49 protein-coding genes (2 of these 49 only partly in view) are annotated in these 57671 nt (G+C 59.6%); 21 read left to right on the forward strand and 28 right to left on the reverse strand.

Annotated elements, in window-relative coordinates:
- From ASU33_RS03410 to ASU33_RS03420, 3 genes are all read right to left on the reverse strand, one after another.
- Positions 1-523: the 5' portion of a succinate dehydrogenase/fumarate reductase iron-sulfur subunit gene (locus ASU33_RS03410; RefSeq protein ID WP_059068375.1), read on the reverse strand. It extends 233 nt beyond the left edge of the window; the window shows 523 of its 756 coding nt (coding positions 1-523); it begins with the start codon at positions 521-523; the stop codon falls past the left edge of the window.
- Positions 524-647: 124 nt separating this feature from the next.
- Positions 648-2582, reverse strand: a complete 1935-nt coding sequence (locus ASU33_RS03415; protein WP_059068115.1) for a fumarate reductase/succinate dehydrogenase flavoprotein subunit — start codon at positions 2580-2582, stop codon at positions 648-650.
- A 14-nt stretch (positions 2583-2596) separates the two neighbouring features.
- On the reverse strand, positions 2597-3274 hold the full coding sequence (locus tag ASU33_RS03420; protein WP_059068117.1) for a succinate dehydrogenase cytochrome b subunit: 678 nt from the start codon (positions 3272-3274) through the stop codon (positions 2597-2599).
- 290 nt (positions 3275-3564) lie between these two features.
- On the opposite strand from ASU33_RS03420, the gene ASU33_RS03425 reads away from it, so the two are divergent.
- From ASU33_RS03425 to ASU33_RS03435, 3 genes are all read left to right on the forward strand, one after another.
- Positions 3565-6387 carry a T9SS type B sorting domain-containing protein gene (locus tag ASU33_RS03425; protein ID WP_160328123.1) on the forward strand — a complete coding sequence of 941 codons (2823 nt, stop codon included), beginning with the start codon at positions 3565-3567 and terminating at the stop codon, positions 6385-6387.
- Between the two features lie 304 nt (positions 6388-6691).
- Entirely contained in the window at positions 6692-7576 is an 885-nt protein-coding gene (fabD, locus tag ASU33_RS03430) for an ACP S-malonyltransferase (protein WP_059068121.1), read from the forward strand.
- A 60-nt stretch (positions 7577-7636) separates the two neighbouring features.
- Positions 7637-8812, forward strand: coding sequence for a hypothetical protein (locus ASU33_RS03435; protein WP_059068123.1), 1176 nt, complete (start codon positions 7637-7639; stop codon positions 8810-8812).
- A 22-nt stretch (positions 8813-8834) separates the two neighbouring features.
- On the opposite strand, the gene folK is transcribed toward ASU33_RS03435, so the two are convergent.
- Both folK and ASU33_RS03445 read right to left on the reverse strand, forming a co-directional pair.
- A complete protein-coding gene (gene folK, locus ASU33_RS03440) occupies positions 8835-9335 on the reverse strand; it encodes a 2-amino-4-hydroxy-6-hydroxymethyldihydropteridine diphosphokinase (RefSeq protein ID WP_059068125.1) in 501 nt (166 codons plus the stop codon).
- A 3-nt stretch (positions 9336-9338) separates the two neighbouring features.
- Positions 9339-10217, reverse strand: a complete 879-nt coding sequence (locus tag ASU33_RS03445; protein WP_059068127.1) for an alpha/beta hydrolase family protein — start codon at positions 10215-10217, stop codon at positions 9339-9341.
- Between the two features lie 371 nt (positions 10218-10588).
- On the opposite strand from ASU33_RS03445, the gene ASU33_RS03450 reads away from it, so the two are divergent.
- Positions 10589-11578: a polyprenyl synthetase family protein gene (locus tag ASU33_RS03450; RefSeq protein WP_059068129.1), complete on the forward strand. Its 990-nt coding sequence runs from the start codon at positions 10589-10591 to the stop codon at positions 11576-11578.
- Positions 11579-11664: 86 nt separating this feature from the next.
- Here ASU33_RS03450 and ASU33_RS03455 read toward each other — a convergent pair whose 3' ends face one another.
- Positions 11665-11979, reverse strand: coding sequence for a hypothetical protein (locus ASU33_RS03455; protein WP_059068131.1), 315 nt, complete (start codon positions 11977-11979; stop codon positions 11665-11667).
- A gap of 214 nt (positions 11980-12193) precedes the next feature.
- On the opposite strand from ASU33_RS03455, the gene ASU33_RS03460 reads away from it, so the two are divergent.
- Both ASU33_RS03460 and ASU33_RS03465 read left to right on the forward strand, forming a co-directional pair.
- Entirely contained in the window at positions 12194-13579 is a 1386-nt protein-coding gene (locus ASU33_RS03460) for a cytochrome P450 (RefSeq protein WP_059068132.1), read from the forward strand.
- Positions 13580-13683: 104 nt separating this feature from the next.
- Positions 13684-14244 carry a GNAT family N-acetyltransferase gene (locus ASU33_RS03465; RefSeq protein ID WP_059068134.1) on the forward strand — a complete coding sequence of 187 codons (561 nt, stop codon included), beginning with the start codon at positions 13684-13686 and terminating at the stop codon, positions 14242-14244.
- A gap of 91 nt (positions 14245-14335) precedes the next feature.
- On the opposite strand, the gene ASU33_RS03470 is transcribed toward ASU33_RS03465, so the two are convergent.
- Positions 14336-15634, reverse strand: a complete 1299-nt coding sequence (locus tag ASU33_RS03470) for a peroxiredoxin family protein (RefSeq protein WP_078062835.1) — start codon at positions 15632-15634, stop codon at positions 14336-14338.
- A 182-nt stretch (positions 15635-15816) separates the two neighbouring features.
- Between ASU33_RS03470 and ASU33_RS03475 the strand changes: the two genes are divergently transcribed.
- The 3 genes from ASU33_RS03475 (at position 15817) to ASU33_RS03485 (ending at position 20197) form a co-directional block, all read left to right on the forward strand.
- Entirely contained in the window at positions 15817-18114 is a 2298-nt protein-coding gene (locus tag ASU33_RS03475) for an aconitate hydratase (RefSeq protein ID WP_059068137.1), read from the forward strand.
- A 115-nt stretch (positions 18115-18229) separates the two neighbouring features.
- The gene (locus tag ASU33_RS20940; protein ID WP_078062836.1) at positions 18230-19156 is read left to right on the forward strand and encodes a carboxypeptidase-like regulatory domain-containing protein; all 927 of its coding nucleotides are present in this window, start codon (positions 18230-18232) and stop codon (positions 19154-19156) included.
- Between the two features lie 66 nt (positions 19157-19222).
- Complete coding sequence (locus ASU33_RS03485) at positions 19223-20197, forward strand: ABC transporter ATP-binding protein (RefSeq protein ID WP_059068141.1); 975 nt, start codon at positions 19223-19225, stop codon at positions 20195-20197.
- A 131-nt stretch (positions 20198-20328) separates the two neighbouring features.
- Here the strand turns inward: ASU33_RS03485 and ASU33_RS03490 are convergent, their stop codons facing one another.
- A complete protein-coding gene (locus tag ASU33_RS03490; RefSeq protein WP_059068143.1) occupies positions 20329-20682 on the reverse strand; it encodes a Rossmann-fold NAD(P)-binding domain-containing protein in 354 nt (117 codons plus the stop codon).
- Between the two features lies 1 nt (position 20683).
- Positions 20684-21193, reverse strand: coding sequence for an NAD(P)H-binding protein (locus tag ASU33_RS03495; protein ID WP_059068146.1), 510 nt, complete (start codon positions 21191-21193; stop codon positions 20684-20686).
- Positions 21194-21528: 335 nt separating this feature from the next.
- Here ASU33_RS03495 and ASU33_RS03500 point away from each other — a divergent pair, with 335 nt between their 5' ends.
- Positions 21529-23151, forward strand: coding sequence for a glycosyltransferase family 39 protein (locus tag ASU33_RS03500; protein WP_059068148.1), 1623 nt, complete (start codon positions 21529-21531; stop codon positions 23149-23151).
- A 146-nt stretch (positions 23152-23297) separates the two neighbouring features.
- Here the strand turns inward: ASU33_RS03500 and ASU33_RS03505 are convergent, their stop codons facing one another.
- Positions 23298-23717 carry a hypothetical protein gene (locus tag ASU33_RS03505; RefSeq protein WP_059068151.1) on the reverse strand — a complete coding sequence of 140 codons (420 nt, stop codon included), beginning with the start codon at positions 23715-23717 and terminating at the stop codon, positions 23298-23300.
- A 161-nt stretch (positions 23718-23878) separates the two neighbouring features.
- On the opposite strand from ASU33_RS03505, the gene ASU33_RS03510 reads away from it, so the two are divergent.
- Positions 23879-24430: a metal-dependent hydrolase gene (locus tag ASU33_RS03510; RefSeq protein WP_059068153.1), complete on the forward strand. Its 552-nt coding sequence runs from the start codon at positions 23879-23881 to the stop codon at positions 24428-24430.
- 103 nt (positions 24431-24533) lie between these two features.
- Here the strand turns inward: ASU33_RS03510 and ASU33_RS03515 are convergent, their stop codons facing one another.
- The gene (locus ASU33_RS03515) at positions 24534-24791 is read right to left on the reverse strand and encodes a hypothetical protein (protein WP_149867010.1); all 258 of its coding nucleotides are present in this window, start codon (positions 24789-24791) and stop codon (positions 24534-24536) included.
- Between the two features lie 229 nt (positions 24792-25020).
- On the opposite strand from ASU33_RS03515, the gene ASU33_RS03520 reads away from it, so the two are divergent.
- Both ASU33_RS03520 and ASU33_RS03525 read left to right on the forward strand, forming a co-directional pair.
- The gene (locus ASU33_RS03520; RefSeq protein ID WP_059068157.1) at positions 25021-25503 is read left to right on the forward strand and encodes a LexA family protein; all 483 of its coding nucleotides are present in this window, start codon (positions 25021-25023) and stop codon (positions 25501-25503) included.
- Between the two features lie 11 nt (positions 25504-25514).
- Positions 25515-26846, forward strand: coding sequence for a Y-family DNA polymerase (locus tag ASU33_RS03525; RefSeq protein ID WP_059068159.1), 1332 nt, complete (start codon positions 25515-25517; stop codon positions 26844-26846).
- Positions 26847-26852: 6 nt separating this feature from the next.
- Here the strand turns inward: ASU33_RS03525 and ASU33_RS03530 are convergent, their stop codons facing one another.
- The gene (locus ASU33_RS03530) at positions 26853-29675 is read right to left on the reverse strand and encodes a S8 family peptidase (protein ID WP_059068161.1); all 2823 of its coding nucleotides are present in this window, start codon (positions 29673-29675) and stop codon (positions 26853-26855) included.
- Positions 29676-29790: 115 nt separating this feature from the next.
- On the opposite strand from ASU33_RS03530, the gene paaN reads away from it, so the two are divergent.
- On the forward strand, positions 29791-31467 hold the full coding sequence (gene paaN / locus ASU33_RS03535; protein ID WP_350308175.1) for a phenylacetic acid degradation protein PaaN: 1677 nt from the start codon (positions 29791-29793) through the stop codon (positions 31465-31467).
- Positions 31468-31564: 97 nt separating this feature from the next.
- Here the strand turns inward: paaN and ASU33_RS03540 are convergent, their stop codons facing one another.
- The 8 genes from ASU33_RS03540 to ASU33_RS03575 all read right to left on the reverse strand — a co-directional run bounded on the left by ASU33_RS03540 (position 31565) and on the right by ASU33_RS03575 (position 37649).
- Complete coding sequence (locus ASU33_RS03540; protein ID WP_059068165.1) at positions 31565-31852, reverse strand: hypothetical protein; 288 nt, start codon at positions 31850-31852, stop codon at positions 31565-31567.
- 182 nt (positions 31853-32034) lie between these two features.
- Positions 32035-32940, reverse strand: coding sequence for a hypothetical protein (locus tag ASU33_RS03545; RefSeq protein ID WP_149867011.1), 906 nt, complete (start codon positions 32938-32940; stop codon positions 32035-32037).
- A 142-nt stretch (positions 32941-33082) separates the two neighbouring features.
- Positions 33083-33820, reverse strand: a complete 738-nt coding sequence (locus tag ASU33_RS03550) for a LytR/AlgR family response regulator transcription factor (protein WP_059068170.1) — start codon at positions 33818-33820, stop codon at positions 33083-33085.
- Between the two features lie 46 nt (positions 33821-33866).
- On the reverse strand, positions 33867-35075 hold the full coding sequence (locus tag ASU33_RS03555) for a sensor histidine kinase (RefSeq protein WP_059068172.1): 1209 nt from the start codon (positions 35073-35075) through the stop codon (positions 33867-33869).
- Between the two features lie 51 nt (positions 35076-35126).
- Positions 35127-35717: a DUF7010 family protein gene (locus tag ASU33_RS03560; RefSeq protein ID WP_059068174.1), complete on the reverse strand. Its 591-nt coding sequence runs from the start codon at positions 35715-35717 to the stop codon at positions 35127-35129.
- A gap of 75 nt (positions 35718-35792) precedes the next feature.
- Positions 35793-36770: an alpha/beta fold hydrolase gene (locus ASU33_RS03565; RefSeq protein ID WP_216818535.1), complete on the reverse strand. Its 978-nt coding sequence runs from the start codon at positions 36768-36770 to the stop codon at positions 35793-35795.
- A gap of 237 nt (positions 36771-37007) precedes the next feature.
- Complete coding sequence (locus tag ASU33_RS03570; RefSeq protein ID WP_059068178.1) at positions 37008-37334, reverse strand: outer membrane protein assembly factor BamE; 327 nt, start codon at positions 37332-37334, stop codon at positions 37008-37010.
- Positions 37335-37346: 12 nt separating this feature from the next.
- A complete protein-coding gene (locus ASU33_RS03575) occupies positions 37347-37649 on the reverse strand; it encodes a sll1863 family stress response protein (protein WP_059068181.1) in 303 nt (100 codons plus the stop codon).
- A 198-nt stretch (positions 37650-37847) separates the two neighbouring features.
- On the opposite strand from ASU33_RS03575, the gene ASU33_RS03580 reads away from it, so the two are divergent.
- Entirely contained in the window at positions 37848-38288 is a 441-nt protein-coding gene (locus ASU33_RS03580; protein WP_059068183.1) for an energy transducer TonB, read from the forward strand.
- A gap of 60 nt (positions 38289-38348) precedes the next feature.
- Here the strand turns inward: ASU33_RS03580 and ASU33_RS03585 are convergent, their stop codons facing one another.
- From ASU33_RS03585 to ASU33_RS03600, 4 genes are all read right to left on the reverse strand, one after another.
- A complete protein-coding gene (locus ASU33_RS03585; protein ID WP_059068185.1) occupies positions 38349-38909 on the reverse strand; it encodes a hypothetical protein in 561 nt (186 codons plus the stop codon).
- Positions 38910-39323: 414 nt separating this feature from the next.
- Positions 39324-40685, reverse strand: a complete 1362-nt coding sequence (locus ASU33_RS03590) for a dicarboxylate/amino acid:cation symporter (protein ID WP_078062837.1) — start codon at positions 40683-40685, stop codon at positions 39324-39326.
- A 108-nt stretch (positions 40686-40793) separates the two neighbouring features.
- Complete coding sequence (locus ASU33_RS03595) at positions 40794-41528, reverse strand: hypothetical protein (protein WP_059068188.1); 735 nt, start codon at positions 41526-41528, stop codon at positions 40794-40796.
- Positions 41529-41629: 101 nt separating this feature from the next.
- Positions 41630-44809 carry a DUF8696 domain-containing protein gene (locus tag ASU33_RS03600; protein WP_160328124.1) on the reverse strand — a complete coding sequence of 1060 codons (3180 nt, stop codon included), beginning with the start codon at positions 44807-44809 and terminating at the stop codon, positions 41630-41632.
- An 803-nt stretch (positions 44810-45612) separates the two neighbouring features.
- Between ASU33_RS03600 and ASU33_RS03605 the strand changes: the two genes are divergently transcribed.
- The 5 genes from ASU33_RS03605 to ASU33_RS03625 all read left to right on the forward strand — a co-directional run bounded on the left by ASU33_RS03605 (position 45613) and on the right by ASU33_RS03625 (position 51964).
- A complete protein-coding gene (locus ASU33_RS03605; RefSeq protein ID WP_160328125.1) occupies positions 45613-47265 on the forward strand; it encodes a sensor histidine kinase in 1653 nt (550 codons plus the stop codon).
- A 5-nt stretch (positions 47266-47270) separates the two neighbouring features.
- The gene (locus ASU33_RS03610) at positions 47271-47972 is read left to right on the forward strand and encodes a LytR/AlgR family response regulator transcription factor (protein WP_059068194.1); all 702 of its coding nucleotides are present in this window, start codon (positions 47271-47273) and stop codon (positions 47970-47972) included.
- A 120-nt stretch (positions 47973-48092) separates the two neighbouring features.
- On the forward strand, positions 48093-49226 hold the full coding sequence (locus ASU33_RS03615) for a pyridoxal phosphate-dependent aminotransferase (protein ID WP_059068196.1): 1134 nt from the start codon (positions 48093-48095) through the stop codon (positions 49224-49226).
- Positions 49227-49265: 39 nt separating this feature from the next.
- Positions 49266-49715, forward strand: coding sequence for a nuclear transport factor 2 family protein (locus tag ASU33_RS03620; protein ID WP_059068198.1), 450 nt, complete (start codon positions 49266-49268; stop codon positions 49713-49715).
- Between the two features lie 125 nt (positions 49716-49840).
- The gene (locus ASU33_RS03625) at positions 49841-51964 is read left to right on the forward strand and encodes a TonB-dependent receptor family protein (RefSeq protein WP_059068200.1); all 2124 of its coding nucleotides are present in this window, start codon (positions 49841-49843) and stop codon (positions 51962-51964) included.
- Here the strand turns inward: ASU33_RS03625 and ASU33_RS03630 are convergent.
- On the reverse strand, positions 51942-54281 hold the full coding sequence (locus tag ASU33_RS03630) for a PAS domain-containing sensor histidine kinase (RefSeq protein WP_149867013.1): 2340 nt from the start codon (positions 54279-54281) through the stop codon (positions 51942-51944). The genes ASU33_RS03625 and ASU33_RS03630 overlap by 23 nt on opposite strands.
- A 261-nt stretch (positions 54282-54542) precedes the next feature.
- Here ASU33_RS03630 and ASU33_RS03635 point away from each other — a divergent pair, with 261 nt between their 5' ends.
- Entirely contained in the window at positions 54543-54845 is a 303-nt protein-coding gene (locus ASU33_RS03635; protein WP_059068203.1) for a hypothetical protein, read from the forward strand.
- A 34-nt stretch (positions 54846-54879) separates the two neighbouring features.
- On the opposite strand, the gene ASU33_RS03640 is transcribed toward ASU33_RS03635, so the two are convergent.
- The 3 genes from ASU33_RS03640 to ASU33_RS03650 form a co-directional block, all read right to left on the reverse strand.
- On the reverse strand, positions 54880-56034 hold the full coding sequence (locus ASU33_RS03640) for a Gfo/Idh/MocA family protein (protein ID WP_059068205.1): 1155 nt from the start codon (positions 56032-56034) through the stop codon (positions 54880-54882).
- Positions 56035-56251: 217 nt separating this feature from the next.
- Entirely contained in the window at positions 56252-57049 is a 798-nt protein-coding gene (locus tag ASU33_RS03645; protein ID WP_059068207.1) for a phosphatase PAP2 family protein, read from the reverse strand.
- A gap of 63 nt (positions 57050-57112) precedes the next feature.
- Positions 57113-57671, reverse strand: partial view of a universal stress protein gene (locus ASU33_RS03650; protein WP_059068209.1) — the 3' portion only. It continues 251 nt past the right edge of the window; the window shows 559 of its 810 coding nt (coding positions 252-810); its start codon lies beyond the right edge, outside the window; it ends in the stop codon at positions 57113-57115.

Raw genomic sequence — 57671 nt, forward strand, 5'->3', positions numbered from 1 at the left:
TAGCCGAAGCGTTTTTGCAAGCTGCTACGCAAGCACCGCAACCAATGCAGGTAGCCGCGTCGAAGGCACGGTCGGCAATGTTCTTCGGAATCGGAATTTCGTTGGCATCGGGTACCCCACCGGTGTTTACCGACACGTAGCCACCTGCCTGAATAATCCGGTCGAAGGCCGAGCGGTCAACGCTCAGGTCTTTGTTTACGGGGAAAGCAGCTGCACGCCAAGGCTCGATGACGATGGTGTCACCGTCGCTGAACTTGCGCATGTGCAACTGGCAGGTAGTAGTGCCCGGCTCGGGGCCGTGAGCCCGGCCGTTGATGAACAAGTTGCACGAACCGCAAATACCCTCGCGGCAGTCGTGGTCGAAGGCAACCGGCTCCTCGCCTTTGTGCAGGAGGTTCTCGTTGAGCACGTCAAGCATCTCCAGGAACGACATCTCCGGTGAGATATCTTTTACCTGGTAGTCAACCAGCTGCCCGTCGCTCTGGCGGCTGCGCTGCCGCCACACACGCAGGGTGAGGTTCATGGGTTTGGCATTCGGGTTATTACCGGCCATTTTATTTCTGAGGTATTAGATCTTAGGAACTTAGGTAGTAGGGCAAGGGAAGGGTTTCACTAATCTAAACCCCAACTCCCTAAGCCCTGTAACCTTATTTGTAGCTACGCTGCGTAAGCTTCACGTTTTCGAAGGCCAGATCCTCCTTGTGGAGTGCTTCGGGCACGTTGTCGCCCTGATACTCCCAAGCAGCCACGTAGGCAAAGTTCTCGTCGTCGCGAAGGGCTTCGCCTTCGGGCGTCTGGTACTCTTCGCGGAAGTGACCACCGCAGCTTTCGTCGCGGTTCAAGGCATCGTCAACCATCAGCTCGCCCAGCTCCAGGAAGTCGGCTACACGGCCGGCAGCTTCCAAGGTCTGGTTGAGCTCCTCGTTAACACCAACTACCTTCAAATCGGTCCAGAACTCCTTGCGCAGCTGCTGAATTGCTTGCTTGGCGTAACGCAGGCCCTCTGCCGTACGTGCCATGCCGCAGTACTCCCACATGATATGACCTAGGGCCTTGTGGAATTCAGTAGGCGTACGGGTGCCGTTGATGCTGATGAGCTTGTTGATTCGCTCACGTACCTGAGCTTCGGCTTCCTGGAAGGCAGCGTGCTCCGTGGTTACAGGCTTGGGCGCCGTTTGGGCCAAGTAATCGCCTAGGGTGTAGGGGATTACAAAGTAGCCGTCAGCTAGGCCCTGCATCAGAGCCGAAGCACCTAGGCGGTTAGCGCCGTGGTCGGAGAAGTTGCATTCGCCCAGAGCATACAGGCCAGGTACGGTGGTTTGCAGGTTGTAATCAACCCACAGGCCGCCCATGGTGTAGTGCACCGCCGGGTAAATGCGCATCGGCTGCTGGTAGGGGTCTTCGCCGGTAATCTTTTCGTACATGGCAAACAGGTTGCCGTACTTCTGGCTTACCCAATCGGCGCCATTGCGCTTGATTGCATCGGCGAAGTCGAGGAATACGGCAAGGCCTGATTGACCTACGCCACGTCCCTCGTCGCACATCATCTTGGCGTTGCGCGAGGCTACGTCGCGGGGCACCAAGTTACCGAAAGCCGGGTACTTGCGCTCCAGGAAGTAGTCGCGGTCCTCTTCGGCAATATCTGCCACGCGGATCTGACCAGCGCGCAGGCGCTCAGCCATTTCCACCGTTTTGGGCACCCACACGCGGCCGTCGTTACGCAGCGACTCCGACATCAGTGTCAGCTTCGATTGGTAGTCGCCCGATACCGGAATACAGGTGGGGTGAATTTGCGTGAAGCAAGGGTTAGCGAAGTAAGCACCCTTCTTGTGCGCACGCCAAGCGGCGGTAGCGTTCGAGTACTTAGCGTTGGTGCTCAGGTAGAACACGTTGCCGTAGCCACCGGTGCAGAGCAATACGGCATGGGCCGCGTGCGTCTGGATTTCGCCGGTAATCAGGTTACGCGTTACGATGCCGCGGGCCTGGCCGTCAACCACCACCAGATCGAGCATCTCGGTGCGGGTGTACATCTTCACCTTACCGTAAGCAATCTGGCGCGAGAGGGCCGAGTAAGCACCTAGCAGCAACTGCTGGCCGGTTTGACCGCGGGCGTAGAACGTACGGCTAACCTGCGCACCACCGAACGAGCGGTTGGCCAGCAATCCGCCGTACTCGCGAGCGAAGGGTACGCCCTGTGCCACGCATTGGTCAATGATGTTTACCGATACCTGGGCCAAACGGTACACGTTGGCTTCGCGGGCGCGGTAGTCACCACCTTTAATCGTATCGTAGAACAGACGGTACACCGAATCGCCGTCGTTCTGGTAGTTTTTAGCAGCGTTGATACCACCCTGCGCAGCGATGGAGTGTGCGCGACGGGGCGAATCGTGGAAGGAAAAGGCTTTTACGTTGTAGCCCAGCTCGGCTAACGAAGCCGCCGCCGAAGCACCGGCCAGGCCCGTGCCCACCACAATTACGTCGTACTTCCGCTTGTTAGCCGGGTTTACGAGCTTAACGTTGAACTTGTGCTTCTCCCACTTTTCGGCCAACGGGCCTTCAGGAATCTTAGCTTCCAGCTTCATAGGGTGCAAACTGGTTAGAATTGCTTAAAGAAGAAGTACAACGGCATCGCAGCAAAACCAGCGCACACGATAATCGAGAAAGCGTAGCCGAAGTACGTAATAAAGGGCGTGTACTTGCGGTGGGTCAGGCCCAACGTCTGGAACGCGCTCTTGAAGCCGTGGATGAGGTGGAAGGCCAATGCGGCCTGCGCCAGCACATACAGCACTACATACCACCACTGCTGAAACGAGCTAACCACCAGCGTGTAGAGGTCGTCGTTGTTATTGATGTCCGGATCCAGCTCGCCAAAGCGGGCCCGGTAGAAGAAGTTGTAGAGGTGTACCAGCAGGAAGATCAGGATGATGGTGCCGAGCAGGCCCATGTTGCGCGACTGCCAGGGCGAGTTCTGCTCGTTGTGGTTTACTGCGTAGCCCTGAGCCCCACGCGCCGTTTTGTTGCGACTGGTGAGCATAATGGACTCGTAGATGTGAAAAACAAAGCCTGCTACCAGCACCCATTCAATGGTGCGGATGACAGGATTTGTACCCATAAAGTGGGAGTAGATATTAAAAGCAGCGCCGCCGTCGTTCTTAAACAACTGGAGGTTGCCGACTAGGTGAATCACCAGAAAGGAACACAGGAACAGACCCGTGACAGCCATGATGATTTTACGGCCGATACTGCTGGAAAGCGCTTTGCTAAGCCAACTCATACGTGAACGAAAGGGTGAGAAAATGGTCGGTTGTACCGGCCAAAGGTACTGCCCGACCCGGTACGAAACAATGTAACATAAGCCGAACAGTAATTAAGCCCGGAAGCAAGCCAAACCACCTAGGCTGTTGAACCGTTACACACATCGTACTATTGTACTAACCCATCCTGTACGGTTTTTGTTAGGTTGCTCGAGGATTTTTCCTCATCTTCTTTGCCACTCTCCGACGCTTCTAACGGATTAGCTATATGATGCTTCCGCTACCTTATTGCCGACCTCTGCGGAAGGTCGTGTCTTCTTTGCTGGTATTTGTGCTTTGGCTGATGGCAAGCCAAGCCATGGCCACCCACATCCGGGCCGGCGACATACAGGCGCGCGCCGATCCGAACAACCCGCTCCGGATTATTTTCCAGATGATCATCTACACTGACTCCCGCTCGGCGGCGTCGGCTGATGAAACGGAAACTATATTTTATGGTGATGGCACTACCAGCGGCGTAAATGCTATTACTGTGGCCAGCCGTACCAACATTGGCAACGACATCCTGCGGAACGTTTACAATTTCGAGCACACCTACAACGCGCCGGGCAGCTACTTTGTAAGCTTTATCGGCGAGAACCGGGCCACGGGCATCAGAAACATGCAGGCTTCGGATGCGCAAAACTTCTACATCCATACCCGCATTACCATCGACCCCATTGTGGGGGCCAATAATTCGCCGGTGCTGAATGCCCCAGCCGTTGATCGGGCTACCGCCGGGCAAGTGTTTCTGCACAACCCTGCCGCCTCCGACCCCGATGGCGACTCGCTTTCGTACCGCTTGGTGGTTTGCCAGCGCGAGCCTCGCGGAGTGGTGGGTATCACCACTGCTACTACCAACCGCAACCGCCCTCAGCCTACGCCGGTGCCTGGCTATGCTTACCCCAACGAGCAAAGTGTGTCGCCGGGGGGCGTACAAGTGCCTTATGCTGGCCCGCCTAATCCGCAGGTTGGCGAACCGGCTACGTTAACCATTGATGAAAGAACCGGACAACTAGTTTGGAACGCACCCAGCACGCGTGGGCTAGGCGACTACAACGTTGCCTTCATCGTGACGGAGTGGCGACGCGATGCTAACGGTGGCCGGCGCATCATCGGCGAAGTAATCCGCGACATGCAGATTACGGTGGTGGCCTCGAACAACCAGCGCCCGACTGTGTTTGTGCCGCGCGATACCTGCGTAATAGCAGGCGCTACCATCACGCGCACCATCACCGGTACCGACCCCGACAACCACACCATGCAATTGCAGGCGTTTGGGGGTATTTTTCCGCCGGCTACGTTCCGGCAAACCATCAGCCGGCCGGGCTACGTGGCAGGGGTATTTCAGTGGACTACCAGCTGCTCCGATGTAGCCTCCGACCCCACGCAAGTGGTGTTTAAGGTGCAAGATCAACCCCCCGGAGCTACCTCGCCATTGATTGACGAGCGGCCGTGGCGCATAACGGTAGTTGGCCCGCCGCCTACTAACTTAACGGGCAGGGCGCAAGGAGGCTCCGTTGTTATCAACTGGGACCGATACATCTGCACCAACGCTTCACGCATCCTAATCTACCGCAAAGAGAATACCTCCTCGTTCCAGCCTGGACCGTGCGAAACAGGTATTCCCGCCAGTGCCGGCTACACGCAGGTGGGCTCGGTGGCTAGTAACGTTGTCACCTTCACCGACGATAACGGCGGCCGGGGCCTGGAGCGGGGCAAAACATACTGCTACCGCATTTACGCCGAGTTTCCGCGGCCAGCGGGTGGGGCTAGCATTGCCTCGCAGGAAGTGTGCGTGAAGCTCGAAGGCAGGGCTGCACTGTTCACCAACGTCACCGTCGACCGTACCGATGTAACCAACGGCCAGATTACCGTTAAGTGGACCAAACCGGCCAGCTCGTCGGGCTTCAACCCGCCGATTGGTTACCGCTTGTTCCGGGGCGAAGGGCAAAGCCCTGCCACCGGCAGCTACACATTGGTAAACACCATCAACAACCTGAACGATACGGTATATGTAGACAGCGGCCTCGATACCGAAAACAAAGCCTACACCTACCGACTCGAGTTCTTCAGCAACGTTTCAACACAGCCCGGCTCGGCGGCAATTATCGAGAATGCAGGGCCGGCCAGCAGCGTACGTCTGAACGGGGTGGCAAACCCCACAGCCAACAGCATCAAGCTGAACTGGACCTACAACGTGCCCTGGGACAACAGCCAGCAGCGTACCCGCATTTACCGCCGCGACCCGGGCGGAACAACCTATGTGCTCATTGCCGACACGGTGGTTACGCGTACCGGTGGCACTTTCACCGACCGTGGTACGGCGGCTCAGCCCTTGCGCCGCGACCGGACATACTGCTACTATGTGGAAACCGTAGGTACCTACGGCTCGCCCACTTTGCCCTCCAACTTGCTGAACAAGAGCCAGGAACGTTGTATAACGCTGGCTTCGGTACCGTGCACACCAATACTTACGCTGCGCCCCATCAACTGCGACAGCGTAGCCGTTACGCTGCCGCGCGGTGGGCAAGCGCGCTACAACAACTACCTGAGCTGGACCCTAGGTGACACGCCGGCCAACTGCGGCCGCAACATTGCTTTCTACCGCGTGTTGTTCCGGGCGCCGGGCCGCGAGGAGTTTGAAGAGCTGGGCCGCACGCCGGTGCAGAGCTTTGTGCACCGCAACCTGGCCTCGGCAGCAGGCTGCTACGCTGTAGTGGCAGTCGATTCGGCGGGTACTGCGAGTGCGCAAAGCAACGTAGCATGCCAGGACAACTGCCAGATCTTTGTGCTGCCGAACATCTTTACGCCCAACGGCGACGGCCGCAACGACACCTTCAAGCCCATTTTCGCCAGCCCGGTAGCCCGCGCCAAGGTGCAAATCTTTAACCGTTGGGGTACCAAGGTGTACGAAGGCAATGCCTCGAGCGACCTGACCTTGTGGAACGGTGGCGGTGGCCGCGGCAATGAAGGCGGCGACACCGGGGCACGCGCTTCGGCCGGCACGTACTACTACCTGATAGAAGTAGAGTTTGCCGACCTGAACCGCACCACCCGAACGTTTAAAGGTTGGGTAGAGCTGATGAGGTAACTGCCTTGGTAAACAAAACCCTTAAAGCGGGCTGCCAGCTACTGGCAGCCCGCTTTTTGTTGTTACTGATGCGCGTTTAACACGGCAATATGCTTTGCAGAGCTTAGCTCAGGTTCTTCGATGCAGGGCGTATTCAGCAATGGACATGATGCCTAGGTGCTGCCTACGCAAGGAGGTTTTGCGACCTAGGTAGCGGCGTTGATTTTGCGCATAAGGCCCTGATTGCGCACCTTGCGGCCTGTTTAGCCGATGCTAAACCGGGCACCGCGCCCGCCATAGTTTCTTCCATCGATTTTCCCTCTTGATGAAAGCAGTAGTATTCCCCGGCCAGGGCAGCCAGTTTACGGGCATGGGCCGCGAGCTTTTCGAGCAAAACGCCGAGGCCAAGCGCCTGATGCAGCAAGCCAACGAAATCCTGGGCTTCTCGCTCACCGATATCATGTTTACGGGCTCCGACGAAGACCTGCGCCGCACCGACGTAACGCAGCCGGCCATCTTTGTGCACTCGGTAGCGCAGTTTGTGGCCACGCCCGGCCTGCGGCCCGATATGGTAGCCGGCCACTCGCTAGGCGAGTTTTCGGCGCTGGTAGCGGCGGGGGTACTGAAGTTTGAAGACGCGCTGCAGCTGGTGGCCCGCCGTGCCCAAGCCATGCAGGCCGCCTGCGAAGAGCAGCCCGGCACCATGGCTGCCATCCTAGGCCTCGACGATGCCGCAGTAGAGCGCATTTGCCAGGAAATCACGCAGGGCGGCAACGTAGTGGTAGCGGCCAACTACAACTGCCCCGGCCAGCTGGTAATCAGCGGCTCGAAGCTGGGCATTGAGCAAGCTTGCGAAGCCCTGAAGGCTGCTGGCGCCAAACGCGCGCTGCCGCTGCCGGTGGGCGGGGCTTTCCACTCGCCGCTGATGCAATCGGCCGAGGCGGCATTGGCCGAGGCTATTGGCCGTACTACCTTCAGTGCGGGCCGCTGCGCCGTGTACCAGAACGTGGACGCCGCGCCGCACACCAACCCCGACGAAATCCGCCAGAACCTGATCAGCCAACTCACCGCGCCCGTACGCTGGACGCAATCGGTACAGCGCATGACGCAGGACGGCACCACCGAGTTTGTGGAGTGCGGCCCCGGCAAGGTGCTGCAAGGCTTGGTGAAGAAAATTTCGCCGCAAGCCGCTACCAGCTCGGTTCAGTAAGCAACAACCCGCACGAAGAGCCGGCCCGCCGCCGGCTCTTTTGCTTTTCGCCCTAGGTGCATGGAGCAGCCACGGCTGACAGGAGGGGGGAGTACCACATGGCTTAAAATCAGTTTGCTGGCAGCGGGTTGGCTGCTGGGCCTGTTTGCGTACGCCTACTGGCCCGGCCCCGGCACCACTCACGACTCCTATTACTACCTCTCGGCAGCCAGCAGCTTTGCCGAGCAGGGCCGTTTGCTGAACCCCGATGGCTCGCTCTACCGCTGGTGGGGGCCGCTGTACCCGATGTTGCTATCCGCTGGCGTGGGCAACCCCAAGGCGTGGGTAGGCGTGCTAAACGGCATCAGTTTGCTTGGCTGCCTAGGTGCCTGGGGGTGGCTGGGCAGGCAGGTGCTGCCCAGCCGGGCCATGGTTGCTGGTTTTACAGTAGCACTGAGCTGCGCTACGCCGTGGCTGGCTACGGCCAAGTTTGTGTGGTCGGAGCCAGTGTTTGGGTTGCTGTTTGCATTGTACTCGGTGGCGTTGTACCAATACCTGCAGCACGGCGGCCCTAAGTGGTTGCTGGCAGCTACTGTGTTTGGAGTGTTGTTGCCGTTGCAGCGCACGTCGGGGCTGTTCCTGCTGGTGGGCATGGGGCTGGGCTTGCTGCTAGCTTACCCTGATATATGGCGACGCCAACGCGGCGCATTGCTGCTGCATGGCGCGGCAGGCGGTTTAGCTGCCTTGGCTTGGCTGCTTTACGCGCGAATGGTAGCGCCCCGCCCCGAGTTCTACCGCAATAAAGGCTGGCAAGGCATACGCGAAGCCTTGGCCGATTACGGCTATGTGCTGGTACGTTGGATCGTGCCGGTGCAGCAAGCCGAATGGCCGAAACACTGGCTGTTTCTGGTACTGCTGCTTGTGCTGCTGGCTGGGCTGTTGTACCTGGGTTGGCAGCACAGCCACCGAATAATCCGGCTGCTGAGCGTTGCAGTAGCGGTATACTTGCTCATCCACATGGGCACCATGGTAATTAGCCGCAGCGCCGGCAACGTGTACGATGTGGAGCGGTACTGCGCCGTGGTGTACGGCCCGCTGCTGCTGGTGCTGGCTGCTGCCGTTTCGGAAGCTGCTACCAAGCGGCGTTGGGCGGCGTGGCTACTGGCCATTTGGCTGCTGTACCCGGCCGCGCGGGCTGTGCGGGTAGCCAACTTTTACCACCACCGGCCGGTGCAGCCGTTGGCGGTGCCAAAGTAACCTGGCCAACGAGTACCCTAGGTTACATGTCGCCCAGCCACTGCTCCACGGGCAGCTTATCGGGGCAGTCGGCGAGCAAATCGGCAACGCTTTTGTGCAGCTCGGGGTGCACGTAGGTGGTGGCAATGTCGGCTAGGGGCGTGAGGGCAAACATGCGCTCGGGCAGCCGCGGGTGCGGTATGGTAAGCCGCTCGGTGTGCAGCACCAGGTCGTCGTAGAAAAGGATATCGACATCCAGGGTGCGCGGGCCCCAGGGCTCCAGCCGCTCGCGGCCGAGCTGCTGTTCTACCTGTTGGCAGGCATCGAGCAACTGCTCGGGCTCGAGGTCGGTGTTCAGCAGAATGGCTTGGTTCAGGAAAGCCGGTTGGCCTTCGTTGCCCCAGGCGGCGGTTTCGTACACGGCCGATACCGACACGATTTTACCGGCTTTGGTAGCCAGCGCCACCAGGGCGCGGTGCAGGGTAGCTACCCGGTCGCCGAGGTTCGAGCCGAGCAAGAGGTAGGCGTTGTGCTTGTGGTTCATGGCCTAGGAGGCTTGGCGCTGAAAGAAGGCAATGGTGCGTTCGGCTACCTCGTGGGCGGGCTCGGGCAGGTGCTCGGCATCCCAGGGGTGCGCGCCGCCAAACATGTGCCCTGCGCCGGGCAATATTACCAGCTCGGTGTCGGGTTTCCAGCGGGGTAGCTCGTGCGCTTTTTGTACGGGTAAGGTCTCGTCTTGGTCGCCATGAATCACGAGCAGCGGCTGGCGCAGCTTGCGGCGCACGTTGTGCGGAATATCGAGGCGCAGGCGGTTGGTATGGAAGTCTTCCACAATCTGGAAGTACAGCGGCAATTGCTGTTTGGTGCGGGCATTCTCGACGTGGATGACGCCCACTTGCTGCCACTGCTGCATCATGGGCTCGGGCCAGCCGGGGTTTACGTTGGTAATGGGCGCCCACGCCGCTACCGCCTTCACGCGTTTGTCCTCGGCCCCTTTCAGCATCACCAGTCCGCCGCCGCGGCTGTGGCCGGCAAGGTACAGGTGCCCTAGGTTCATTTCGGCGGGTGGCACGGGGGTGGTGCCGGGCTGGTGCAGGGCATCGAGCAGGCAGCCGATATCATCGAGTTCGATGCTGAAGTTGTTGCGGCCGAAGGCATCGAGGTCTTCCAGGTCGCCGGTGCCGCCAATTACCACCCCGTTGTGCGATAAATCAAGCTTCACGAACACAAAGCCGCGCTGGGCAAAGTAATCGGCCAGTACGTTGAAGTGCCCCCAATCCTTAAAGCCCTTAAAGCCGTGCACAAACACCACCACCGGCTTGGGCCTGCCATCGGGCACAAAACGGGCATCGGCTGCAAACGGCCGCGTGTGGTGCGAGGGCGTCAGCACAAAATCGAGGCGGGTGAGGGTTGCGGTTGCAGACATAGGACAATAGGCGAATGGGGCCCGGAAGCCCGACAGTTGAGGGTTACAGCAGAAGGTACGTAACCAAGAACAGAAACGGCCGATAGATGCTTGTGATAAGCCATAAAAAGCCCAGCGTGGTGGCTGCCGCTGCTGCCAGTGCCGCTGCTTACCTAGGCGTAGTCGTGGTAGTGGAGGCGCTTACTGCCATAGGCGTGGCAGTAAGCACCTTGCAGCGCGGTGCCGCAGTTTGCGCAGCGGGTATCGGTGGCCGACACAGCAGGTAATTGGTTGGCGGTTGGTGGCCTAAACTAAGCATCCGCCGTATTCTGCCCGACCCTTCCGCTTAAAAACTGCCGCCGCGTGCGTATCATTGCGCGCCCAACCACCGCATGAGATATTCGCTGGACGATATACAGGCCCCGATAGCGGCCGAAATGCAGGAATTTGAAACCAAATTCCGCCAGTCCATGCAAACGCGGGTGATGCTGCTTGATAAGATCATGGGCTACATCATCAAGCGCAAAGGCAAGCAGCTGCGGCCTATGTTCGTGTTCCTGACGGCCCACACCGTTAGCGCCGACCCTACTGCACCGCTGCCCGAAGCCTCCTTCCGCGGAGCCGCCCTCATCGAGCTGCTGCACACCGCTACGCTGGTGCACGACGACGTGGTGGACGACTCCAACTACCGCCGCGGTTTCTTCTCCATCAACGCCCTCTGGAAAAACAAGATTGCCGTGCTCGTGGGTGACTACCTGCTCTCGCGCGGCATGGCGTTGGCCTTGGAGAACGACGATTTCGACCTGCTCAAGATCGTGAACAACGCCGTGCGCGAGTTGAGCGAAGGCGAGCTGCTGCAGATTGAAAAAGCCCGCCGCCTTGATATTACCGAGGACGTGTACTTTGACATCATTCGTCAGAAAACCGCCTCGCTCATTGCCTCCTGCACAGCCGTGGGGGCTTCTTCGGCCGGGGCCGATAAAGCCACCGTGGAGCGCGCCCGCCTGTTTGGCGAAAAAGTAGGCATGGCGTTCCAGATCAAGGACGACTTGTTCGACTACGGCACCGCCGAAATCGGCAAGCCTGTGGGCATCGACATCAAAGAGAAAAAGATGACGCTGCCGCTTATCCACGCCCTGCGCGAGGCCTCGTGGCTGCAGAAGCGGCGCATCATCTACAACGTGCAGAACAACGACGGCCGCTCCGACCGCGTGCAGGCAGTTATCGAGTTCGTGAAGAAATCGGGCGGCTTGGATTACGCCATCGAGTGCATGACGCGCTTCCGCGACGAGGCCCTGGAAATCCTGAACACCTTTCCGGAGTCGCCGGCCCGCACCTCGTTGGCGCAGCTGATCGACTATACCATCGAGCGCGAAAAATAACCTGGCTCTTACGCCACCAACGCACACCGCCCGAAGCAGACTGCTGCTTCGGGCGGTGTTTGTTTTCAGCTCAATTGAGCCTATGGCTAGTGCTGCTCGGCCGGCGGAATTTGGTAGCTTACTTTGTCGGCGGCTACGTCCGACACGTTAAACGTGACGCCGTCGAAGGTGCTTTTTACCGTGATTTCGTGCACCATGTCGCAGCCGGGGCACTTAATTTCTTCTTTCTCAAACTGGCCGTCGTCTTCCATGGAGTTGGCCAAGTGGTCGGGAGCCGGAATGCCGATCAGGTCCGTAAAAACTTCGGTGTGGCACTCGTTGCACTCGAACTTGAGCCCCACGGTGTGCCCTTGCAACTCAGTGATGGGAGTTGGCTGGTTGGCTTTCTGCTGAATCCACATACGGGGAGGTGTTTGGTTTTGGGTTAAGGAAAGAGGCGCCGAACGGCCCAGGTGCTAACACGAGTTAGCCCCCGTTAGTGGTACGCACGAACGCCGAAAAAGGTAACTCGCCTAGGTGCGCCAAGCCGGCAAAGGCCGGTGCAGCGGTTGCCCGGCTGCCAGCCTAGGTGTACTTTGGTGCGCTCTGGCCTAGGCCTTTGCTAGCATTCTCCGTATGAACGCCTCTGCTCCGGCGGCTCCGCCCGCACTGCCCCAAGTACCACGCCTACGGGCTTTCCGCAACTCTTTGGCGCTGGCCGATAACCCCATTCCCATCATCACGCAGTACCTCGATGAGCTGGGCGACACCATCGGGCTGCACATGGGCGGCATCAAGCCCACCTTGCTCACCCGCGACCCGGGCCTGATTCAACACATTCTGCAGAAAAACCACCGCAACTACCCCAAGTCGGAGATGTCGCACGGGGTGGCGCGCTACCTAGGGCACGGGCTGCTTACCTCCGAGGGCAGCTACTGGCTGCAGCAGCGCCGGCTAATTCAGCCGGGGTTTCATCGGCAGCGCATTGCGGCCCTCACCGAAACCATGCTGCAGGTGATTGATGAATGCCTAGAGCCCGTGGCCGCGCTGGCCCGGCAGCAAGGCGGCGCCACCACTGTGGCGGTGCACGAATTAATGACGGCTACGGCTTTCCGCATTATTGCGCGCTCGGTATTCAGCACCAGCATGAGCGAGGCCGAGTTGCAGCAGTTGGCGCACTTGCTCACCGATATTCAGGCCTTTTACACCCGCACCCTGCGGCAGCCTTACCTGAAGCCGTGGCTGGCCGTGAAGGGCCAATTCCGCTACCATGATCAGCTGGCCGCGCAAATGCGCCAACTGGTGCTCAAGTACATCCGGCAGCGGCAGCAGGAGGGAGGCGCCGGCAAAGACGACCTGCTGCAAATGCTGCTCGATGCGCGCTACGAAGACACCAACGAGCCCATGACAGAGGAGCAGGTGCTCGACGAAGCCATTATCCTGCTCGTGGCCGGCCACGAAACCTCGGCCAATGCGCTGTCGTGGCTGTGGTATTTGCTGGCCCAACACCCGGAGGTAGTAGCCAAGCTGCGCGCCGAAATGGCCGCTGCCTTAGGTGAGCGGCGCCCTACTTTTCAGGACTTGCCCCAACTGCCGTACGCGCTGCAGGTAATTCAGGAAACCATGCGGCTGTACCCGCCCGCCTGGATTGTAGACCGCCAAGCCCTCGAAGACGACGAGTACAACGGCCTGAAGTTGCCCAAAGGCACGCTTATTTCGGCTTACATCTACGGCGTGCACCACTTGCCCAGGCTGTGGCCCGAGCCTGAAGCTTTCCGGCCCGAGCGCTTCGGCAAAGAGCAGTTGCGCGAGCAGCCCGCCTACGCCTACCTGCCGTTTGGCGGTGGGCCGCGCCTGTGCATCGGCAACCAGTTTGCCCTCACCGAAATGCAGCTGGTACTGCTCGAAACCCTGCGCCGCTTCGAGGTGGAGTGGGAAGCGCAGCCCGCGCCCGGTTTGCGCCCGCTCATTACGCTGCGCCCTCGGGCCGAAATTACGCTGCAGTTCCGGCTGCGTGCCTAGGTGCTAAGCGGGCCATCAGCGGAGAGCAGCTCGTGCAGGCGCCGCCGTTCACATATTGATGTGGTTGCGTGGCGCGTTGTGCGCAGGCGTGCTATCATTGCCCCATGACACTGCCCTTAAGCCTATTAAGCGCCCCGCAAGATCTGGTGCCGCGGCTCGAAACCGCCGACCTCATTTTGCGCGGGCCCAAGCTCGATGATTTGCAAGAGTCGGCCGACATGCACACCGACCCCGACTTCTTCCGCTACCTAGGTAACAAGCCCAATACGGAGGAAGAAGTGTGGCGCCGCATCCTGGGGCAACTTGGGCACTGGGCCATGCTGGGCTACGGCTCGTGGGCCATCGAGGAAAAAGCTACCGGCCGCTACATTGGGGCAGTAGGGTTCTTCGATTACCAGCGCGACCTCACGCCCTCCATCAAAGGCACACCCGAAGCGGGTTGGGTGTTGTCGCCGCGCGTGCACCGCCGCGGCTACGCCAGCCAAGCCCTGGAGGCGGCGCTTGCCTGGGCCGATGCAAACTTCCCCACCAACCGCATTACCTGCATCATCGACCCCGATAACGAAGCCTCGCTGCGCTTGGCAGGTAAGTTTGGCTTCCAGGAATTTGCCCGTACCACTTACCACGAGGGCCCCATTGTACTGCTGGAGCGCATCCGCACCTAGGGCACTAACCCGTGCAGTAGCTAGCAACAAGGCCCGCTTCCTTGCCGGAAGCGGGCCTTGTTTGTTCAGGAGCATCAAACACCTAGGGGCGCTACTCTGCCAGCAACTGATCGATGGTTTTGTTAAACTCCTCGGTCTGCTTTTGGTAGTATTCGCCGGTGCCGGGGCCGCTAAAGCCCGTATGAATTTTGCGTACCTCGCCTTTCTTATCCAGGAAGATGGTAGTTGGGAAGGCCAGTACTTTCGAGAGCTGGGGCAGCGCTTTGCTAGCCGAGTCTTTGTTAGCCATGCCGGCCACGGCCAAATCATAGCCCACGTTCAGGCGTTCCTTCATTTTCAGCAGCTTCTGCGCGGCTGCCTTCTGGTCGGGGCTGCGCTCAAAACCTAGGCCAATGATTTCCACGCCGCGCTGCTTGTTCTTCTCGTACCACGGCGCCAGAAAGTTGGTCTCGTCCATGCAGTTGGGGCACCACGAACCCAGTACCTGCACCACCACTACTTTGCCCTTGTACTTGGGGTCGGTGGGGGAGATGCTGCCGCCTTCGTAGATGTTCGGGAATTTGAAGTCGAGGCGCTTTTGGCCGGGCTTCATGCCAGTGAGGGCGTTGGCGTCGGGCAGTTTGGCGTTGGGGTCTAGCTTAGCCGTCCAGGTTTCGTGGCCCGATTTGCCGCTGTAGAAGTCGCCCTTTAGCGTACCATCTGCCTGCTTTTGGGCTGTAAATAGCCAGCCGTGGTTGCCATCAAAAGTGGTCATGCGCACGGTGTTGCCATCGGCTTGGCCTGCTAGGTAACGGTAGTCGCCCGTGGTGGTCAGAAACGTGCCTGTAACCTCCGAGCCGTTTTGCTTGAAGATGCCCACCGCAGGCGTGGTGTTGCCTTCGTCGTCCTTGAACGTGGTAGCCCAGGTGCCCGCAAAGTTTTGGGCTTGGCCCTGCGCAGCGCCAAACAGTTGGTTGCTTTGCGTAGCCTCAAATGGCACGCGGTACGGCTCGGGCGCGTCGTACTTCACCCACGTGCCCGCCAGTTTCCCTTCGTTTGCGGGGCGCACTACCAAGGCTGCATCAAACACGTGCAGCTTAATAGTAGTCGAGTCGCCAGCGGTGCTAATTTCATCCAGCTTCAGGCGTTCCTCGCCGTTGATGCCTTTGTTGATCAGGTAAGCCACCTGTTTGCCGCCTTCTTCGGCTACCTCAAACAGGAAAGGAATTTCCTGACCTTGGGTTTTCAGAGCACCGCGCCAGGGGCCGGTTTTCAGCGGCGAGGCCGCGCTGGTTTTTTCCACGCTATCAGCAGCAGTTTTGTCGGAACCGGAGTTGCAGGCCGTCAGCACCGACGCCAGCAGGGCGGCGCTGCCCAAAAGCAGGCGGCCCGAAACGAAACGAAAAGTCATCTGTTAGAAATAGATATGGGCGCTAGGCACCCCCGAAAAGTACACTTGGCAGCCCAACGTAGCTGCCAAACCCGCGTACAACCCGAGGGCGAATATAAAGTTTGTCTGCCGGGTGGTGGGGCCTATATTTGCGCTTTGCCATTTCTGGCTTGGTTTTGTCACCCTTTTCCCGCTGATATCCCATGGCGTTTGACCTGGACATGATCAAGACCGTGTACAACGGTCTGGGCGAGCGAGTAGAAGCTGCCCGCCTCGTGGTGGGCCGCCCCCTCACGCTGGCCGAAAAAATCCTATACGCCCACTTGTATGCCGGTACACCCACGCAGGGCTTTGAGCGTGGCGTATCGTACGTTGACTTCGCGCCCGACCGCGTAGCCATGCAGGACGCCACCGCCCAGATGGCCCTGCTGCAGTTCATGCAAGCCGGCCGCGACAAAACGGCTGTGCCCTCTACCGTGCACTGCGACCACCTCATTCAGGCCCGCGACGGTGCCGCCGAAGACCTGGCCGTAGCCAACGACGAGAACAAGGAGGTTTACGACTTCCTGGCCTCTGTATCGAACAAGTACGGCATTGGTTTCTGGAAGCCCGGTGCTGGTATCATTCACCAAGTGGTGCTCGAGAACTACGCCTTCCCCGGCGGTATGATGATCGGTACCGACTCGCACACTCCCAACGCGGGCGGCCTCGGCATGATTGCCATTGGCGTGGGCGGCGCCGATGCCGTTGACGTAATGGCTGGCATGGCGTGGGAGCTGAAGTTCCCGAAGCTGATCGGCGTGAAGCTGACCGGCAAGCTGAACGGCTGGACTTCGCCCAAAGACGTTATCCTGAAAGTGGCTGGTATCCTGACCGTAAAAGGCGGCACCGGTGCTATTGTGGAATACTTCGGCGAGGGCGCCGAAAACATGTCGTGCACGGGTAAGGCAACCATCTGCAACATGGGCGCCGAAATTGGTGCTACCACTTCGGTATTTGCCTACGACGAGTCGATGGCTACCTACCTGCGTGGCACCGAGCGCGCCGAAATTGCCGACATGGCAAACGGCGTAGCCCAGCACCTGCGCCCCGACGACGAAGTACTGGCCGACCCGGCTAAGTACTACGATCAGCTGATCGAGATTAACCTCTCGGAGCTGGAGCCGCACGTAAACGGCCCCTTCACGCCCGACGCTGCCTGGCCGATTTCGCAGTTTGCTGCGGCCGTTAAGGAGCACAACTGGCCCGCCCGCCTGGAGGTTGGTCTGATCGGTTCGTGCACCAACTCGTCGTACGAAGACATCACCCGTGCTGCTTCGGTAGCCGAGCAAGCCGTAACCAAAGGCCTGACGGTAAACGCCGAGTTTACGGTAACGCCGGGTTCGGAGCTGGTACGCTACACCGTACAGCGCGACGGCCTGCTCGATACCTTCGCCCAAATGGGCGGCGTGGTACTGGCCAACGCCTGCGGTCCGTGCATCGGCCAGTGGGCCCGCCACACCGACGACCCCAAGCGCAAGAACTCGATTATCACCTCGTTCAACCGCAACTTCGCCAAGCGTAACGACGGCAACCCGAACACCCACGCGTTCGTGGCCTCGCCCGAAATCGTTACCGCTTTCGCTATTGCCGGCGACCTGACCTTTAACCCGCTCACCGACACGCTCACCAACAAAAACGGCGAGCAAGTGAAGCTGGATGAGCCCCGCGGCCTCGAAATGCCGCCGCAAGGCTACGCTGTTGAGGATGCTGGCTACCAAGCTCCGGCCGAAAACGGCATGGGCGTGCAGGTAATCGTTGATCCGAACTCCGACCGCCTCGAGCTGCTCGAGCCCTTCAAGCCCTGGGAAGGCACCGACCTGATGGGTCTGCGCCTGCTCATCAAGGCCCAAGGCAAGTGCACCACCGACCACATTTCGATGGCCGGCCCGTGGCTGAAGTACCGTGGTCACCTGGACAACATCTCGAACAACATGCTCATCGGGGCCATCAACGCCTTCAACGGCGAGGCCAACAAGGTGCGCGATTTCGTGACCCAGGGCGAAACCTACAACGCCGTACCGCAAGTGGCCCGCAACTACAAGTCGATGGGCATCGGGACGGTGGTAGTAGGCGACGAGAACTACGGTGAAGGTTCGTCGCGCGAGCACGCTGCCATGGAGCCACGCCACCTAGGCGTGCGTGCTATCCTGGTGAAGTCGTTCGCACGTATCCACGAAACCAACCTGAAGAAGCAGGGCATGCTGGCCCTCACCTTCGCCAACAAGGCCGACTACGACCTGATCGAGGAAGGCGACACCATCGACATCCTCGGCCTGACGGAGTTTGCCCCTGGCAAGCCGCTGCAGATCCGCCTGCACCACTCCGACGGCGACACGGACCTCATCACGGTGAACCACACCTACAACGAGGGCCAAATCGAGTGGTTCAAGGCCGGCTCGGCCCTGAACCTGATCCGCCTGCAGCAGTCGACGGAAGCCAGCGCACTGTCGCAGAAGTAATTCTGAAGCTGCTAGCTGAATAGCAAACCGGCCGCTTCCCTAGGTGGGAAGCGGCCGGTTTTTTTGTGGAATTACTCCAGAACTGCATCTAATTCCTACAGCCACATAAACGCATATGATAAATCAATACCTGCTAGCCTTTGCTTTGTCGCTGAGCTGTATTGCGGCTTCGGCACAAGGGTTTCTGAGGGGAGTGGTGATTGATAAAACTACTGGTGAAGGAGTGCCACTGGCTACTGTGAGAGTGGCTGGTACCAGCCTGAGCACCTCGACTACATCAGACGGCACCTTTCGGATTCAACCAGTTAAGGATACAGTCACAATCGTGGTTCAGGCACTCGGGTTTTACGACCAACGCGTAAAAGTCAGGTTGGGTGATGAGCCAGTGATTAGGTTAAAACTGGCTTGTAACATCGACCAATTTAGCCGCGCATACATCGAGTTCTTGCTCAGCAGCGGAGTGCGGAATACGCCCTTGGGATGTCAGCTTTCGTTTTCCAGGCCCCTGGGTTTTGCCATCGACCGAACTTTTGCATACCCGGCGGTACGGATGACTCTGGCTTACCAAGCCGGACGGCGCAACCGCTATCTTAATCCAACCTTCCATATTGATGAACTAGTCAGCTCTTGTGGGTTAGACGTGGACGCCGAATTTCAATACCAGCGAATAAAGCTGGCATCGCGGCCCTTTGATTTTGAAAGACGTAGCGCAGGGTTTAATGTAAGTTTGAGAAATGCATGGCCCATTTGGTTGGCTGTTGGGCGTAGCCGGATGGAACAGCAAGAGTTTGGGCGATTCTATACAGGCGTAGAAATTGGCAGCGAGCAATCTTGGCGATTAGGTCAGCGACGTTATTTGCAATTACAAGGCCGAGCTGGTTGGTGGCAAACGCACTGGCAATGGCAGGGAAAGCTGTCGACTGCATTTGGCTGGCGCTATCCGGCAGCAGTTGTCTACCAACAAATAGGCAGTCAATACAGAGAAGTGGTTTTACAGGTAGGAGTAAAGTGGGATTATCGTACGCAGCCAAAGCGTGAGTGAGGACGAATGCGTCCAGGGGTTTATAACTTTAATGCCGCATTACAATTTGATTAGCTTTCCGCAGCCTTGCTCCAAGTCTCCCACATCAACTTTCAGGAAGAAGGCAACTTCGGCCTGCGCGACATCAACTTCACGCAGCAGCGGTTTCAGAAGCTGGCCATTGCCGGCGAAACGGGCTCGGGCAAAAGCACGCTGCTGCAAACCATAGCCGGTTTGGTGTCGCCTGGGTCCGGCGAGGTGTGGTTTGAAGGGCAGCGCGTGGAGGACCCGCACGAAAAGCTGATTCCGGGGCACAAAGGCATTGCCTACCTCTCGCAGCAGTTTGAGCTGCCCAAATTTTTGCGCGTGGAGCAGGTGCTGCAATACGCCAACACCCTGCCCGCCGGCGAGGCCGAAACGCTGTACGAGGTGTGCCAGATCAGCCACTTGCTGAAGCGCAAAACCAACCAGCTTTCGGGTGGCGAGCGGCAGCGCATTGCCTTGGCCAAGCTGCTGCTAGGTGCCCCTAGGTTGCTGCTGCTCGATGAGCCCTTCTCCAACCTCGATATCGGGCATAAAACCACGCTCAAAGCCGTCATCCGCGACATAAGCGAGCGGCTGGGTATTACCTGCACCCTCATCTCGCACGACCCTTTGGATACCCTCTCGTGGGCCGACGAGATACTGGTGATGCAGCACGGCGCAGTAGTACAGCGCGGCACGCCCCAGCAAGTATACCAACAGCCCGCAAGCGAGTACGTAGCGGCGCTGTTTGGCAATTACAACCTGCTGCGCGGTGCCCTACAGAAAGCCGTTGCCGAGCACCTAGGTATCAAGCCCAAAAACAAAGCCATGCTGGTGCGGCCCGAAAGCTTCCGGCTGGTAGCGCCTGGCGAGGGGTTGGCCGGAAAAGTTGCTGGTGTAGCGTACTACGGCAGTTACTACGAGCTGCGGGTAACAATCGGGAAAGCAGCTATTGCGCTCCGAACCACCGATGATGGGTTGACTACCGGCGACGAAGTGCACGTGTCGGTGCGGCGCGATGCCGTGTGGTACGTGTAATGGCAACGCGAGCTTGGTAGCGCGGAAACTAGGTTACTGAACGGATATGGGCGTTGGCTCACTGGCTTCGTTGTTCTTGTCCCTAACCTAGGAGAGTGCAGCTCCGGGCTGCAGATTATTTAGCTCCGGAGCTACTGCCAGCATCTCCGGTAGTCTTCAGCAAATTGTTGGAAAGAAATGGGGGCACGGCCTAGCAAATTGGCAGTGGTGCTGGTTAGCCGCGCCGCCAAACCTAGGCGAGCTACCAAGTAAATCCCGAGCATGACGTTGACGAACTCCGGTTTGAAACCGTGGGCCAATATGTATTGCCGAAACTCGCCAATGCCCGCTGCTCGGTAGCGGATAGGCCGGCCTAACACCTTCGAAAGCGCAGCTGCTACTTGGGTGTAGATAAGCGCCTTAGCACCAGTAAGTTCGTGAGCAGCATTGGGCAACTCGCCGGTCGTTAGAAGCACACGAGCCGCTACGGCACCAGTGTCGCGCACATCAATGAAAAACGTGCGGCCATTGCCGGCGGGTAGCAGAACCTGGTTGTAGCACTGGATATCGAAGCGGTGCGTAGTGCTCAGGTTTTACATAAAAAAAATAACTGGGGCGGAGCATCGTCCAGCTCATGCCCGAGCGGCGCAAGTCGGCCTCGACTTTGTGGTGCGGTGCAAACCAGTTTAACTGCACTCCTTGCAACGATACGAATACCACGTGCCGCACGCCGCTAAGCTGCGCGCGTTGGATGAACGGGCGCAGGTAACGTTTCACATCGCTTAACTCAGGCGGGCGCACCAGCAACAAATGGTCGATGCCTTGCAGTGCCGGTTCGTGCGTGCTGGGGTCGGTAAAGTCGAGCGGTACGCTAGTTATACCATTGGGCAGAGGTGGTGCGGAGCCGGGGCGTATGGCAGCTACCAGGCGTTCCGTTGCGTTAGGTGCTTGCAGCAGATGATCAAGCGTGGCAGCGCCCCCATTGCTAGTGGCGCCGGTAAGAAGAATGCGCGTCATGCAAGGCAAGTACGGGCTTTCTATTTGCCGGGTACATGGCGTTTGTTGGCCCTCGGTTGTGGGCGCCTACTTACCGCAAAACGCCCTTACCTAGGTGTACCCGTTTTATCACAACAACTCAGGCTGAGACTGCCTGCCGGCCTCCGTTGTGCAGCAGTTAGTAGGTGAAAGAGCAGGATTTCGGCAACTGCGTTTATGAAACAACTTGTAGTTTTACGCTTTGATTGTCATGTTCATCACGGCCTTCGATTCATATTTTAAATTGAAGTTGCCGGTTAATATTCAGGTATAATTCCTGTACCCGTCTACCATTCTTTTCTGATTGTTCTCTTCTAATGGTTGTTAAACGCTTGCTAAATAAACAGCATACAGGATACTTGCTGTTGCTATTATTGACTATTGTCATTGGTGTTTGGGTAAGGGTTGCGCATTTCCCAAAAATTCCGCCGGGTTTCAACCAAGACGAGGCTTGCACGGCAGTTGAAGCTTTTGCACTATCGGAAACAGGGAAGGATAAATGGGGCGATGCCTGGCCGGCATACTTCAAATCTTGGGGTAGCGGGCAAAACGTATTAATGGCTTACCTAATTATTCCTTTTATTAGGATATTCGGTCTGAATATATTCTCTATTCGTATTCTGCCGCTGATACTGGGTATTCTTACCCTGCCTTTGTTGGTTTTTGCTATTCGCTCCCTAGGTCGTTATGCCTCTTTATTAGGCTTACTTGTTATAGCAGTAGTTCCTTGGCATTTTATGTTGTCGCGCTGGGGGCTTGAAAGCAACCTCGTGCCGTTCTTCATGCTGTTGGGTTGCGCAATGGTAATTCAGGCTATTAATACACAGAAGCCCGCCTGGATCGTTGCGTGTCTTGTGCCTTTTGCATTGTCGCTGTATGCCTACGGAACTACGGTTGTGGTAGTGCCTGGGCTGTTTTTGCTGTTGCTACTGGCCTTCTGGAAGCGAATAGCATTACGCTGGCCATATTGGCTAGCTGCCGCAGGCATCTTTGCCATTGTAGCTGCGCCGTTTGCCCTGGTCATATTAGAGAACTTCATCCTGCACAAGAATCTAGCCTGGACGGATGATTTATTCTTCTCCACGCCTTTGCTGGAGGTGAACAGACTGCAACAGGTAAACCAGGCTAACCAAAACCACGAGTGGCAGGTGCTGCGGAATAATGTAGCTTTTGTCAATTCAGGTTTCAATGATGGCTCGTCCTATAACATGATCCAAGGATTTAAGCCATTGTTTAGTTTTAGTATTCTGTTGTTTGTTGTGGCGTTAGCCGTCATGCTTTACCGCATATTGCTACCCAAAATATCAGTGGTCGAATCTCGGCGTGATGTGGTGGCTTGGGTGTTTTTTGCTTGGGCGGTAGCTTCGTTGCCGTTGATTTTTGTGATTGAATTAAATATTAATCGATTTAACCATTTCTACTTGCCCTGTTTGGTGCTGTCGGTGTGGGTTGCCGATTTAATTATCAGAAACCTGAATGAAAACGTACCGAAAACAGCTATCCGCGCCATGGTAGTAGGGTGGTTTGTTGTTGAAGGTGGTTTAGTTGTTAGGGATTATTTTGCGGAATACCCAAGCAGCCGAATCCGTGAGGACTTTAACGTAGGCTTAAAAGAGGCATTCGATGAAGCAGAGCGCCTGCCGGGCGTGCAGCAAGTGCTGGTAACCACGAATATGCCACTGCCTTATGTTTATACGTTATTCTTTTCTAAATACCCGCCGGCCCGCTTTCAACAGGATAAGTCGTATGAGATAGTGAATGGTTTGTACGATGTTAAGCGAGTTGGCAAGTTTGTATTCTCCGAAAGCATTCTTGAGCCGGGAAGAAACTTTGGTTACCTGATGCGCAAAAATCAGTTTCAGGACACGGACAAATGGCGCCACGAACCTCTATTCGGCAACGATTATTGGGAGGTTGGCATCGTTCGGGTATTACCCTAGATTGCCTCTGATTGTTGCTGCTGTGGTAATGCGAAGGGCTGCTTAGTTAAACTAAGCAGCCCTTCGCATAGCGCATAGCTAATAGGCCTGGGGCGTTATGGCCCATTGCTGCAAATGCACGCTCAGCAGGCTAAGGACGCGGGGGGCTACAGCGTAGCTACTTGCTCGGGTTGGATGGCTACTTCGCGGGGCTTCTGCACAAGGTAGTAGTAGGCCAGTACTAGCAGCCCCAGCGTGAACGGAATAATGGCTAGGTGCTTGCCCGTAATCAGCCCGCCAATGAGTACTTCATCGAAATGAAAAAACTCGCTGATCATCCAGTAGGAGTTGGCCGAAATCCAGAACACAATAGCCAGGTTGTGGGCCAATTCAGATTTTAAGTGGCGGGTGCGCCAGGCAATGATGATGGCAATGGCCAGCGTGGGAAAGATCATGCTAATTCCGAGAGCTTTCCAGATCATGCACCAACTCACGTCCTTGAGCAGCCAAAACACAATGTGCAGATTTTCTATGCGGCGGTAGGAGGCCGGTATGGCATAAACTGGCTCGGGCGTGGTGTTTTCCATGAGAATGAGCAATGCAGAAAAGGTAAAGTTACGTGCCTGCTTATATGCGGCGCCAGCGCGGTTTAGGCCCAGGTGCGCATTTTGTGACTTATGGCGCTGACAGGCATAAACAGAAGCCGTATTTGGCGAACTGCCGGGCTTCAGGTTTCTTCGCGACTACCATGCCCACCATCTTCACCCACGCTGCGGTAGCGGCCGGCCTAGGTCGGGTGCTGCATGTGCGCCCGTTGCCAGCTCGCTTCTGGTGGCTTACGGCCCTGTGCGCCATCCTGCCCGATTTCGATGCCATTACCTTCAGGCTTGGCATACCGTACGAGAGCATGTGGGGGCACCGCGGCTTTACTCACTCCTTGGTATTTGCCTTACTGATTGGGCTGCTGATGGGCTACGCCGCGTGGCCGCGCACCCGCCCGGAGCCGCGCTGGGCTTTGGCTGTGTGGTTTGCCGTGGCCACGGCTTCGCATCCACTGCTCGATATGCTTACCAACGGCGGCTTAGGGGTAGCATTGCTGGCGCCGTTCAGCAGCGAGCGGTACTTCCTTCCGTGGCGGCCGGTGCGCGTGTCGCCCATTGGGGCAGGGTTCTTTTCGATGCGGGGTGTGGCTACGCTGCTAAGCGAACTGCTTTGGCTGTGGCTGCCTACGCTAGTGGCGGTGCTGCTTACGGGCCCGCTGCGGAGCCGGCGAGTTGCTAAGGACACCACGCGCGCTTAACTGGTAAGTGCACCTAGGGTGAGCAGCGTCGTATGTCGGCATCAGGCTGCTGCAAAAAAACGGCCGCACAAAGGCGGCCGACGATGGAACAGGAACGGGTTGGCTAGTTCAGCCACACCTCCGCTACGGGCATAAAGCGCCGGGCGGCGAAGGCGCCGTAGGGCTGCTCGGCATAGAAGCCTAGCACGTGCACCTGCGGCTCTTTGGTGCGAGCATTCAGCCGGTACTCTACCGGATACACCGCGCCGCGCTCGGGCCAGTCGCCAATGTGGTCTTCAGGACGGCGGCTGGCATCAACGCAACGGGCATATTGCTGTACGGGAAGGGGAGTAGGAAGCTGTGTCTTCTTCGTTCTGCGCATATCCAAAAATAAGGATATTCAACATAAACTAAAAATATTAGGTAGAAAAAATTGGTGAAATAGGGGTGTTTTCGGGTGAAATGATAGCATTAAAGCTAGGTTAAAGAAGACCGTTCCGAAAAATAGTTAGAACCCTGGGAACTAATCTGCGGCGTTTTGAAAACTATATGCTAAAAAAATTAGTAAATAGCAGCGCCGACCAACGGCTAAGTGGGGGTCGGCTCGTTCTATGACGCGCATTACGCCTTTTTCTATTAGCACCGATTGGGCCGGCCTCACGCTGCCGCTCTTCGCCTGTGTGGTGCCGGCGGGCTTTCCGTCGCCTGCCGACGACCACCTCGACGCTCCGCTCAATTTGCACGAGCTGTTGTTTGCGCACCCGGCCTCTACGTTTCTGGCCCGCGTAACCGGCGACTCGATGAACGGCGCCGGTATTCGTCACAACGACATCATTGCCGTCGACAGGGCCTTGGAGGCGGCCGACGGCTGCATTGTAGTGGCTGTGCTTGATGGCGAGCATACCGTGAAGCGCCTGCGCCGCGAGGGCACCCAAACCTGGCTTGAGCCCGAAAATCCGCGCTACCCCATCATCCGCCTCAACGAAGGCAGCGAGCTGATCATTTTTGGGGTCGTTACGCACGTAATCCACGCCTTCCGCGAAAAGCGCAGCCGCGTGCTCGGGCAGGTAAACAACCTGCGTCGCCGCGCCTAGGTACTGCTGCTATGTTTGCCTTGGTCGACTGCAACAACTTTTATGTGTCGTGCGAGCGGGTGTTTCAGCCGCGCTACGAGGGCGTGCCCGTGGTGGTGCTCAGCAACAACGACGGCTGCCTGATTTCGCGCTCCGACGAAGCCAAGGCCCTAGGGCTGAAAATGGGCGACGCGTTTCACCTGGTAAAACCCACGCTGCTGGAGCACTCCGTGAAGGTTTTCTCCTCTAACTACGCCCTCTACGGCGACATGAGCCGGCGCGTGGTGCGTGTGCTCTGCGACTTTGCCCCGGAGGTGGAGGTTTATTCCATCGACGAGGCTTTTCTGAACCTAGGCGGCATGCGCTACTGGGCGCCCGAGGGGCTGGAGGACTACGCCGGCCGCATTAGAGAAACGGTGAAACAGCACGTGGGCATACCCACCGCCGTGGGCGTGGCGCCCACCAAAGTGCTAGCCAAAATGGCCAACCGCTTGGCCCGCAAACGAACCGAACAGGAGCGGGTGTGGGTGCTGGGCAATGATGCGCAACGGCTCGAAGCCCTAGAGCGCACCGCCGTAGAAGACATATGGGGCATAGGCCACCGCTACGCCCGCAAGCTGCACGAGCAAAACATTTGCACCGCCGCTGCCTTGGCGGCCAAGCCCCGCGCTTGGGTGCGGCAGCACCTGGGCGGCGTGGTGGGCGAGCGGCTGTGGTACGAGCTGCATGGCCAGGCTTGCCTGGAGCTGGAAGCCCGCCTGCCCGACGACGAAGCCACCCTCGGACCTAGGGCCACGCACCGCCAGAGTGCCGCTTGTACGCGCTCCTTCACGCGCCCCATTGCCGACGAGCAAAAGCTGCGCGAGGCCGTGGCTACGTTTGCGGCCCGCGCCGCCGAAAAGCTCCGGGCCGAAGGCCTCGCTGCGCACCTGCTCACGGTGTTGCTCGGCACCGATCGGTTTTCCCCGAAGCCGGGCCCCTCTACCTTCAGCACCACCATTGCACTGCCCAGCGCTACCAACGACACCGGCCAGCTAACGCACTACGCCCTAGGTGCCCTGAAGCGCCTGCGCCGGGCGGGCACCTGCTACACCCGAGCCGGAGTGGTGTGCGCCGGCCTCGAGCCCGAAGGCCGGGTGCAACTAGGTTTGTTTGAGGCCCCCGAGGCCCGCCAGAAAAGCAAGCAGCTAATGGAGGCGCTGGATACGCTGAACAAGCGCTTCGGCCGCGCCAAAGTGCGCTACGCCGCAGCCGGCACCAAGCCGCTATCATGGCAGGGGCGCTGCGACTACGTATCGCCGCAGTTTACTACCAACTGGGAGCAGCTGTGGCGCATCGGCGACGACGCGAGCCGCAAAGTCTAGCTGCCCTTACGGCTGCAGCACCACCCGCCGCGTAAGTACCTCGCCGCCGGCCGATTGCCACTGCAGCAAGTACACGCCCGCGGGCAAAGCCCGCACCTGCAACTCGGTGGCGGCTTGCGTTACGCGCCACGTCCGCACCTGTTGCCCTAGGCTGTTGCGTAGCATAAGCACCGAGCCAGCCGCCGCATTGCCGGGCAACTGCACCTGCAAGCTCCCTTGGCTTGGGTTCGGGAATACCGCCCAACTAGCTTGCTGTGCCACCGTGGGGCGTGTGGGCAACACCTGGGCGTAGCGTAACTGGGCCGCATCGGCGGCGGCTTGCAGCTCGGCCAGGGTAGGAGCGGCCAGCACAGCAAAGGCTACGGTAACGGAGTCGTTGGGGGCCAGGCGACCTAGGGCAGCACCCAGCACCTGCGATACGTCGGAGCCGGTGGGCGTGCCTGCGGTGCGTTGCTTGCGGCCCGAGCTAAGCGTCAGGAATTTTTCGGCCGACGAAAACCCGTCGCGCAGGCTTACCGCGGCTGTAGTTGGGGCAGCGTTATCGATGGCGTAGTACGAGGCCGTGGTAGGAGCCGCGGCTCCTAGCAGCCGCACGCCCGCAAACAACCTAGGGTTAAGTGCATCGTGCACGTAGCCGAGGGCGCGGGCCGAATCGTACGCGGCCAGGTTGCGGCCGGCTTCGGCGGGCAGGTCCCAGTCCATAAACAAGCCGGCGTGCAGGGTTTGCCACGTATCGGGCGAGAGGTTGCGCAAAGTGTACTCCACAATGGCGTAGTCGCGGTCGGCAGCGGCGGGACCGGGCCAGGCCATGGCCCGCTGGCGCACGCGCACCCCTACAGTGCGGCCGTTGCTTTGGCTCGGCAACGAATCCTGAAACGCCCCGGTAGCGCGCTGCATGGCGGCCGTAGCCGCTTGCATGGCTATGGTTTGCTGGCTGAAAAAGTCTTGATCGACGCGGTTACTGGGTACGCTGCGCAGGCGGTCGGCTACTTTGGTAGGGCCCGTGGCCACCAGCAAGCCGCCTTCGCTGAGCAATACCGGCGAGTTGCGGTAAGTAATGCTGGCGCCCACTTCGGTGTTGCCGCTGTCGTAGCCCAGGTTGCCCCGGCTGGTAACGGTAAGGTGCAGGTTGTTGGCCGTCAGCACCACGTAATCGGGGTTCAGCTCCAGCGTTACGTACTCATCGGCCACAAAGCCGTTGGGCGCGGTAAAGCGGCAGCGCAGCACGGCGCGGGTGCTGGCCGGCGTGTTGGGTGCAATGCTCAGGCGCACCGGCACGGTGGCCGTGGCATTGGTGCCCAGCGCACCTAGGGTTGCCGCGCTGCCGCTGCTAATGCTAAGCTGCGGCGTAAGCGAGCTGATGCTGAGCGTGAGGCCCTGCACCGGCTGCAGTAAATTTTGAATGGTAAGCGCCAGGCGGGCTGTGTCGCCGGCCAACAGCCGCGGTTTGCTTAGGCTGTGGCCTAGCACCCGCACGGCCGTCTGGTTGGCACCTAGGGCCAAGGCGCGGTGCACATTCAGGCGACCTGTGCCCAACCGGCCGACTAACGCGGTATTTCTCGGAATGCTGTAAATGTCGTCGGCGGAGCGGCGCAGCACGGCCACTACCTGCGCGGCCGAAAGCTGCGGATACAGGCTGCGCACCAGCCCCGCTGCCCCGGCCACCAGCGGCGCCGCAAACGACGAACCGCCCACCGGTGCGTAAGTGTCTTCGGCATCGTAGAGGGTGGTAAGTATGCGGCGGCCCGGGGCGCTCAGGCCCACGTGGTAGCTGTAGGTAATGGTTTGCTCGTCGAAGTCCGATAGCCCCGCTACCGACAGTACGTGGTCGTACGAAGCCGGGTAGAAGTCCAGCTCGGCATTGGTGTTGCCCGCGGCGGCTACCAACACAGCCCCACGGTTTACGGCCGCGTAGGTGCACACATCCTGCTCGAACTGCGACTTGCCGCCCACGCCGCCCCATGAAATATTAATGACTTTGCAGCCGTGGTCGGCGGCGTACACAATGCCTTCATAACCGCCAAAAGCACCCTCGGGCGTTTGCGGGTACACTTTGATGTGCATGAACCGGCACTTAAAACCCACGCCTGCTATGCCCTTGCCGTTGTCGGCGGCGGCGGCGGCGGCACCGGTTACCAGCGTGCCGTGGCTAAACAAGCCACTGCGCGGTACCGAGGCCGTAGGGTCGTTGTCGTTGTCGCCGGTGTCCCAGCCCCGGAAATTATCGATATACCCGTCGCGGTCGTCGTCGATGCCGTTGATGGGATCGGCGTAGTTCAGCTTGGCCTGCCCGCGCAAATCCTGGTGGTTGAACAGTACGCCGCTGTCGGTAATGCCAATTACTACGGAAGTATCACCCTTACTCAGGTTCCAGGCCGAATAGGCCTTAATGAGCTTTAGGTGGTACTGCCCATCGGCCTTGGTTGAGTCGGCCAGCGGGTCGTTGGGTTGATACAAGGGCGCGCGTTGGTACAGCGGCTCTACGTACTCCACGGCGCCGGTGCTCAGCAGTGCCTGGCGCACCTTGGCAAACGGTAGCGCGGTGGGGTAGCTGAACTCATAAATGGTACGCAGCTCCACGCTGCCGGGTAAGTCGGCCGAAGGGGGCACTGCCCGCGGAAACTTCTGCAGCACGCGCTTGGCTGCCAGCTGCCCTAGGGCTTGCTCTACGTAAACCAACGGGGCACCTTCGCGCAGCTTAAACACGGCCGTACCGGGGAGTGTAGTCGAGGCTTCGGCCGCAACAACCGGCGCAGTTTGCGCTGCAGCTGCCCCCGAAAGCAGCAGCCAGCTATACGTGAAAAACAGCAGGCGTAAAAGCTGTTTCATTGATGCAAATGATGTGATGGGCAGGACTGCCTTAACTACGTAAATTTAACCCTGCCGCCACACATGGCCGAGCTTTTTCGCTCGACGTTGTTCTGCATACCCCCAACCCCCGATTTTGAACGCTATAATCTCAAAACACCAGGCTACCCTGGAGCAAGCCGTACAGGCCTTGCACGGCCGCACATTCTTTTCGCAGTACCCCGAAAACCCCTCGCCCAAGGTATACGGTGCCGAGGCCGACGCCCAAGGCCGCGAGGCTTTCCTAGGTCGGCGGGGGCAGTCGTTTGCCGAGCTGCAGCAAGGCGCGCCCGAAGCATGGGCCGGGCAAGAGGAGTCGCCCTACGAGCAGGCGGCCCTGGGTATCAAATACCCGTACTACGCGCCCGAAACACTGGTGCATAACGCTCAGCAGGCTTTTGATGCTTGGCGTAAGCTGAAGCCCGCCTACCGGGCCGCACTGCTTATTGAGAGCCTGGAAGGCATGAAGCAGCGCTTCTTCGAGATTGGCTATGCCACCATGCACACCACGGGGCAGGCCTTCCTGATGTCGTTTCAAGCCTCGGGCCCGCACGCTGCCGACCGCGCCTTGGAGGCCGTGGCTGCCGGCTACGAGGAGCAAACGCGCTTCCCCGAAGAAACCCGCTGGGACAAGCCCATGGGCAAGTACACCATCAGACTAAACAAAACCTGGCGCCCGGTGCCCAAGGGTGTGGCCCTGGTCATCGGTTGCTCCACGTTCCCCACCTGGAACACGGTGCCCGGCATGTACGCCTCGCTGGTAACAGGCAACCCTGTTGTCATCAAGCCGCACCCAAAGGCCGTGCTGCCCATTGCCATTGTGGTAGCCGAAGTGCAGAAAGTGCTGGTAGCCGCTGGCCTGCCCGCCACCATCTGCCAATTGGCCGTCGACGCCGACGACCACCTCATCACCAAAGAGCTGGCCGAGCACCCCACCGTGAAGCTGATCGACTACACCGGCGGCACCGAGTTCGGCAACTACATCGAGAGCCTGCAGAGCAAAGGCAAAACGGTGTTCACCGAGAAAACCGGCGTGAACTCGGTTATCCTCGACTCGTGCGACGACCTCGATAAAGTAGCTCAGAACCTGGCTTTCTCGGTAAGCCTGTATTCGGGCCAGATGTGCACCGCTCCGCAGAACTTCTTCATTCCGGAGCAGGGCGTGAAGGTAGCCGGTACGCTGGTGCCCTTTGAGGAGGTGGTGCAGAAGCTGGCCGGCGCTGTGCAAGGTCTCGCCACCAACCCCAAGGCGGCGCCGCACGTGCTAGGTGCCATCCAGAACCCGGCCACGCACGAGCGCGTGGAGCAAATGGCTCAGAGCGGCCACCGCAACGTGCTGGCGCACGGCAAAGTGCAGAACTCCACGTTCCAGAACGCCCGCACCTGCTCGCCCGCGCTGTACGAGGTTGATGCCACGCTAAAGGAGCACTTCAGCCGCGAGCTGTTCGGCCCGATCATGCTGGCCATCAAAACCAAAAATTCGCACGAGAGCGTGAAGCTGGCCGCCGAGCTGGCCCGCGAGTACGGTGCCATCAGCTGCGCGGCCTACACTACCGATGCCGAGCTGAAAGAGGAAATCATGGACCAAATGAGCCTCGCCGGCACGGCTGTAAGCTTCAACCTCACCGGCGGTTTCTACGTGAACCAGAACGCGGCTTTCTCCGACTTCCACGTGACCGGTGGTAACCCTGCCGGCAACGCCTCTTTCACTAACCCCGAGTTTGTGCTGAAGCGCTTTACCTGGGTAGGCTTCCGCGAACCAATTGCCAGCTGATTAACGATTATAAATTGACAGCTGTTGGTTAACGCCAAAACACCCCGGTGCCGTGAGGTGCCGGGGTGTTTTGTTTGGAACGGTGGCTCTGATGGGGTTATTGCGAAGTGCCGCGTGGGGCCCTGGCACTTACTGGTTTGGTATAGCGGTAGGCCTTGGGCGACTTAACGGTGCGGAACTTGTAAGGGTTTTTGGCATTCATATCAACGCCAAGCCCGATGGTGCGCGGCGGCTCCTTCCGGAACGACGACTTATCGTTGGGGCGGCGCTGCTGCTTTGCGTTTACACTGCCGTAGCTTTTGGGCTGCTGCAACACTTTGTCTTGGGTACAAGCTCCGCCGAGCAGCAATAAGCTCAGCGCAAGCAGTGGGGTCGAAATTTTCATGGGCGCGGAAAGGCTAATGGTTATAGGTAGCGTCCAGCCGCAGCCGGATAATTATATGGGTTTACTCTGCTTATCTTCAAAAGGATATGGTTGAGCTATGAGTTGTGTAAAAGCAAAACGCCTGGCGGGTACCGCCAGGCGTGCAATGTATATGTGCGAATTGCGCAGCCAAAACCGGGCTTTTAGCCCGGCCACAGTACCGGGGCCGCCTCGGGTATTACCAGGGCCGGAATGGGCGTGTGCAGCATAAGGCCGGCGGTGGGGCTGCCATAAAACAGCTCGCCGGGCAACGACTGCTGCCGGGCCACAAACATGAGCAGGTCGGCGGAGTTGGACAACGCAGTTTCGATGATGCCCTGCTCGATGCTGAAATGCTGGTTGGTTTGAATTGTGTGCGACAGGCCGTGAAGCAGCTGCGTGGCATGCACATTGGCCAGGATGTCGTCGGGCTCGGGCGCTTGCGCAGTGGTGTAAATGTGGATAGCTACCGCCTCCGGAATTACGCGCGTAAGCAAGCGCCGGGCGCCCGCACGGCCTTGCCCTAGGTACAGCACGCGGTTGGTTTGAAACTGCAGCAGAAACTCGGGCACAATAGCCACCGATTTGGACAAGTGCACCGGCTTGCGGTCGGTATCGAACACTATGCGCTGCGGAATGGCATGCTCGCGGTATTGCTCGGGCACCAGCAGCATCGGATGCGTTACCAGCCTGATAAGGTGCAGCAACGTTTGCTCGGCCGAGGGAGCGGTAGTATCGGTACGACCGCAAATGAACACCGTGGGCAAGGCGGCCGACATCATATCCGGTAGGCACTCGGCAACGGGTTGCTGCAATAGCTCGTGGGTATAAGGTATCGAAGCGTTCTGCAGGCGCTCCAGCAAGGCCAAACGCTGATTGAGCAGCTCGAGCGGAGGAAGCGTAGGCGCTGCCGACAACCCTTGGGTCGTGCTCAGATCGGCGGCAACCGAAAGCACTCGTAAACGCACGCTTAGCTGGCGAGCCGTAAGCTGACGGGCTAGAAAGCTGGCGTACTCCAGAGCGTTGGCGGCAGCTCCGGAGAAATCGGCCAAAACAGTAAAAACAAGCATAGCCGTCTGTTTACCAATAAATTCGACAAAAGAGTGCAGGCTAGCTAGTATACTAAAGGCAGCAGGTATTGTTATTAAGTTAAGATTAAATCAGATATTTTTAATACACTTTTAATGTAAGGCAATTTAGCGGTGTTAGCCGTTACAGGCTCATGGCCTCGCGGAAGCGCATGGATTGCTGCCGCGACACCTCCACCTCGGGGCCGCCGCGAAGCTGTATTTTGAGTGTGCTGCTAAACCACGGCTCGATGTGCTCGATGTGCTTGAGGTTGATGATTTGCTGGCGGTTGGCGCGAAAGAACACATTTGGATCGAGGCGGCTCTCGAGCTGCTGCAACGTGCGCGAAATCAGCGGGTGCACATCGTGAAAGTGCAGGCGGGTGTAGTTGTCGGCCACTTCGAGCAGGCGCACATCGGCAAGGCGCACAAACCAGCACCGTTCGCCATCTTTCACAAACACCTGGTCGTTTTCGCGCAGCAACTCGCGCGAGGGCGCAACGGCCTCGGGTTCGTCGGCCGAGTCGGTGCTCAGGGCCGTGCGTGCTTTGGCCAAGGCGGCACCTAGGCGCTGTTCATCCACGGGCTTCAGCAGGTAGTCGAGGGCGTTTACCTCAAAAGCCTGCACGGCGTACTGATCGAAAGCGGTAGTGAAGATGACGTGCGGCGCTGGGCCATCGAGGCCGGCCAGCAGCTCGAAACCCGAGCGGCCGGGCATATGGATGTCGAGCAGCAGCACATCGGGTTGCAGTTCGGCAATGCGCGTGGTGGCCTCGTCGGCGTTGGCGGCCTCGCCTACCACCACGGCATCGGGGTGGCGCTGCAGCAAGCGGCGGAGCTCCTGCCGGGCTAGGCGCGAGTCGTCAACCAACAGAATGTTCATACGCGGCAATTAGTAATAATGAGCAATGAGTAGGAGAGCAGGTGAATCAGGGGCGAAGTGCAGGCGGGCTGAATGTAGTAGCGGCACCTAGGGCCGGCCCGTGGCTTGGTGGCAACGGTTCGGGGCTGGTCGACAATTGCTCATTGTTCATTACTAATTGATCATTTACTAATTGTTCATCGCCGACAATGGGCAGGCGCAGGCGCGCCGCAACGGTATCGGGGGTGGCTTGCTCAAGGCTGAGCTCGGCCCTAAGCCCGAACAGCAAGCGCAGCCGTTCGCGAGCGTTACGCAGGCCGGTGCCAGTGCCATCGGCTTTGGCGGGGCCATTGCTTAATTGACCGGTGTTTTCCACGCTCAGCAACAATTCGCCGTTGGCGCAACGGGCTTGCACGCGCAACTCGCCGCCGGTTGGCAACTGCGCCAAGCCGTGCTTGATGGCGTTTTCGACAAGCACCTGCACCAGCATGGGCGGCAACTGCACACCCAGGCAGTCGGCGGGTACATCGATGGTGTAGCGCAGGCGCTCCTCGAGCTGCAACGACTCGAGCTGCAAGTAGTCCTGCACCACGGCCAGCTCCTTACCTAGGGGCACTTGCTCGGTGCGGTTCAGCTGAATAGCGTAGCGCAGCAGCTCCGATAGGTGCGAAAGCATGTGGCGGGCCTGCTCGGGGTCTTCGCCGATAAGGGAGCGAATGTTGTTGAGGCCGTTGAAAAGAAAGTGCGGGTTGATTTGTGCCTTCAGGGTTTGCATTTCGGCCTCGCGCACGGCGGCAGCCAGCTTCCACTTATCTACCTCGGCCTGGCGGTAGCTGCGCAGGTAGTGCAGCCCAAAGTACACCACCGACCACAGCCACAGCACAAAGTTGACGTTGAGCGCGTAGCCGACAAACTCGCCCCAGCTCTGTGGTTTGCCACCGGGCATCATCAGCGGCAGCACCACCAGCAGCGTTATCGTCCAGATAATCACCTGGCTCAGTACCGAGAGCAGGGCGTTGATCAGCAGCAAGCGCCACAGCACGCCCAGCAGCGGCAATTGCACCCATTGGTAGCGCCTGATGATGTAGCGCAGCCCGTGCGACAAGACCACCATGGTAGCCGCTACCACCAGTTGAATGACCACGATATGGCCCGCAAACTTTTGGGTGAACATGGTGTAGCCCACCACCCCAAACACGCCGTACAGGGCCCAACCAATAAGCTGCAGGCGCCAGTAAGAGCGGCTGGGGGGCGGCACCGTAGCGAGAGGATTCATGGGCTGAGTTGCTATGCTGTAACCAACAATCGGATACCTGCTGAGCAGCAGTTAGGCCACAGCCACGGCCGCCGGTTGCGCAGCGGCCAAGCGGGTTTTGGCCCGGTAATCAGCCCACAGCCATGCCCCCAGCAGCACCATCGAGCCGCTGATGAAAGCCGGAATAAGGTACAGCTGCGAGGGTGCCAGGTACAAGCCCAGGGCCAGGCAGCCCCCGGCAATTACGCCGGCCGCTACCGCAAACGCGGCCGTGCGGTAAAACCAGGCGTATGGGAAAAAATGTGCCCCCGTGATGATGCCGTACACCATGATAAAATACTCGGGGTTGCGCAGGTACACAAACACCAGAAACGGAAAATAAAACAGCTGCGCGAAGTTGAGCCACAAACCCAAAGGCTGCAGCGGGTTGTGCTTGAGCGTCCAGGTGGTGCCGAACACGCCCGAGAGTAGCCGCGCCAGGGGCAGCATCAGGCCGCTGGCCATAAACGTGTAGAGGCTGTGTTGCGAAGCCGAGCCCGGCAGCGCCCATACCACCGCAATACCGGCCCAGAGCAGGGTGGCAGCGGCAATAAAATCGAGGCCGTTTTTGGCTTTTACCGACAGCTCCAGGTGCAGGGCGGCGAAATCTTCTTGGCGGATCATGACTAGGAAAGCGGTTGTGGAAGCGTAGGTAAGCAGGCAATGTAGGCCGACGACCCATCGTCGTCGGCCCGAAACTTAGCTGTTTTTTGTGCGGGCCGGGTTTTTTGCTTTGGCCTTAGCGGGGGCATACTGCTGCAAGAAAGCATCCGTTTGGGCGAAAAACCACTGCTGGTCGTCCCACATCAGGAAGTGGCGCCCGGCCTCCGACATTTCAATGCGGTGCTGGGGCAGCTTGGTGTACTGCTGCTCGAAAATGGCGCGGGTGCTTTCCTTCGTCGAGCCAAACTGCTTGTAGCCAGCCCAGGCACCTAGCACCAGCACCGGTTGCTGAATGCGGGCTATGTCCTGGCGCAGGTCGGTGGTAGACATATCGTACATGGCTTGCCCTACAGTGGCGGGGTGGGAGAGGCGGCCCCAGCGGGCGGCTACGGTTTGGCGGGCGGTGTCGGTAATCATGCTGGCTACCATTTGGCGCTGCTGGGCCGCAGGCATGGGGCCGCGGCTCATTTGCTGGCGCATGCCCTCGGCCATGGGCTTAGCCATTTCGGCCGTGAGGTTGGGGTTTTGAATGGCCGACATAAACGGCAGCGAATCCACAATCACCAGCGGGCCGATAGCCTCGGGCTGGGTGGCGCTCAGCCAGAGGGCCATAAAACCACCCAGGCTGTGGCCGATAATGGCCGGGCGCTGCAGCTTTTGGGTTTTGATGTAAGTCAGCAGCTGGTCGCGAACATTCAGCAGCAGGTTATCGGTGCTGGCCGGAGCCGCCTCGCCGCCAAACCCCGCTAGCGACACAATATGGCACTGGTACTGCTGCTGGTAGCGGGCCACCGTTTCGTCCCACACGGCGCCGGGGCAGGTAAGGCCCGGAATCAGCAGCACGGGCTGGCCTTTGCCCACCACACGCACCGTAAAGTTGGGGTGCGCGGCGGGGTTGTCGGCGGCGTGGGCAGCCGCGGCTGGCTGGGCAGCCAGGGTTGCGGCAGGGGCCAGGGCGGCGGTCAGCAGCAGGGCAGCGCAAATGGGGCGGAGGAGAGTAGCGAAGCGTTTCATGGTCATCAGCGGGTTTGTGTCGTGGTTGATGATCCAAAGGTGGCGCCTCGCGGCCCCGGGCGAAAGCAAAACCTAGGCGAGCGGTAAGCCGCCCCGCCGAATGGTAAAAAAGTTGGGCCGAGTGGTAAGCTTGGTTTGCGGCGCATTCGGGGTGCCAACGGGGCAGCGCGCAACCGCTCCAAAAGCAAAAAGCGGCCCCTAGGTGAGAGGCCGCTTTTAAATGCTGAAGAGCAGGGGTTACTGCTTGCCGTAGTCGCCGCTATCGGGGCGTTTGTCGCCTTGCGCCTCGGGGGCGCACTGCTTGCTGGTTACGCGGCCATCGGCCCCGAAAACAATCTTAATCGGTTGCGTGTCGGTAGCGCTGCCAAACAGGTACGACCACGTGTGGCCGCCGTCGGCGCCGGTGTCGTCGCCGGTGGGCTCACCCATCAGGTGGCGCACTTGTTCCTGGGTCATGCCCGTTTCAATTTCGGTGCAGGCTACGGCGTTTTGGTAGCTTTCTTGCGCGGTACAGGCATACAGCAGGGCTGCTGCCATTACCACCCCAATCAGTCGGTTGCGCATTGGTTGGGGCAGTTATATAAGCTTGCTGATGTCGTCGCGCAGGGTATCAATGCCGCGCTTAATTTCCGTCCAGACGCTGCCTTGCTGGCCTGCATCGCGGCCCGAGGTGCCCAGTTGCTCGGCCAGTTTGCTGCGCTTCACTTCCAGGGCAGCAATGTGCTCGTGGTAGTGGTGCGGCGAGTTGGCGGTGGTAGCGTTGGCGCGGGCATGCAGGGTTTTAATCTTGGTGTCCAGCTCGTCGAGCGCCTGCCGCAGCTCGTTTTCGCTGAGGTGGTTAGGCGCACGCATGTGGTCGGGGTTAGGCGTGTAGCTCATGGCGTGGGAGAGAGAATCGGAAGGGTGGTTGGTAGCCACTTGGGGCGGCATATGGCTTTTTACTGATTTGGGCTTCGAAAAGATGCTCCGGCCACGCTCAACACAACGGCAACACAAGCATAATTCAGCGTTCATCGGCTAACTCCGACTGCCGCATAGGTTTGCAGCGCCTTCAAGCCGAAGAAGTTACCATCCTCCATGCCACACCTAATCGGGCCGCTGGTATTAGCGGCCACGTTGCTCGCAGCCGCACCTGCCGTAGCCCAACAAAGTACCCTGGTAAGCGACACCGCTGCCGAAGCCACGGCCTCGGCCGCTACTACTGTGTATCACGCTCCCGACATCATGCCCACTTTTCCCGGCGGCTCGGAGGCGCTCCGATCCTTCCTGAAAGCCAAACTGCGTTACCCCGAAGAGGCGCTGCGCAAGGGCCTATCGGGCAAGGTGTACGTGCAGTTTGTGGTAGATGAGCGCGGCCATCTGCTCGAGCCGCAGGTGGTAAAAGGCCTCGCTGCCGACCTCGACGCCGAAGCCCTGCGCCTCGTGCGGATTATGCCCTGGTGGACGCCCGGCAGCGTAGCGGGGCAGCCCGTGCGCGTGGCCTACACCTTGCCCATCGTGTTCAGGGCGCTGGAATAAAAAAGCCCCGAACACCACCTAGGGCATCGGGGCTACGCGCAGGCCGGGGCCGTGTAAGTATTAGTGGAAAACACCCCATTGTTTGGGCAGCCCTAGGTCGCGGGCAAGCGGGGCAGCGGCCGTGCTCCAAATGTTGGTAAGCAGCTCGTTCACGGCGTCGGCCAACTCAATGTGGTAGTCGGTTTCGAGCTTCTCGGCTTGGCGCAGCACCGTATCGGTGCGGCGCACCACGTGGTTGAGCAAGGGCTGGTTGGGGCCGCTAAGGCGGGCCACCGAGGCGGGCTGGTGCCGAAACACGTTGTTGAGCAAGCGCACGGTCAGCTCGGCTTCGCCAAAGGTGTCGCCGGTAATCTTGGCGTGGTAGCTGATTTGGTTTTGCAGCTGCCGCAAAATCAGCAGCAAGTCGTTGGGCGTTTGGTGGTAGCCGCGCACCGGGTCGTCGAGCCGCTCGCGCAGCCGCTCGCGCCGGTCCTCCAAGGCTTCGGGCCCTTCGAGCAGGCGAAACTGCAGCTGTTCGGTCAGCACCTTGTCCTGGCACACCAAGCGCACCAGCAGTTGGTCCTTCTCCTTTTGCGGCAGGTTGAGCAATGCTTTGCGTAAATCGGGTGGTAAGGCGGGCATGTAGTCAATTGGATATAGGCAAACAACAACGCGCGGGCGGTTTTTGCTTCCGAAAGTGCAGTTTTTTGCTGTGTACGCAAGCCGCGAAGCCGGAGATAGAAGGCGAAGCCCGAAAAAAGCTCCCCTCCTCAGATGAGGAGGGGACGCCGCAACGGAGTTGCGGCTGGGGTGGTTGACCTCGCGGCGGATAGTAAAATCAACTAAACAGCACGTCCGACAAAAGAACGTCATGCTGAGCGAAGTCGAAGCATCTCTACCGCTTCGTTGAAGTTAGTATCTGGCGAAGCGGTAGAGATGCTTCGACTTCGCTCAGCATGACGACCTAGGGTAATTGGTCAAGCACCAGCCCAACGACCATCAACCACCCCTAGCCCCTCCTCATCTGAGGAGGGGAACTACCCGCTAACCCTAGCTCTAGCTTCCGGCCTTCGCCTCTTTCTTGTCCTCAGGCCCCAAAGTAGCCGATGCCTGCACCGCAACCGCGTGCTCGGGCAGGTCAGCGGCCGTGTCGCTTTCGGGTGGTACGTGGCCGGCCAGTGCCCAACGGTTGCGGACTTCGTCGAATTCGTTTTCGCTTTTGGCTACCACCACCGCCGCCACCGCATTGCCGATGATGTTGGTGATGGCCCGCGCCTCCGACATAAACCTGTCGACGCCGAGCAGCAGCGCCATGCCCTCGACGGGAATGGTTTTGGTGGCGGCCAGGGTAGAGGCCAGCACCACAAAGCCCGAGCCCGTAACGCCCGCTGCGCCCTTGCTCGTCACCATCAGAATGCCAATAATGGTAAGCTGCTGCCCTATACTAAGCGGTATGTTGAAGGCCTGCGCCAGAAAGATGCTGGCCATGGACAGGTAAATGGTGGTGCCATCGAGGTTGAAGGAGTAGCCCGTGGGTATCACGAGGCCCGCTACGGAGCGCGAGCAGCCGTAGGCCGTTAGCTTATCAATCAGCCGCGGCAAAGCCGATTCCGACGACGAGGTGCCCAACACGATCAGCAGCTCTTCCTTGATGAAGCCCAGCAGCCGCCACAAGCTAAAGCGGTAGTACCGCGCCACCAGCCCCAGCACTCCAAAAATGAACAAGGCCATCGTGAGGTACACCGAGGCCATTAGCTTAGCTAGCGGCAGCAGCGTATGCAGGCCGTACTTGCCGATGGTGTAGGCCATGCCTCCGAAAGCACCTAGGGGCGCCAGCTTCATTACCATGCCCAGCACGCCAAACAGCACGTGGCTCAGCCGATCGAAGGTGGCAATAAGCGGCTTCGCCACCGCTTCGGGCATGCGCGTGAGGGCAAGGCCAAACAGCACCGCCACCAGCAGCACCTGCAGCACATCTCCCTCGGCAAAAGCGCCCACCATGCTTTCGGGCACGATGTGCGTGAAAAAGGCCACCCAATCCATGCCGGCGGCCTGCTCGGCGTACTTCTGGGTTTCGGCGGCTTTGCCGGTAGCCGCCGAGGTGTCGATGCCGGCGCCGGGCTGCACCAGGTTGGCGGCGGCCACACCCAGCAGCAGGGCAAACGTGGTAATCAGCTCGAAGTACAGCAGCGCTTTGCCGCCCACCCGGCCCACCTTTTTCAGGCTGCCCATGCTGCCAATGCCCAGCACCACCGTGAGGAAGATAATGGGCCCGATGAGCATTTTGATGAGCCGGATAAACGTTTCGCCCACGGGCTTGAGGGCGGCCCCCACGCCCGGGAAAAACGCGCCTAGCAGCACCCCTAGGACAATGGCAGTAAGTACCTGAAACGTGAGGTTGCGGGCGAGTTTTTTCATGCAGACGGCGAGCCAGCCGGCAAAGTAGCAAATGCGCGCGGGTAGTGGGGCGGGTTGGCGGTGCCGTTGGGGAGTTGCTGCGGTTGACTGAGCCCGGCGGTGCCTGCGCTACCTAGGGTTGCGGGTACGCACAGCTCGCATCAGTAGGCGGCTGCATTGCCACAGCGCGGCTACGCAAGCCAGGCATACTAGCAAAGCCGGGTAGCGCCAGGCAGAGGTTACCAGAGGCCCGGCCACCGCGGCCGTTTGCGGGGCGAAACTGGCCAACAAACGTTGCCAAGTGGGCACGTACGGTGAAGGTTTGGCCAATTCATAGGGAGTCCCGCAAACCCAAGTTGAAATTATTGATTCGGGTTCGTTGGTAATTATAGGTTTTGGCTCGTTGCCAAGTAGGTACAGCGAATAAGATGAGCTTGTAGGAAAGCAGAAGTAACGTTGCAGGCCGACCCTTTGGGGAATGTCCAGAGCTGTTACCAACGATTGGTACCGCGCATTGGAACCGAACTTAATTTGAATGCCCCACACATCGTTTGATGATTTGGCCAAACGGGCAGCAGCAGCCTGCAACCCAGCCAGCTTCAGCGAATCAGCATAACGATTGCCGTTTAGCTCTGTCGTACGCCAGGAATGTTGGGAAATTACCTCCGGATAGTTCAGCTCCCTAAACAATGCTTGATAAGTTGCGGTGTGGGGCAACAGTGGAAATGTTACTTGCATCACGTGCTGCACCTGCGCACGCCTGTCCGTTCGGATAAACGTGCAGAACACCCACAGCCCCCACGCCAGCACCAACAGCCCCGACGGGAAAAACAACTTGCGCGAATGGCGGCGTGCGGTGTACATGATGCTGGCCCTAGGTACCCAAGGTAGTAACTACGTTTTAGAGCACGAAAAAGGCCCGCCTATACAGGCGGACCTTTTTGCAACCTAGGACTCGGCAAAGCTTACTTCACCAAGCTGAAGCGGTTGGTTTTGCTTTGCTCGCCGGTGCTGACGCGGTAGAAGTACGTGCCCGTGGGCAACTGCTCGCCGTGCAGCGTCACCGATTTCACTTCGCCGGCTTGCACCTCGGCATCGTAGAGCTTGGCCACGCGGGCACCTAGGGCGTTGTACACCTCAACCACAGCCCGGCCCGATTTCGCTACCGAGAACGTAATGGTAGCATCGGCGCTGGCGGGGTTGGGATACAGCGAGGTGCTCAGGCCGCTTTCGGGTTTCAGGCTCTTCGGTGCTGGTGCAGTACCAGAAAGCGAAGCTGTGGTGCTAACTGCCGACATGGCGTATACTGGCGAGGCAAGTACGCGGCAGTTATCGAATAGCTCATTTACGGCCGTGATGGCCGCGTTCACGTCGGCAAAGCTTGGGCGGCCACTACCGGCGGTGCCACCCAGCATCTCTTCGCCCAGCTTCAGCAGGTTGGCAACAGTAGCACCGCCACCCGAAGTGTTCAGGTAATTAATCACCGAACTCGGGATGGTACGAGTAATACCCGTCAGATCCGTTGGATCAGCAACCCCACCGGCGCCGCACGTGGTGGCGCGGTACGTTGTCATGGAGCTTGTAAGCATCAATGAGCCTAAGTTGCTGCTGCCGAAAGGTTGGTTACTCAGGTAAGCATCGAGGCGCAGGTTCAGCTCCAGGGCCATTACTTGCCCAATGAGTACGTTGTTGAATTTGTCGTTTTTCAGCAACGAGCCCGGTAAGCTGCAGCCCGAAACCTGGCCTACGTTTGGCAACGTACCGGCGGTACCCCCTGCGGGCATTGCCTTCAGAATACAAGCAGCCAAAGTTGCTGCCTGAGCAGCAGTATTGGAGTAATTGATCCGGTTTGGCCCGATGCCAATCGTTAGGTCGCCGCCATTCCGAAGCAGAGTGGTAATAAGGTCGACGCGAATCGGCCCGTTGCAAACCCGGCCATTAGAGTTGCCCCAGCCACCTTGCGTGAGCGTGCAGAATTTGTCGCAGGTGTTTACCGTGATGGTAGCCGGCGAAGAATTGACCGTAGCGCACGAACCGCTTTGGACTACCGCTCTGAATGCGGTGGTTTGCGTGAGGTTGCTGTAGGCGTAGGAGGTGAGCCCAGCCGTGTTGGCAATAGCATTGTACGCGCCGCCGTTCACCGACGACTCCCATCGCACCACTGCACCCGTTTGCCCCGACAAGGTGAGCGGGCCACTGTTGCTGCCCGCGCATACCGATCGGCCACCGGCAACAGAGCCACCCACCGAAGCCGGCGTGATGGTGACAGTTGCAGGCGAAGAGTTAGCCGCTGCACACGAACCGCTCTGCACTACCGCCCTAAAGGAGGTTGTCTGGGTTAGGTTGCTGTAGGAGTAAGAGGTAAGGCCAGCGGTATTGGCAATGGCGCCATAAGCCCCGCCGTTCACCGAGGCCTCCCAACGCACCACTGTGCCAGTTTGCCCAGAGAGCGTGAGTGTGCCATTGTTGGTGCCGGCACACGCTGCTCCGCCGCCTGCCACTGAGCCGCCTACCGAAGCCGGCTCAACGGTGATGGTTATTGGATCGGAAGTGCTGGCAGCGCATTGGCCACCCGATACAATGCGGCGGAACTGAGTGGTTGTCGTAAGCGCACCTGGAGCGTAGTTCTGGCTATTGGTTCCTGGTATGTTTGCGAAATCAGCATCGCCCGCGGCTTTCTGCTGCCACTGATAAGTGTAGCCGCCACTACCGCCGGTTGGTTGCGAGCCGGTGAGGCTACTGGGCATTGAGCCGGTGCAAATGGTTTGGGCGCTTCCGATAATGTTGTTACCAATGTTTTGTTCAACAGTAATGGTAGCGGGCGAGGAGTTGGCGCTTGCGCACACGCCGCTCTGCACCACTGCCCTGAAGGCGGTGGTTTGCGTGAGGTTGCTGTAGGCGTAGGAAGTGAGGCCGGCGGTATTGGGAATGGCATTGTACGCGCCACCGTTCACTGAGGCCTCCCACCGCACCACTGTACCAGTTTGCCCCGACAAAGTGAGCGTGCCGCCGTTGTTGCCCGAGCACACCGTGCCGCTGCTCGCTACCGAACCGCCTACTGAGGTAGGATCGACACTGAGGATGGCCGCATCGGAATTTACAGCAGTACAAGCCCCACTTTGCAGCACGGCTCTATACCGGTAGCCATTCATCGAGGTAGTAATGCTCGAAATAGCCAGGGTGGTGGAGGTAACCCCGCTGTAGGGCGCAGCATTGCTTAGGTTGTTCCAGCTGCCGCCATTATCGGTGCTTAGCTGCCATTGCACCGTGGGCGCAGGTACGCCACCTGTGGAGGCTACGGAGAAGCTAGCCGACTCGCCGGCGCATTTTTGTTGGGCAGTGGGCTGGGTAGTAATGGTAGGCGGCGTGCAGCACGCCACTACGTTTACCTGCTTAGTAACGGTCTCTTTCTCGGTGCTGAGCACAACCGAGGTAGGTACGCCGTTCTCATCAAGCTCGTACTGGGTGTCGGTTATTTCCAGCTCAACGTTATACAGCCCAGCCGCAGTGTAGGTATGGCTGGGGTCCTCTTGCGTGCTGGTGCTTCCGTCGCCGAACGACCACTTGTAGGTATAGTTGCCGTATCCGCCAGTGGTGCTGTTGTTGAAGCTTACTGTGCTAAAAAGGTTGCCGGAAACGCAGTCAGCAGAGAAAGTGAAGTCCGGAATAAGTGGCGTAACAATGCGAAGGTTGCCTACCTGCCGGCATTTAGAGGGGGTTGCTTGAGTGCAAGTCAGGCTACAAACTTGTTCGCTGGCACTACCCCAACCCACAAAAGTGTCAGTAAGGGTGAGGTCAGTACCGCAGGTCCACTTAATTTTCTGCGAGTAGGTGTAGGTAGTGGATGTTTGCTTGGGTAAGCTGCCCGGAAAGCAGATGGCTAGGTAGTTGCCATTAATACGACCCGAAATGAAAATACCGTTCCGGTCGCTGCTGGTGTTGTTTCTGAACGTGATGCTGAGGTAAGCATCAACAGTACCGCCTCCGCTACACGCGCTGGATGTAATAGGATTACCGTTGGCGTCGGAGAGGTAGGCCTTGGTAATCGTGAAGTCGTTGGAGGTACAACTTCCGTAGCAGCTGGTTAGGTCGGTGTTGGCCGGATTGCCTTGTTGCCCCAACGTGGGAACGGCCAGGACAAGCACGAGGCCAACCAATGCCAGCAGGGAGCGAAGCCAACCGGACTTCAGCGAATGTAAATTAATTGAAGCCGCCACCCGTGGGGTGGTCTTTCGCTCAGCAAAGCTGTTTGCGGTACAGTAAGGTAGCTTCATGGGTTGTTGGTTGTTAGGTGTGTGAGGGGTAGCAGCAAGTGCCAACCAGCAGCTGTGCGCACAGCTGGGCTACTAGCACTAGGTGCCTGTAAGGGGCAGAAGGGGGAGCTAGAGCCAGGAAGGGCTCAAGGCAAGAGGCGTGGCTTGGCGCAACAAGCCCGATTAGGCGCACATAAGCTTGCGGGCGTGGCTGGCCAGCAAACTGGGCAACTGTGCAATGGCAACAGCTTGCCAAGCCACACACCGCAGCGTTGGTATGTAGCCGACCGGAAAGAATTCGGGCAGGTAGCAGGCGGGCTAATGCAGCCCTGGCGCACAGGTAAAAGGTTGCTTCACTCGATCAACATCCAGCAGTAGTCAGCCAAATGCGGGCTGCGAACAGTGGCAGAAGCCCGTCTGCAGGCAGAGCCTGCAGGCGGCGGCGGTGTTAATTAAATTAAGGCGTTACCGCCACGAATAGCAAGCGTTATTGTAAATATTTGACAAAAAAATATTTGATAAATATCATTAATGTATTCCGCAACTCTTTAATAGACAGCTAGGCCACTTCACCGAGCATCTGAGCTCAAGTTTTAGGCAATTGCTAGGTTCATGTGTCCGTCGATGGGTAAATTGATTGCCGAAACATGAGGCGTTTATTACACATAACATTGCTCTGGAGCTTACTGCTGGCAGTGCTACAGCCTGTTTGGGCGCAACCCGCAGTGCGCGACCTTACCCAGTGGTATGCCCAGGCAGACAATGACCCAGCTTGGCGTACGGCAGCGCCCGGCAAAATGGGCAAAGCGCTGGTGTTTGATGCGCACGCACCCACAGCAGCACCCGCGTTGGGCAATCAGTACTGGCTGCGCACCTCAGTTGCCGTTGATGCCCCCTCCGAGCTCCTGGGTTTGGTAATCTGGGGCCTACACTCTGCCACCGAGGTTTACTGGGATGGCGCCCTGGTAGCGCGCAACGGGCGCCTAGGTGCCAGCCTAGCCCAAGAGGTACCCGGCACCTGGAAGCACGTAGTGGAGCTACCCCGCAGCCTAACTCAGCCGGGCCAGCACACCTTGGCTATCCGCGTATCCGATTGGCATTTTGCCCAGCGGCCATTGCAGCCGCGCATTACGTTTGGGCCCGCGCATGTGCTCGAGCAGCAGGATTTCCGCTTCGCGGCCAGCTCGGTGTTTATCATCGGGGCGCTGATTACGGCGGGCGTGTTTTGCTTAGTGCTGTATTTCGGCTCGTCGCGGCGAGCGTCGTACTTGTATTTGGCCCTGTACTGCTTGTCGCACACGGTTAAGGTAGCGTTTAAGCCGCTGTACTTCTTCGATGCGGTGGGCTTTGGTACGCACTACGTGTACAGTGCCATTGTGCACGGCGCAGTTGTAGCTGGCGGCGTGTTTCTGATGCTGTTTTTGCTGCACGAATTTGCGGTGCCGCGGGCGCGCCTGCTCACGTGGCTGTACCTGGGCTTTGCTGCCCTAGGTTACTGGCTGCTGCTCGAAGGCCGCTTTCTGGTGCCTACCACGGTGGCCGCGTTTGCGGTGGCGCTGTATGCCGTGTACTGCAAGCAGGAGGGCAGTTGGCTGGCGTTGGCCGGTGTGGCGGGCTTTGCGGTGTGCACGTACCTGGGCTTCCTGAGCTTGCTGAATTTGGGCTACTTCCTGGGCATCCTGTTTTTCATTGTGTGTACTACGCTCAGCATCGGGCGGCAGCTGGCCCGGCAGCAGAAGCTGCGGCAAGAGGCCATGCTGCGCTCGGCCAGGCTCGAGAACCAGCTGCTGCGCAAGAACATTCAGCCGCACTTTCTCTTCAACACGCTCACCTCGTTGCAGGAACTCATCGACCAAAACCCGACGCAGGCTACGCAGCTCATTGATGCCCTGGCCGAGGAATTCCGGATGATTTCGAGCATTGCCGAAGAGAAGCTTATTCCGATTGAAGACGAGCTGAAAATTTGCCAGACGCACCTGCGCATCATGGGCTTCCGGCGCGAGGCGGAGTTCTGCCTCGAAACCCGCGGCCTTTCCGGCGACGAACGCGTACCGCCGGCCACCTTCCACACCCTCATTGAAAACGGCCTTACGCACGGCTACGGCAGCCGCGGGCAAGGCCGGTTTGTGCTCACCAAAGAGGTGCTCGATGGCGGCGTGCGCTACGAGCTGTTCAACGACAGCGACGCTGCGGCCCTAGGTGCCGTGCGGCCCGAGGGCACAGGCTCGCGCTACGTAAAGGCGCGGCTCGAAGAGTCTTTCCCCGGGTGCTGGCAAATGCAGTCGGCGCCGGTGGCCGATGGCTGGCGCGTGGTGATTGATATTTTCGACCGGAAAGTAACCGCCTAAGTGACATGCGCATTGTAGTAGTAGAGGACGAGGCGCTGATTGCCAACCGCATTGTGCGCCTCACGCGCGAGTTGCTGGGCGCGCGCATCAGCAGCTTGTGCATAAAGCCCACGCTGGAAAGCGCCACCGCTTACCTGGCCGACAACCCCATCGACCTGCTAATACTTGACCTGAACCTGAACGGCCACGACGGCTTTACGCTGCTGCAACAAGCCGTGGCGGGGGCTTTCCACACGCTCATCATTTCGGCCAACACCCACCGTGCCATTGAGGCCTTCGAGCACGGCGTGCTCGACTTTGTGCCGAAGCCGTTTGATGCTACGCGCCTGCAGAAAGCTTTTGAGCGGTTCGAGCAGGCCGAGCAGCGCAGCGGCACAGGGCTGAAGTATCTGGCCGTGCGGCGCAAAAACACCCTGAAACTGCTCGACGTGGCTGAGGTAAGCTTTATCCAAGGCGCGGGCATTTACTCCGAAATTCATTTGCGCGACGGTGCGGTTGAGCTGCACGACAAGCCCCTGCACCGCCTGCTCGACTTGTTGCCGCCTTCGTTTCAGCGGGTGCACAAATCGTACTTGGTGAGCCTGCCCGAAGTGGCGCAACTTATCAGCCACGGCTCAAGCAAGTACGAGCTGCGGCTGCACAGCGGCGCGGTGTTGCCGGTAAGCCGCGAGCGGTACAAAGAGCTCAAGGAGCAGCTGGGGCTGTAGCGCACCTAGGGCGGCGCAAGCGCAGTTCAGAAGTCCCCAGCGCAGTTCAGAAGGTAAGCCTTGAGGTAGGCTGGGGCAGGGGTGTACGTTCGGGCATCCTCAGCCCAAACCCACACTTCTATGGCTCATCACCTCAACCGCCGCGACTGGCTTCGGGCCAGCGGTTTGCTTACCGGCGGCTTGCTTCTTGGCTCCGCGGGCGAGCTGCTGGCGGCGCCCCGCGCCGGCAAAGGCAAAGCCGGCGGCAGCCTCATTAAGCTAAGCGGTAACGAAAACCCGTGGGGCCCCTCCGAAAAGGCCCGGCAGGCCATGCGCGCCGCTTTCGACGACTGCAACCGCTACCCCAACGACTACCTGAAAGCCCTGCGCGAGCAAATTGCTGCCGCCGAAGGCCTCACGCCCGAGCACGTGCTGCTGGGCTGCGGCTCCACCGAAATTTTGTCGGTAGTGGGGCTGGCGTACGCGCAAGGCGGCGGGCAAATGGTGTCGGCGTACCCGGCGTTTCCGCTGCTGATGCAGTACGGCCAGCAGTTTGGGGCCGATTGGGTGAAGGTGCCCCTGAACGCCGCGCACGCCCACGACCTAGGCGCCATGGCCCAGCACGTGGGTGCCCAAACCAAGCTGGTGTACGTGTGCAACCCCAACAACCCCACCGGCACCATAGTACCCACGGCACAGCTGCGCGATTTCTGCGAGAGCATGGCCCGCCAAACTACCGTGTTTGTGGACGAGGCCTACCTCGAATACCTCGACGACCCCGCGGCCAGCTCAATGGTGGGGCTAGTAAAGCAAGGCCAAAACGTGATTGTGTCGCGCACCTTTTCGAAAATTTATGGGCTGGCAGGGCTGCGCATTGGCTACGCGCTGGCGCAGCCCGCCACCGTGCAGCGCCTAGGTAGGTACCAAATGGGTTGGTTTTGGGGGCAGGGTGTGCCGGCGCTGGCCGCGGCACAAGCCAGCCTCGCCGACCAGGAGTTTGTGCGCACCTCACGGCGGCAAACTACTACTGGCCGGCAGCAGCTGGTGCGCTGGCTCGATGAACAAGGCATCCGGCACGCGCCGGCCGCAGCCAACTTCGTGTTCCTGAGCCTAGAGAAGTTCCCCACCACGTTTGCCGAGGACCTGCTGAAGCGCAAGCTGCAGGTTGGGCGGGCGCAGGATTATAACAACGAGAAATGGGCGCGCATCACCATTGGCACGCCCGAGCAAATGAAGCAGCTCACGAGTGCCCTGGCCGATATGCGTCGCGCCTAGGTGGAGTACCCGATTTCCAACGCCTAACCCTCTTACCCCATGAAACCCTACCTGCTACTGGCCGGCTTGCTGTTGTGCGCCGGCGCCCCCGCTCTGGCCCAAACCGCTCCTTCGGAGGCCGAAGCCAAGAAGAAGATTGAGCAAACCCTGCGCTACTACCTCGATGGCGGCACCAACCGCGACCAAGCCATGGTCACGAAAGCGTTTCGGCCCGAAGCGTCGATGATTTTCGTGCGCGAGGGCGTATTCACGGTAATGCCCATCAAGGATTATCTGGCCAACATCAAGCCTGGGCCTAAGATAGAGCGCACCACCCGCGTGGTGAACATCGATGTAGTAGGCCAGGCGGCCCAAGCCCGCGTAGAAAGCGAAGGCGCCGATTACCGCATGGTCGATTTCATGAACCTATTGGAAGTGGATGGCGAATGGAAAATCGTGAACAAGATTTTCTACCGCCTGCCCAAAACCACCGCCACCGCCGGCAAATAGCTGCTGCTGAAGCCCATTGCAATAACCCTAGGTGCCCAGTTGCCCTAGGAGCTGCGTGCGTGCCAAGCCCCGCCCAACTATGGGCGGGGCTTTCGCGTTCGGAAGCTGTTTGCTTTGCTGCTGCTATGCCTCATTTTCGATTTACGCTGCCCGTTGCATTGTGTGCTGCTGCCCTAGGTGCGCAGGCCCAAACCGAGCCAGCCGATACTACCCGCCGCTCCGTTGCCCTGCCCGAAGCTACCGTAATCGGCTACGGCCAACGCCTGCCGTTGCGGCGCACCGCGGCGGGCGTGGGCGTGGTGGATGAGCAGGTGATTCGGCGTTTCAACGAGGTGTCGCTGACGCAGGCCGTGAACACGCTGCCGGGGGTGCGGCTGGAGGAGCGCGCTACCGCCAGCTACCGAATAAGCGTGCGGGGCAGCACCATCCGCTCGCCGTTTGGGGTACGCAACGTAAAGGTGTACTACAACGACATACCCTTTACCGAAGCCAGCGGCAGCACCCCGCTCAACCTACTCGACCCTGCCAACCTAGGCCGGATTGAGGTGATAAAAGGCCCGGCCGGCAGCGTATACGGTGCCGGCACGGGCGGCGTAGTGCTGCTGGACAACCGTCGGCCGCTGCCCGGCGAGGCGCGCGTGCAATTAGGCGTAGCTGCGGGTTCGTTTGGCTTGCGGCGCTACTCGGCCGTGGCCGAAACCGGCAAGCAGGGCCGCACCCTGCGGGCGCAATACACCCGGCAGGAGCTCGATGGCTACCGGCAAAACAGCGCCCAGCGCCGCGACGTGCTGACGCTCGACGGCGAGCTGCCAATTTCCGAGAAGCAAACCATCAGCCTCAACGCGCTCTACACCGACCTCGACTACCAAATACCCGGCAGCCTCACGCGGGCGCAGTTCGAGCAGAACCCGCGGCAGGCGCGCCCGCGCAGTGCCGCCGGGCCCGGCACCGTGGAGCAGCGGGCGGCGTACCGCTCGCGCACGGCGCTGCTAGGGGCCACGCACGAGTACCGTTTTTCGCCGGCCTTCTCTAACAAAACCACCCTCTACGCCCTCGGCTCGGTTATCCGCACGCCGTTTTTGGTTGATTATGAGCGCAACACGCAGGTAGGGTGGGGTGGGCGCACCAGCTTTGGCTACCGCACGCTGCTGGCCGGGTTGCCGCTGCGCCTCACGGCCGGGGGCGAGGTGCAAACCTCGTTCGAAAACGCGCGCAACTACCAAAACCAAGGAGGCACCCCCGGCTCGTTGCGCTACGACGACGAAATTCGGACGGCTACGGGCTTTGCGTTTGGGCAAGCCGATTGGGAGCTGCCCTACGGCTTTTTGGCCACAGTAGGCGCTAGCTACAACCGCCTGCGCTACCGCATCTACCGCGTATCGGATGCGGCTTTGCAGCCCAACAACTACCGCTTCGAGCGCAGCTTCCGGCCCGAGGTGTCGCCTAGGGTAGCGCTGCTCAAGGAACTGACGCCGCAGGTATCGGCCTACGCCAGCGTAAGCAGCGGGTTTTCGCCGCCCACCGAGGAGGAGATTCGCCCCTCCAACGGTTCGCTCAACCGCGACTTGCAGGCCGAGCGCGGCACCAGCTACGAGGTAGGCACCCGCGGCCAGCTACTAGGCAACCGCCTGCGCTTCGATGTAGCTGCTTACGATTTCCGGCTGCGGCAAACCATTGTATCGCGCACCGATGCGCAGGGTGTGCAGTTGTTTTCCAACTCCGGCTCCACGCGCCAACGCGGCGTGGAAGTGGCGCTGAGTGGCTGGCTCTGGCAAGCGCCGGCGCAGGCCGTAGCTACTACCTCCGATGCCGCCGCACTGCCCCTGGGTTTGCGGGCCTTTGCCAGCTACGCCTACAACCACTACCGCTTCGGTAGCTACGAAACCAACGGCGACAATTTCAGCGGTAACCGGCTCACAGGCACCGCCCCGCATACCCTAACGGCTGGGCTCGATTTCAGCCACCGCCTAGGTTTCTACGTCAGCCCCACCACCAACCACCAGGCCCGCATTCCGCTCAACGATGCCAACACGGTGTACGCCGCCGGGTACTGGACGTTTGCCGCGCGCACCGGCTGGCGGCGCACCTGGCTGCAGCACCTTGAAACGGAAGTGTACGCGGGCGTAGAAAATGCCACCGACCGGCGCTACAGCCTCGGCAACGACCTGAACGCCTTCGGCAACCGTTACTTTCAGCCCGCGCCGGGGCGCAACTACTACGGCGGGGTTACGCTGGGGTTGCGCTGGTAAGCCTAGGGAAGTAAACCGAGAACTGGGAGCCTATGCCCGGCTCGCTGCTGACCTCAATTTTGCCGCCCGCGTTTTCGACGCTGCGCTTTACCATGTACAGGCCCACGCCCGAGCCCTCCACGTGGCCGTGCAGGCGCCGGAACATGGTAAATAGTTGCTGCTGCTGCTCCGGCTCGAGGCCCAGGCCGTTATCCTGCACGTGCAGTACCGTAAACGACTCTTGCAGCTCGCAGTAGATGCGGATGTGCGGCGCCCGCTCGGGGTGGCGGTACTTGAGCGCGTTGCTGAGCAGGTTGTACACCACCGAACGCAAATTGCGCGGCGAAAACGATACGCTGGGGCAGTCGCTTAAGTCGGCTTCGAGGTGGGCCCCGGTTTGCTCGATCAGCGGCTGCAAGTCCTGGTACACATCGTCGTACACGGTAGCTAGGGCTACTTGCACAGGCGGCTGATCGAACTCCTTCTGCAGCTTGGTTACCTCGCTGAGGTAGCCAATGGTGCGCTTAAAGCGCTCCACCGATTCGTGCATCATGTGCAGCACCGGCGCTAGCTCGGGGCTGCTAAGCGAAGCCTCCGGCAACTGGTGCTCCAGCAAATCGAGCAGTCCCTCAATGTTGGTAATGGGCACCCGCAAATCGTGCGAGGCGCTGTAAATAAAGTTATCGAGGTCGACGTTGGTGCGTACCAGCCGCTCGTTGGTGGCCTGCAGTTGCTTGTTGAGCGCGCGGGCCTCGTCGCGGGCGGTGCGTAGCTGCTGGGTGAGGCGCTGCAGGGCCTGCTCGGCCAACTGGCGCTCGTGTATGTCGAACACGGTACCCACAATGCCCTCGTACTCGCCGGCCGCATTGTAGCGCGGCATGCCCGCATCAATAGCCCAGCGGTACTGCCCATCGTGGCGGCGCAGGCGGTACACTATCCTGAAGGGTACTTGATGTTTATTGGCTTCCAGAAAAGCCTGTTCGGCAGCTGGAGCATCGTCGGGGTGCACGGCATTCAGCCACCCAATACCTAGGGCCTCGGCCTCTTGCTGGCCGGTGTAGCTGTACCACTGCCGGTTGAGGTAGGTGCATTGCCCTTCGGGGTCGGTTACCCACACCATTGAGGGCAGGCTATCGGCCATGGAGCGGAAGTACTCCTCGCTTTCGAGCAACACGTGCTGCAGGCGCTTCTGCTCATGAATATCGGTATCGGTGCCAAACCAGCGGGTAATGTTGCCCTCGGCATCGCGCGAGGGAGAGGCCCGCACCAAAAACCACCGAAACTCGCCGCTGGCATTGCGCAACCGCGCTTCTATCTCATAGGGCGTGCCGTGCGCGAGCGAGGCGTTCCAGTGCTGCTGCAGGCGGGGCAAATCGGCGGGGTGAAAATAGGCCGCCCAACCATTGCCCTGGCATTGCTCCCAAGTGCTGCCGGTGTAACGGTACCACTGCTCATTGTAGTAGTCAACCTCGCCTTCGGGGGTAGCTGTCCAGACGAGCTGATCGATGGCATTAGTAAGCGTAAACAACTCCTGCTGAATGCGTTGTATTTGCTGCTGCGCCACTACCTGCTCCGTTACTTCGTGGCTGAACACCACCACGCCGTCTACGCGCCCGTGCTCATCAAAGCGCGCCTGCTGAATGTAGTTGAAGTAGCCCATTTCGGTGGGCCCATCGAGCGTGCGTTGGATCGGGAGCAGCACGCCTTGCGCCTCGTGCGAAATGCCGGTTTCGTATACCCGCCGCAGCGAGGAATACGCCGGGTGCCCAGCCGCCTCGGGCACTGCCTCGAGCAAGGGCCGACCCACCAGCTCGCGGCCCGGAAACAACTGCTCGTAAGCGGTGTTAATCAGCTCGTAGACAAAGTCGGGGCCTGCCATCATGCAAATGGCCGTGGGCGCGTGCCGAAACAACCGCTCCAGCCGACTGCCCAGTGCCAAGGCGTTGGGGTCGGCCGAGGCACCTAGGGCTGCCGCGGGGGCAGTGGCCTGGGCAAAACCCAAGGCCAACCCTTCGCCGAAGCACTGTATTGCCAACTGCCAGGCCGCCGCGGTGCCATCGGGCATGGCAGGCAGCAGCACCTGCATGGCTTGGCCCGATTGGTATACCTGCTGGCAATGCTCCAGCACCTGTCGGCTACCTAGGGGGGCAAAGCAAGTGCTAAGGGGCAAGTTGGGCTCGGCTGGCTGGCGCAGCACTTGTTGCGCGGCCTGGTTGAGGTGCGTTACCACAAAGTCGGCAGCCAGGGGCGCAGCAGGCTGCAGCAGTGCCACCGGCGACAGCGACACGTTGAGCAGGGTTTGAGCAAGCTCAGGAGTAGAAATCGGGTGGTTTGACAAGGCTGATGGAGGGAGCAGGGCACATGGGCTGCAGCCCGAAGGTAAGACTATGTAAATAGGTTGCTAAGCAGGGGCTGCTCTGGCTCAGGTCGGCAACGGGCAGCTGAGCGAGGCGTGCTAGGCAACCAAGCGCAAAGCCGCCGTTGCGCCGGCGCGGTTTGCAAACCGCTCATGACCCGGCAAATAGCCGCGCAATTGCTTTCCGCGTACAAAACCCGGATATCCACCAAGATGGAGCGACTACATCCTGCTTTACGGCATTTGCAACAGCTACACGGGCGGCTGCTTGGGCTCAACGAATTCACGTCCGAGCACCGCGCCGAGATGCTGCGCCTTACCAATGAGGCGCTACCCGAGCTCGAGCGCCTGGCCTCGGTGGATATTACTGTGCCTTGGCAGCGCCAAGTGCGGGCCAGCCGCGAGTTGGTAGAAATGGCCGCCGCCGAGGCCGCCAAGCCTTTGCCGCAGTGGCGGCTGGTGCTTACCGCCCTCAGCGGAGCGCTGTACCCATGGGCGCATTTGCCAGCCCTGCCGCGTACCTCGCCCAACGCTAATGCCGGCTAAGCGCCTGGCTAGCCAGGCGCTTAGCCCCTAGCAGCTACACCTTAATGGCTTTGCCCTTGCGGGCCGACTCGTAAATGGCCATGATGTAGCGCACATCGCGCAAGCCCTCTTCCCCGGGCGTGCGGGGCGTTTTGTTTTGCATGATGCACTCCGAGAGGTGGTCCATTTCGGCGGCAAACTGGTTGCCTTCTTTAAGCTGCGGCTCCTCCTTGCCGTCCTGCTTGCCGATCTTCATGTTGTGCTTGTCGTAGTCGGAGAGGGGGTCGAGGTCGAGCCAACCTTTGTCGCCGAATATGCGGCCGCGCTTCACCGTTTCGTAGCTGTACGACGACGTGCACGAAGCCAGCACCCCGCTCGGAAAGCGCAAGGTAAAGGCCACGTTGTCTTCTACTTCCTTGAAGCGGGGGTCGTTCGGGTCGGAGGAAATTTGGGCGGTAACTTCCACGGGTTCCTCGCCCGTGAAATAGCGCGCAGCATTCAGCGAGTAAATGCCGATGTCCATCAGCGAGCCGCCACCGGCCAGTTTCTTTTGCACGCGCCAGGTGTCGGCCTTGTCTTCGGTGGGCTTCACGAGGCGGCCGTGGTCGGAGGTAATAAAGCGAATCTTGCCCAACTCGCCCTTTCGGATGCGCTCGATGGCGTTCAGGTTGAAGGGCTCGTACTGGCAGCGGTAGGCAATCATTAGCTGCTTGCCCGCTTTTTTGCTCGCGTCAATCATCTTCTGGCAGTCCTCCACAGAGGTGGCCATGGGCTTTTCGCACAGCACGTGCTTGCCGGCCTGCGCCGCCCGAATGGTGTACTCGGCGTGCATGCTGTTGGGCAAGATAATGTACACTACATCCACCTCGGGGTTGTCCTTGATGCTGTCGAAGTTCTGGTAGCTATAAATGTTCTTCTCCTGGAGGCCGTATTCCTGCGCCAGCTTTTTGGCTTTGTCGGGCGAGCCGCTTACCAAGGCTACCAGCCGGGAGTGTTGGCAATCCTTGAAGTTGGGCATGATTTCCTCGGTGGCAAATTTGCCCAGGCCAACAATGGCCCAGCCGAGTTTCTTCTTGTCGTTGTTTTGCATAGCGGCGGTGAGTGGTTGAGCGAGCGAGGCAGCGGCAGCACCCGGCCCGGCTAGCGCTGCCATTGCAGCACCCAGCCCAGCCTGGCGCAAAAACTGGCGGCGCGAATCGGTGGCATCCATAAGCAATTGCGCATGTGGGTAATAGCAGGGCTAACGGCACGGCCCAAGGCGGGGTTGCGAGGCCGTGCGTGCGCGCTTGCTAAAGCCTGCCTTGCCGCCACATGCGGCGCTGCACTTAGGTAGCCGCAGCTCTCAACCGGCACCGCCCGCTCCTAGGCAGCTGTGGGCCTAGGAGCGGGCGGTGCCGGTTGGTTATGTGCAGCTAAAGCAGCCCAACCTAGGGGCGCCAAACCACCGTAAGGCCTGCTGCGCCGGGGTAGGCCAGCGGGGCAATACTGTAGCGGCCAGGCAAAGGTTTGCGGCCCCAGCGGTTGCGGTGCGTGAGGTAGCCCAAGTGCGCCGACAAAATGCCTACGCCGGCACCTGCCACCACATCGGATTTCCAATGGCGGTTGTTGAGCATGCGCAGTGCGGCCACGCTCGTGGCAATGGTATAAGCGCCCACGCCGTACCACTGGCTTTTGTCGCGGAACTCGGTGTGCACAATGCTGGCCGCCAGAAAAGCCTGCGCCGTGTGGCCCGACGGAAACGAGTTGCGCGTACTGCCATCGGGGCGCAAAATCTTGGTGGTGTTCTTCAGCGTGAAGGTGGTAGCAGCAAAAATGGCTTCCGACTTCAGCACTACCAACAAAATGTTCAGCCGGTCGTCGCGGGTTTCCACGCCCGAAAGCTCCACGGCTGCTAGCTCGAGATACGGCGCGAGAATCAGGAAATCATCGATGCGGGTGCGGAAGTTGGGAAACCGCCGCTGGATGTCGCGCTGCGCATCGTAGCTGCTGTACAGGCCGCGCCCGTTGATGGTGCTTACCCCGTAGCCGATCAGCGCCGCCGGCACCACGGTAGCGCGCACCAGCTTGCCCTTGTACCAAGGCTGTTTGCCGGGTGCGGGCACGCCGCCGGGGTTTTCGTATTTACGAACGGTATCGGGCACCGCTGCGGGCGCCAGTGGCGTTTGGGCTTGTGCCACTATGGGCAGCAAGCTTGCCAGGAAAAGAAGAAAGCGGGTAACAGACATACAAGCCGGAGTACCTGCAAAGGTACTCCGGTGTTATGGATGAGCTAACTGCGTTAATCTGACCTAGGCTACTTCGGGCAGCACCAGCACGGGCAGGCGGGCTTCGCGCACCACAGCGGCCGTTACGCTTTCGTGGAAAAGCTGCCCCAAAAAGCTGCGGCGGCGTGCTATCAGCACCAACAGATCGGGCTGTAGCATGGCCGTGGCATCGGCAATGCCAGCCGCGGGGCTCGCGCCGCTGAAGCCGTTGGCTTGGGCGCTGGCAAACCCAGCCGTGAGGCCGGCGTGCTGCGCGTTGGCAAAGGCCCGGCCGGGGTTGTTGCTTCCTTCTTCGTTACTTACGTGCAGCACGGTTAGCGCCGCGCTGCCCAGCAGGGGTTGCAGCGTTTGGGTGGCGTGGGTGCTCGGCAGGGGCTGGTCGTCGATGGCGAGCAGCACTTGCCGCGGCGTCACCGCGCCGGCGGCGTTGTGAGGCACTATCAGCAGGGGGCAGGCTACGTGGCGCAGCACTTCGAGCGAGGTAGTGTGGTCCAACTCTTCGGGAATGTTGCTCAGGTCGGGGCGGCCCACCACAATCAACGAGGCCTTGTAGCGGCGGGCCGCTTCGGCCAGTTCAGCGCCA

This window comes from Solirubrum puertoriconensis (genome assembly GCF_001483135.1).
GTDB lineage: Bacteria > Bacteroidota > Bacteroidia > Cytophagales > Hymenobacteraceae > Solirubrum > Solirubrum puertoriconensis.

Bases quoted from the DNA above. Each gene is read 5' to 3' on its own strand.
- ASU33_RS03415 (WP_059068115.1), bottom strand. From the start codon at position 2,582: ATGAAGCTGGAAGCTAAGATTCCTGAAGGCCCGTTGGCCGAAAAGTGG.
- ASU33_RS03420 (WP_059068117.1), bottom strand. From the start codon at position 3,274: ATGAGTTGGCTTAGCAAAGCGCTTTCCAGCAGTATCGGCCGTAAAATC.
- fabD (WP_059068121.1), top strand. From the start codon at position 6,692: ATGAAAGCAGTAGTATTCCCCGGCCAGGGCAGCCAGTTTACGGGCATG.
- ASU33_RS03435 (WP_059068123.1), top strand. From the start codon at position 7,637: ATGGAGCAGCCACGGCTGACAGGAGGGGGGAGTACCACATGGCTTAAA.
- folK (WP_059068125.1), bottom strand. From the start codon at position 9,335: ATGAACCACAAGCACAACGCCTACCTCTTGCTCGGCTCGAACCTCGGC.
- ASU33_RS03445 (WP_059068127.1), bottom strand. From the start codon at position 10,217: ATGTCTGCAACCGCAACCCTCACCCGCCTCGATTTTGTGCTGACGCCC.
- ASU33_RS03450 (WP_059068129.1), top strand. From the start codon at position 10,589: ATGAGATATTCGCTGGACGATATACAGGCCCCGATAGCGGCCGAAATG.
- ASU33_RS03455 (WP_059068131.1), bottom strand. From the start codon at position 11,979: ATGTGGATTCAGCAGAAAGCCAACCAGCCAACTCCCATCACTGAGTTG.
- ASU33_RS03460 (WP_059068132.1), top strand. From the start codon at position 12,194: ATGAACGCCTCTGCTCCGGCGGCTCCGCCCGCACTGCCCCAAGTACCA.
- ASU33_RS03465 (WP_059068134.1), top strand. From the start codon at position 13,684: ATGACACTGCCCTTAAGCCTATTAAGCGCCCCGCAAGATCTGGTGCCG.
- ASU33_RS03470 (WP_078062835.1), bottom strand. From the start codon at position 15,634: ATGACTTTTCGTTTCGTTTCGGGCCGCCTGCTTTTGGGCAGCGCCGCC.
- ASU33_RS03475 (WP_059068137.1), top strand. From the start codon at position 15,817: ATGGCGTTTGACCTGGACATGATCAAGACCGTGTACAACGGTCTGGGC.
- ASU33_RS20940 (WP_078062836.1), top strand. From the start codon at position 18,230: ATGATAAATCAATACCTGCTAGCCTTTGCTTTGTCGCTGAGCTGTATT.
- ASU33_RS03495 (WP_059068146.1), bottom strand. From the start codon at position 21,193: ATGACGCGCATTCTTCTTACCGGCGCCACTAGCAATGGGGGCGCTGCC.
- ASU33_RS03500 (WP_059068148.1), top strand. From the start codon at position 21,529: ATGGTTGTTAAACGCTTGCTAAATAAACAGCATACAGGATACTTGCTG.
- ASU33_RS03505 (WP_059068151.1), bottom strand. From the start codon at position 23,717: ATGGAAAACACCACGCCCGAGCCAGTTTATGCCATACCGGCCTCCTAC.
- ASU33_RS03510 (WP_059068153.1), top strand. From the start codon at position 23,879: ATGCCCACCATCTTCACCCACGCTGCGGTAGCGGCCGGCCTAGGTCGG.
- ASU33_RS03515 (WP_149867010.1), bottom strand. From the start codon at position 24,791: ATGCGCAGAACGAAGAAGACACAGCTTCCTACTCCCCTTCCCGTACAG.
- ASU33_RS03520 (WP_059068157.1), top strand. From the start codon at position 25,021: ATGACGCGCATTACGCCTTTTTCTATTAGCACCGATTGGGCCGGCCTC.
- ASU33_RS03525 (WP_059068159.1), top strand. From the start codon at position 25,515: ATGTTTGCCTTGGTCGACTGCAACAACTTTTATGTGTCGTGCGAGCGG.
- ASU33_RS03530 (WP_059068161.1), bottom strand. From the start codon at position 29,675: ATGAAACAGCTTTTACGCCTGCTGTTTTTCACGTATAGCTGGCTGCTG.
- ASU33_RS03540 (WP_059068165.1), bottom strand. From the start codon at position 31,852: ATGAAAATTTCGACCCCACTGCTTGCGCTGAGCTTATTGCTGCTCGGC.
- ASU33_RS03545 (WP_149867011.1), bottom strand. From the start codon at position 32,940: ATGCTTGTTTTTACTGTTTTGGCCGATTTCTCCGGAGCTGCCGCCAAC.
- ASU33_RS03550 (WP_059068170.1), bottom strand. From the start codon at position 33,820: ATGAACATTCTGTTGGTTGACGACTCGCGCCTAGCCCGGCAGGAGCTC.
- ASU33_RS03555 (WP_059068172.1), bottom strand. From the start codon at position 35,075: ATGAATCCTCTCGCTACGGTGCCGCCCCCCAGCCGCTCTTACTGGCGC.
- ASU33_RS03560 (WP_059068174.1), bottom strand. From the start codon at position 35,717: ATGATCCGCCAAGAAGATTTCGCCGCCCTGCACCTGGAGCTGTCGGTA.
- ASU33_RS03565 (WP_216818535.1), bottom strand. From the start codon at position 36,770: ATGAAACGCTTCGCTACTCTCCTCCGCCCCATTTGCGCTGCCCTGCTG.
- ASU33_RS03570 (WP_059068178.1), bottom strand. From the start codon at position 37,334: ATGCGCAACCGACTGATTGGGGTGGTAATGGCAGCAGCCCTGCTGTAT.
- ASU33_RS03575 (WP_059068181.1), bottom strand. From the start codon at position 37,649: ATGAGCTACACGCCTAACCCCGACCACATGCGTGCGCCTAACCACCTC.
- ASU33_RS03580 (WP_059068183.1), top strand. From the start codon at position 37,848: ATGCCACACCTAATCGGGCCGCTGGTATTAGCGGCCACGTTGCTCGCA.
- ASU33_RS03585 (WP_059068185.1), bottom strand. From the start codon at position 38,909: ATGCCCGCCTTACCACCCGATTTACGCAAAGCATTGCTCAACCTGCCG.
- ASU33_RS03590 (WP_078062837.1), bottom strand. From the start codon at position 40,685: ATGAAAAAACTCGCCCGCAACCTCACGTTTCAGGTACTTACTGCCATT.
- ASU33_RS03595 (WP_059068188.1), bottom strand. From the start codon at position 41,528: ATGTACACCGCACGCCGCCATTCGCGCAAGTTGTTTTTCCCGTCGGGG.
- ASU33_RS03610 (WP_059068194.1), top strand. From the start codon at position 47,271: ATGCGCATTGTAGTAGTAGAGGACGAGGCGCTGATTGCCAACCGCATT.
- ASU33_RS03615 (WP_059068196.1), top strand. From the start codon at position 48,093: ATGGCTCATCACCTCAACCGCCGCGACTGGCTTCGGGCCAGCGGTTTG.
- ASU33_RS03620 (WP_059068198.1), top strand. From the start codon at position 49,266: ATGAAACCCTACCTGCTACTGGCCGGCTTGCTGTTGTGCGCCGGCGCC.
- ASU33_RS03625 (WP_059068200.1), top strand. From the start codon at position 49,841: ATGCCTCATTTTCGATTTACGCTGCCCGTTGCATTGTGTGCTGCTGCC.
- ASU33_RS03640 (WP_059068205.1), bottom strand. From the start codon at position 56,034: ATGGATGCCACCGATTCGCGCCGCCAGTTTTTGCGCCAGGCTGGGCTG.
- ASU33_RS03645 (WP_059068207.1), bottom strand. From the start codon at position 57,049: ATGTCTGTTACCCGCTTTCTTCTTTTCCTGGCAAGCTTGCTGCCCATA.